The sequence below is a fragment of the Streptomyces sp. SL06 genome (assembly GCF_058244745.1).
Map to the genome: position 1 here is coordinate 7,128,387 of NZ_JBSYOT010000002.1, position 56,152 is coordinate 7,184,538.

Consider the following 56,152-nt stretch of genomic DNA (forward strand, 5'->3'; position numbering starts at 1 on the left):
CTGGGCCTGCGCCACCGCGGCCACCGTCTGCCGCACACCGGCCCGCACCTCTGCGAACGTGGTCATCCGTGCTCCTACTTGAGTGCGATGGGGGTGATGGGGGAGCCGACGGAGCCCGTCACCTTCAGACCAGGCGCGCAGAACAGGGTCTCCCACACCCCGTCCTCCTCGCTGTCCGCGGCCAGCTCCTCGAAGTTGAACATCTCCCCGATGGTGAGGCCCATGTCCCGGATGACCACCTGGTGGAAGGGGATCGCGGCGCCCTTCACCGGGCTCGGCCACACCTCGCCCGAGTGGTTGTCCATGGCCAGCGCGGCGACCTCGCGTTCGTACAGCCAGCGGCAGGTGTCGAGGCCGGGGCCGGGGGCGTTGCCCAGGAAGTGCTCGCGGTCCCCCTCCAGGAACCACTTGTAGGAGCCCGTGCGCAGCAGGACGATGTCACCGGACTCGACCCGTACGCCCTGTCGCTCCTCGGCGGCCAGCAGGTCCGCCTCGGTGATCTCGTAGGAGTCCTCCAGCCGGTCCACGCCCTTGAGCCGGGCGATGTCGAGCAGGACACCCCGGGAGATCAGCCGGTCCACGGCCTTGTGGAACGAGTTGCGGGTGGCGCCGAGGAAGTTGTTGACCGCCGCGGCGGGCACGTTGTTGTAGAAGCGTCCCCCGTAGCCCGCGTGGGCCAGGCCGTCCCACTGGGTCGCCGCCTGCAGCCCGGTGATGATCATGTCGTCGGCGGAGATCAGGCCGTCGGGCGACTGCGCGGTGTCCGAGGGCAGCAGCGTCATGACGTGGATCGGATTGTTGCGGAAGCCGCCGGCCTTGAACGGCCCGTTGCTGTCGAAGGGCATGCCCAGGTCGAAGGCCTTGCCGGTACGCACCAGCCCGGCCGCCTCGACACGCTTTTGCGGGGTGACGAAGTTGAGGGTGCCGATCTCGTCGTCGTCCCCCCAACGGCCCCAGTTGCTCAGCTTCTTGCCCAGTTCGTGCTGGGGCCAGACCTTGTCCTCACTCACACTTACTCCTCACCGGTGAGCCATGTAGTGGCTCACGCATTCCATGAGACTGGTGGGCACGTAGTAGCCGGAGCGGTCCCTGATGCGGTCCAGGTTCCCGGCGACGTCCGCGACGCCGGCGTGCAGCGGATCCTCGGGCAGATAGCCCTCGGTGACCCCGACGAAGAGATGCGCGAACCGGCCGGCGCCCGCGAGGAAGACCTCGCCGCTGACCTCGCACGCCTCGTGGGCCAGATAGGCGACCATGGGCGCCACCAGCGCGGGGTCCATCACATCGCCCCCGCCGTGCCCCTGGTCCCGCAGCTGGTCCATGCCCTCCGAGGGGCCGCCCGCCATCCGCGTCATCGCGTTCGGGGCGATGACGTTGACCTTGATGTCGTGGTCGCCGGCCGACGCCGTCATGCTGCGGGCCATGCCGATGACCGCCGCCTTGGCGGTGGCGTAGCTGAGGTTGTCGGGCAGTCCGAACATCCCGATGGAGCCGGTGAGCACGATCCGCCCGTGGTTCTGCTTCAGCATGTGCGGCCAGGCGGCCCGCGAGGTGTGGAAGGCGCCGCGCACATGCACCCCGAGATGGCTGTCGAAGATGTCCTCGTCGACCTCGGGAAGCCCGGCGAAGCGCACGTTTCCCGCGTTGTTGACGACGATGTCGACGCGCCCGAACCGCTCCACCGCCCGTTCGACCGGGCGCCGTCCGCCCTCGGCGGTCGAGATGTCGCTGGTGTCCGCTATCGCGGTGCCGCCCGCGTCGTTGATCTCCCCGGCCACCCGCCGGGCGGGTTCGGCGTCGGAGCCGGTCCCGGCCATCGAGCCGCCGAGGTCGTTCACGACGACCTTGGCACCCAGCTCACCCAGCAGCCGCGCGTAGGCCCGGCCGATGCCGCGCCCCGCGCCGGTGACGACGGCCACCCGGTCGTCGAATCGGAACTTCTCCATCACTCGGCCTCCTCGGACCCGTCCGACGAACCCAGGAAGCCCGAGTACCGGTTCTCCAGGACGCCGCTCATGACCTCGCGCAGCTTCGGCCGGCCGCCCGGGTTGAGCAGGAAACTGCGGGGCTTGCCGTCGACGTTGGTGCCGTAGAAGTAGCTGCGTTCGCCGAACGAGGAGTACGCGGACAGTTCCGCCACCATCCGGTTCCAGCCCTCCTCCACGTCGGCGGGCACCTCCATCACCTTCCGGCCGTGCTCGCGCAGGTACTCGATCGCGTCGGCGATGAAGTCGACCTGGTCCTCGGCGTACCTGGGGTTGTTCCCGGCGGCCCCGTGCGGGCCCCCGGGGAAGAAGAAGTTGGGGAAGCCATGGCTCATCAGACCCATGAACGTGCGGGGGCCCTTGGACCAGTAGTCCTCGAGAGCCAGGCCGTCGCGCCCGCGCACCCCCATCCGGGTGAGCGCCCCGGTGCCGAAGTCGAAGCCCGAGGCCCACACGATGACGTCGAACTCCCGCAGCCCGTCGGTCGTCTCGATGCCCTGCTCGGTCACCCGGACCATCGGCGTCTCCCGCAGGTCGACCAGGCCGACCTTCGGGTCGTTGAAGGACTCGAAGTAGCCGGTCACGAACGGGGGCCGCTTCTCCGCCCAGCCGTGGTCGACGGGGATGAGCCGCTCGGCGGTCGCCGGGTCCCGGACGATGCCGCGGATCTGCTCGGCCATGAACGCGCACCAGTCCGCGTTGGCCGCCTTCTCGGTCATCGTGTCCGCGTAGTGGCTGATCACCTTGGAGAAGCCGGGCCCCGACCACATCTGCCGGTAGAACGCCCGGCGGTCCTCCGGGGAGTCGTCGAACGCCTTGCGCTCGTTGCGTTCGTGCAGGAACCCGCTCACGGATTCGTGCAACCGGTCGCGCAGCGTCTCGAATCCGGCCTTCAGCTCGGCCTGCTGCTCGTCGGTGATCGGCTCGTTGGCGAGCGGGGTGCACCAGTTGGGCGTGCGCTGATACACCGTCAGGGACGCCACGTCGCCGACGATCGCCGGTACGACCTGGACGCCGCTTGACCCGGTGCCGACCACCGCGACCCGCTTGCCCCCGAAGTCGACCGGCTCGTCGGGCCACAGACCGGTGTGGTGCGCCACGCCCTTGAAGTCCGTACGGCCCGGCACCTTCGGAAAGACCGGTGCCGACAGCACTCCCGTGGCCGCGACCAGGAAGCGCGTCCGGACCCGTGTGCCGTCCGCCGCCTTCACCAGCCAGGTGGCGGAGGGCTCGTCGTACACCGCGGAGGTGACCCGCGCCCCGAAGCGGATGTGCTCGCGCAGCCCGAGCCGGTCCACCGCGTAGTTGAAGTAGCGCTCGTTCTCCGGCTGGCCGGCGAACCGTTCGCTCCACTGCCATCCCTCGAACAGCTCGCGTGAGAAGAGATATCCGTAGGTGTAGCTCTCCGAGTCGAGCCTCGCTCCCGGATACCTGTTCCAGTACCACACCCCGCCGACGCCTTCACCGGCCTCCAGCAGCAGGGTGGAGAACCCGGCCTGCCGGGCCCGGTACAGCTGGTGGATCCCGGTCACCCCCGCGCCGATCACCAGCACCTCGACCTCGGTGTCGGCGGCGGTGTCCCGCACGTCGTCTCCGGACGCTGCCAAGGGACTCACCCGTCCTCTCCCGGCCGGGGCGCGACGGTGAAGCCCCAGGGGATGCCGAGGCTGGTGTCCGGGTCCGTGACCAGTACCTCGTCGGTCCGGGTCCGCACCCCCACCCCCTGCGCCGCCAGGTGCCGGGCCACCCGTTCCAGGTCGGCGACCTGCCAGGTGATCGCGTGGTAGGTGTCGTTGGGCGCGTTGGCCGACCAGTCGGCGTGCGCCGCGGTGCCCTCGTCGGGGACCGCGTACTCGAAGACCGCGTCGGCCAGCCGGACGTAGGTGCTGTGGACGCCGAGCACCTCGTCGCGCCCCTCGTGGACCACCGTGCCGCCCAGGCCGTCGACCACCACGCGCAGGCCCCGCTCGGGGCGGTCGGTGAGGACGGTGTGGTGCGAGCACCGCACGATCCCCAGCGGGTCGTCGTCGGACACCGGCGGGATCTCCCAGCCGGGCGCGAGCCGGTGGTCGAGCGGGAAGGGGATCTGCGGCAGGAACTCGTAGCGCAGCCCGGCGTCCTCGGGGACCGTGAAGAAGATCGGCATCGGGGATCCCGGTGCGGTCGGCGGGTCCTCGCCCTCGGCGGCCTCGTCCATCTGGCCCACCATCCCGATGCCGAGCCGCCGCAGCCGGCGGTAGGCGTCGGCGATGCCGTCGACGTACCAGCCGAACCCCTTGAGGTGCGGCTTGTCGACCGAGGCGTAACGCTGCACCCCGTCGAGCACATAGCGCTTGGGGTCGATCATGTCGAAGAGCACGTCGCTGATCGGCGTGAACGTCGAGTAGTCCGTGGGGTATCCGTCGCTCGCCGGCGCGTTGCGCGTCATCTCCGCCATCGGGCGGCTCGGGCGGCCGAAGACCCGCTCGAACCACGCCTCGCTCTCCCGCAGGTCGGTCACATGATGACTCGGGTGGTACAGCCGTGTGACGCGGAAGTCACCATCAGCCATGGATCTGTCGCCTCTCTCGCAGGGGTGTGTTGTCGCGGTCCAGAAGGGGTCACCAGGCGACGGGCAGCTCGTAGATGCCGTATGCCTGGGAGTCCTCCTTGAACCGCAGGTCCGCCAGGTCGGCGGCGAGCCGCAGGGTGGGAATCCTGCGGAACAGGGTGCTGAACACGACCTGGAGTTCGATGCGGGCCAGTTGCTGCCCCACGCACTGGTGCGGCCCCCAGCCGAAGGCGAGATGGCGGGAGGCGTTGCGCTCCAGCTTCAGCTCCTCGGGGTCGGGGAACGCGTCCGGATCCCAGTTCGCCGCGGGCAGGCTGGAGATGACGCCCTCGCCGGCGCGGATGGTCACCCCCTCGAACTCGAAGTCCTCCAGGACGGCTCGCCTGGCCAGCAGGTGCGGCAGCGTCAGATAGCGCAGCAACTCCTCGACGGCCCCGGCGACATACGCGGGATCGTCGGAGCGCTCCCGCAAGGAGGTGAGCTGGTCCTCGTGCTGAAGCAGCAGCGCCGTACCCAGGGTGATCATGTTGGCGCTGGTGTCGTGGCCGGCGACCAGGAGGATGTGGCCGAGCGGCGCGGCCTCCTGCATCGTGAGCACGCCCTCCTTGACCCGGGCACCCAGGTCCGAGAGGACATCCTCGCCGGGGTCGTCCATCTTGCTCTCGATGAGCTGCGCGATGTACCGGCGCAGCACACCGCTCGTCTCCACGTTCTCCTCGGGGGTCCGGTACACCGCGTTGGTGATCCCGGCGTGCTTCTGGAAGAACTCGTGGTCCTCGTACGGCACTCCGAGCAGCTCGCAGATCATCAGCGAGGGCAGCGGCAGCGACAGCGCCTCGTTCAGCTCGGTGGGGTTGGGACCCGCGAGCATCTTGTCGATGAGTTCGTCGGTGATGCGCTGGATCGCCGGCCGCAGCTTCTCCATCCGGTGGCGGGTGAAGGAACTGGTCAGCATCCGCCGCCAACGGGTGTGCTCCGCACCGTCGGTGTTGTTGATCGACGGCTGCATCTCGGAGGCGTGGACCTTCATCGCCTCCGTGGTGTGGGGGTAGCCCGGTTTGTCGAGCCCCGCGCTCAGCCTCGGGTCGGCGAGCAGGGCGCGCTGGGCGGCATGGCCGAGGGCCAGCCAGGGGGTGGTGCCGTCCCAGATGCGGACCCGGACCACCGGCTCGTCCGTGTCACGCAGGGCGAGCAGGCCGGGCGGCGGGGCGAACGGGCACTTGCTCGACCTGGGCGCCGGGAACTTCGGTACGTCGGCGGTCGGTTCGGTGTGGGGCGCGGTCTCGGTCATGAGAGTCCCTTCTTCGGCACTCCGGTTGTCGGTCCGGCCAACGTGCGGCCGCCGCTCACACGAGGTAGCGGCCGCCGTTGACGCTGAGGGTCTGCCCGGTCACGTACGCGGCCTCCTCGGACGCCAGATAGGCGACGGCGTGCGCGATGTCCTCGGGGCGCCCGGCGCGCTTCATCGGCATCGTCCTGGCCACCACGTCCGGGTCGAAGCCCTCGCGCAGCAGGGGTGTGTCGACGAAGCCGGGCGGCACGTTGTTGACGGTGATCCCCTTGGCGGCGTACTCGATGGCGAGGGCCTTGGTGAAGCCGATCACCCCGCCCTTCGACGCGGCGTAGTGCGAGAGGGCCGGGGCTCCCGTCTGGGCCGAGGAGGAGGAGATGTTGACGATGCGGCCCCAGCCGGCTTCGAGCATGTCGGGCACGAACGAACGGGTCACGAGGTACTGGCTCTTGAGATTGACCCGGATCATGCGGTCCCAGTCGTCCTCGCCGAGTTCGGTGAACGGCACGTACTTCGTGATGCCCGCGTTGTTGACCAGGACCGTGACCGGGCCCAGTTGCTCGCGGGTGCTCGCGGCCGAGGCCGCCACGGCGGCGCCGTCGGACACGTCCGTGGTGGTGGCGACCGCCTTGCCGCCCGCCTTTTGGATGGCCGCCGCCGTCTCCTCGGCGCCCTCCGTGTTCAGATCCCATACGGCCACCGACGCGCCCTGTTCGGCCAGGACGACGGCGATCGCGCGTCCCAGCCCGCGTCCGGCCCCGGTGACCACCGCGGTCCTGCCTGCCAGCGTCATCAGGTCTCCTCCTGATCGCGAGGTTCGAGTGCCTGTCGGGCCGCCTTCCGCGCGGCCATCGCACGGGGGAATCCCGCGTAACCCGAGGCGTGGTAGAGCACTTCGGCGATCTCGGTCTCCGAGAGCCCGTTGTTCCTGGCGATCCGCACATGGCTGGCGATTTCGTCCTCGCAGCCCAGGGCGATGAGCACGCCCAGCGTCACCAGGCTCCGGTCACGGCGTGCCAGCCCTTCGCGGGCCCACAGCTGTGCCCATACATTGATGAGGCCGATCTCCACGAGGTCCTCACCGATGAGTCCGTCGCGCAGGTCGGTCCGCTCGGGCGGCGCGGAGGAGGCGGCGACGGAGAACATCGTCTCCAGGCCCAGCCGCCGCAGGTCCGCGTCGCCGGTCACGATGCGACGCCTTGTTCGTGCCCCATATGGCTTCACCTCTCCCTGGTTCAGACGAGGAGACGGCGCCACGGCCCGGCACGGGCGGAACTCCTCGGCCGGTGCGTCGTCACCCGTGCAACTGCCCGACGTGTGCCGGCGCGACGGTCGCGTTTCACACGGGCCCGGACGCGGCAGATCCAGCAATCCAACAACACATCTGACATATATGCCTGGGTTAATTCAGGTAGCTGTTTCGGACCGTACGCCACGTGAGTGGGACTGAGCAATGCCCTCGACATCGCCCGGCGGACAACGCCGCGGACAACCCGGCGAGCAAGGGGAAGGCCCGACTCCGGCGGTCGGCCGCCGCAGGAAAGGAGGGCGGCGCAGGAGATCCGATTCCCGTTCCACTCACCGGAATCGCGCACTGCGCGGGCACCGGACGGTACGCACACTGAGGCAAGCCGTGAGACAACCGCCGAGGGGAACAGCATGCATGAACCGGGCACGAGCAGAAGGCCCGACCGGCACCTCGCCGTGGTGATCGGTGCCGGTGGACTGGGCACCGCGGTGGCCAGACGGCTCGGCCAGCGCTACCGCGTACTCGTCGCCGACATCGACGCGGGACGGGCGAAGGACATCGCCCGCACACTCTGCGACGAAGGCGGCGACGTCACGCCCACGCAGTGCGACGTCACCCTGCCCGAGTCCGTCGCGGCACTGGCCCGCACGGTGGAGGAGCACGGCGGATTCCGGGTGCTCGCCCATGTGGCCGGGCTGTCGCCGGTGGCGGGAGACTTCGAGCGGATCATCTCCGTCAACCTCACCGGACCGGCACTGGTCGCCCGCGCGCTGCTGCCGCAGGCGACCACCGGTACGGCCGCGATCCTGGTCTCCTCGCTCGCGGCCCACACCTTCCGGCCGAGCGAGTCCGTCGAGGAACTGCTGCGCGAGCCGGAGCACCCCGGGATCCCCGGACGGATCGCGGCGCAGCTGGAACCGGACGACCGCACCGGCGCGAGGGCGTACCAGATCTCCAAGTACGGCCTGCTGGGGCTCTGCCGCCGCGAGGCGCGGGCCTGGGGACGGCACGGTGCGCGGATCGTCTCCCTGTCACCCGGTCTCATCGCCACGCCCATGGGAGCGGTGGAGTTCCTGCACAGCCCGGTCAAGCGCCAGATGTACGAGCAGACCCCGCTCGCCCGCGAGGGAACCATGCTGGAGATCGCCGACATGGTGGAGTTCCTGGCGTCCGACCGGGCGTCGTTCGTCTCGGGTACGGACCTCCTGGTCGACGGCGGACTGGCGGGCACCCTGAACACCCTCTGACCGGGTACCGCGGCAGGGCCGGCGCCGGGTACCGCGATCGCGGTACGGCGACTGCCACGCACGCGGGACGTGGCTCCCGCTGCCTGCCTTTACCCTTCAAGTGTGAAGGCACGTATTGCGAATGTACGCGTGAAACGGCCGCCGGCCGCCGCATCCTGGATGCCCGCGCTGATCGCCGCCGTGCTCGGACTGCTCACCCTTCAGGTGGTCGGCCGTGACGACGCCGGAGCACTCGACGCCGGGCACGCGCTCCTCATCGTGGCCGGCGGCTGCGCGCTGCTCGTGCGGCGCCGCGCACCCCTGCCGACCCTCGCCGCGGTGCTGGTGCTCTCGGTCGTGAACCAGGCCGCGGGCGCCCCCGTCGAACGTCCTGATCCCGGCCATCTGCGTCGCGGTCTACACGCTCGCCCTGCGCACCGGCCGACGCGGCGCGTGGGCGACCGCCGCCCTCACCGCGGCCTGGGTCGCGGTGACCGTGCTCGTCTTCCCGTCCGGGCCCTTCGACCCGCAAAGGCTCGGCGCGGTCGCCTGGGCCGTCGCCGCCGCGGCGGTCGGTGACGCCGTGCGCAGCAGGCGTGACGTCGTCGCGGCCCTGCGCGAGCGGGCGGAGCGGGCCGAGCGCACGCGGGCCGAGGAGGCCGCGCGCCAGGTCGCCGAGGAACGCGTCCGCATCGCTCGCGACCTGCACGACATCGTCGCCCACCAGCTCACACTGATCCACGCGCAGGCCGGCGTCGGCGTCCACCTGGAGAACGCCGGAGTGCGGCGCGCCGAAGGACTGCTCGAGCAGATCCGCGACGGCGCCAAGGTCGCCCTGGCGGAACTGCGCACCACGGTCGGCATGCTCAGCCAGAGCACCGAGCCGGCCCACGAGCACCGGCCCACACCGGGCCTGTCCATGCTGAACGACCTCGCGAGGTCGTTCAGGCTCGCCGGGCTCCAGGTGGACGTGGTGCGGCGCGGCGAGCCGGGCAGACCGTCCGCGACGGTGGACGTCACGGCCTTCCGCATCCTCCAGGAGGCCTTGACCAATGTGCAGAAGCACGCCCACGTGGACAGGGCCGAGATCGAGCTGCGCTGGACGCCGGGCACCCTGGTGCTCAACGTGCGCAACGGACCTTCCCCCGGTTCGGCGCCCGTCGCCGCCGAGGGGACACACCGGGGGCTGCTGTCCATGAGGGAGCGCGCGACGGCCGTCGGGGGAACCTGCGAGGCCCGCCCCGCCCCCGGGGGCGGATATCTCGTGACGGCCGTGCTTCCGCTCCACGAGAGCGACCACGCGCGGACCCCGGTCGCCGCAGCGACGGTGACCCGGTGACGATTCGCGTGGTCCTGGCCGACGACCAGACCCTGTTGCGTGGCACCCTGCGGCTGCTGCTGGACAACAGCCCCGGCTACGAGGTCGTCGGGGAGGCCTCGGACGGCGACGAGGCAGTGGCCCTGGCGTGCGCCCACACGCCCGACGTGGTGCTCATGGACATCCGGATGCCCCGCACGGACGGACTCCGGGCGACGCGCTCGATCCGCGCCGACCCCGCGCTCGCCGATGTGAAGATCCTCGTACTCACCACGTTCGAGACCGAACAGTACGTGGCCGACGCGATGCTGGCCGGAGCCAACGGCTTCATCGGCAAGGGCACCGACCCGCCCGAGCTGCTCGCGGCCATCGAGACGGTGGCCCGCGGGGACGTGGCCCTGTCCGCCACGGCGGCACTCGGCCTGGTGAAGCGGTTCCAGGCGCAGCAGCACACACCGCCGCCGACCACACCGGGACAACTCGCCGGACTGACCCCCCGCGAACGGGAAATGATCACCCTGGTGGCCAAGGGGCTGTCCAACGCCGACATCGCCCAGATCCTGCATCTGAGCCGGCACACGGTGAAGACGCACGTCAACCGCGCCATGGTCAAACTGGGAGTGAGCGAGCGCGCGCAGCTCGTGGTCATCGCGTACGAGTGCGGCCTGGTGAAGCCGGGCAGCCACCCGCATCCGCAGTAGGCCCCGAACCCGGGTACCGCCCGCGCGGTACCCGGGTTCCATGCGTCAGGGCGACGCGGGCGAGGGGCCACGACCAGCAGGGTAGGAGCCTGCCCCCAACGGTGGGGGCATCGTCACCTCCCGGTCCTACGGAATGAGAACCACGCCGATGTCCTGGCTGACCAGGATCAGCATCGCCAATCGAAAACTGGCGGCGCTGCTCACCCTTCTCGTTGTCGCTCTCGGCGTTTACGCCATCCCGTCGATCAAGCAACAGCTGATCCCCAACCTTTCGTTCCCGATGGTCACGGTGGCCGCGTCCTACCCGGGCGCCTCTCCCGAAGTGGTGGAGAGCCAGGTCGCCGTGCCGATCGAGGACGCCGTCAAGTCCCTGGACGGCGTGGAAAGCGTCTCCTCGACCTCGCGTCAGGGATCCGCCCTGGTGGTCCTCCGGCTCGACTTCAAGGCGGACATCGACGACAGCGCCCAGAAGGCGCAGCAGGCGGTGTCGAAGATCTCGGCCGGGCTGCCCCAGGGCGTGGACCCCGAGGTGACGACCGGCAGCACGGACGACCAGCCGACGGTTGTCCTCGCCGCCACCTCGGGCGCGTCCCAGCAGACCCTGGCGACCGCCCTGAACGACGAGGCCGTCCCCGAGCTGAAGCAGGTCGACGGCGTCAACGACGTCACCGTGTCGGGCGCACGTGACCAGGTCGTCACGGTGACCCCGGACACCGCGGCCATGAAAGCGGCCGGTCTGAGCACACAGGACCTCGCCGGCGCCCTGTCCGGCCTCGGGACGCACGCGGCCGGCTCCGTCACCGGCGACAAGGAGTCGCTGAGCGTCTCCGTACCCGAGAACGTGACCAGCCTGGACGCGATCAAGAAGCTGTGGGTGACCTCGGCCGCGAGCGCCACGTCCGGTACCGGGGCCCCCGTCCGGCTCGGGGACCTCGCCTCGGTCGAGCTGGCCGACGCGGAGGCGACCTCGCTCACCCGCACCGACGGCAGGCCCAGCCTGGGCGTCAGCGTGACCATGGACCACGACGGCAGCGCCGCGTCCATCTCCAAGGACGTGCGCGGACTCATTCCCGGCCTGGAGAAGAAGCTCGGCGACCAGGCTCGGCTGACGATCGTCTCGGACGCCGGTCCCCAGGTCAGCAACTCCGTGGACGGACTGCTCAAGGAGGGACTGCTCGGCCTGGTCATGGCCGTCCTCGTGATCGTCCTGTTCTTGCGCTCGGCACGCTCCACGATGGTCACGGCGATCTCGATCCCGCTGTCCCTCGTGATCGCGCTGATCGTGCTCTGGGCCCGCGACTACAGCCTCAACATGCTGACCCTCGGAGGCCTCAGCATCGCCGTCGGACGGGTCGTCGACGACTCGATCGTCGTGCTGGAGAACATCAAGCGCCACCTCGGCTACGGCGAGGAGCGCAACCGCGCCATCATCGGAGCGGTGCGCGAGGTGGCCTCCGCGGTCACCGCCTCCACACTCACCACGGTCGCCGTCTTCCTGCCGATCGCCTTCGTCTCCGGCCTGGTCGGCGAACTCTTCGGCCCCTTCGCCGTCACCGTGACGGTGGCCATGCTGGCCTCGCTCGTGGTGTCGCTGACCATCGTGCCGGTGCTCGCGTACTGGTTCCTCAAGGCCCCCGCCGGCGTCGACTCCGCCGATCCCGAGGAGTTCCGCAGGCGGGTCGAGGCCGAAGAGCGCAACGGCCGCCTGCAACGCTGGTACCTGCCGGTCATCACCTGGTCGCTGCGCCGCCGCCGTACGGTGCTGGCCGGTGCCCTCGCCCTGCTGGTACTCACCCTGGGCATGACGACCGTGCTGAAGACCAGCTTCCTCGGCGGATCCGACGCCACCAGCCTGCGGCTGACCCAGAAGCTGGCGCCCGGCAGCAGCCTGGCCGCCACGGACGCCGCGGCCAGGCAGGTGGAGAAGATCATCGCCGACACGGACGGCGTGTCCGTCTACCAGGTGACCGCCGGAAGCCTCAGCACCAAGGGTTCGAGCAGTGCCAACGGCACCGGGGCGTCGACCGCGACGTACACCGTCGTGCTCGACGACGGCGCCGACGCCGACAAGCTGCAGAAGAGCCTGGAGGAGCGCCTCGACAAGCTGAACGGCGCGGGTGACTTCACCTTCGCGGCCGGCGGCGGCGTGGGCGGCGGCGATGTCGCGGTCAGCGTGCAGGCCGACGACTCCACCGTGCTGCGCACCGCGACCGACCGGATCCAGCAGGCGCTGGGCAAGGTCGACCAGGTCACCCAGGTCACCAGCGACCTCGCCGAGAGCGCCGCGCAGATCAGCGTCGTCCCCAAGGGCGAGGCCGCCGCCGAGCACGGTCTGACCGGCGCCACCCTGGCCAGCGCGGTCAACGAGGCCCTCCAGGGAACGAACGCCGCGCAGGTGGTCCTCGACGGTCAGCAGCGCGATGTCGTCGTCAAGACCTCGGGGGACACCCCCGACTCGCCGGCGGCCCTGCAGAATCTGGACATCCTCACCCCCGCCGGTTCCGTACGGCTCGGTGATGTCGCCACCATCAGCCGCACCGAGGCCCCGGCGGAGCGGACCCGCACCGACGGGCAGCAGACCACCATCGTCTCCGCCGTCCCCGCCGGCGACGACACCGGAGCGGCCAGCTCCGCCGTCGAGAAGGCCCTGGACAAGGTGGACCTGCCGGCCGGCGCCACCTACTCCATGGGCGGTGTCACCAGCGACCAGAGCGAGGCGTTCTCCCAGCTCGGACTGGCCATGGTCGCCGCCGTCGCCCTGGTGTTCCTCCTGCTGATCGGCGTCTTCCGGAGCATCCGCCAGACACTGGTACTGCTCGTCTCCATCCCGTTCGCCGCGACCGGCGCGATCCTCCTGCTGCTCGTCACCGGCACCCCGCTCGGCATCGCCTCGCTGATCGGCATGCTGATGCTGATCGGCATCGTGGTCACCAACGCCGTCGTCCTCGTCGACCTGGTGAACCAGTACCGCGAGCAGGGCATGAGCGTCGCCGAGGCCGTGGTCGAGGGCGGACTGCGCCGGCTGAGGCCCATCGTCATGACGGCCCTCGCCACGATCTTCGCCCTGATCCCCATGGCGCTCGGCATCACCGAGGCGGGCGGATTCATCTCCGAGCCGCTCGCCGTCGTGGTCATCGGCGGCCTGATCAGCTCCACCCTGCTCACCCTGGTGCTGATCCCCACCCTGTACACCATGGTGGAGACGCGTCGCGAGCGGCGCCGGCACAAGGGAGGGGACGAGCGGGCACCCGAGGCGGAGCAGTCCGGCACGCGGACCGCGGTCCCGGTGCACTGACCCGACCGGGGGACGACCTGTGAGGCTCATGGTCTGCGCCGCACCCGCGGGGCAGACCATGAGCCGTCGGCGGCCGGAACCCCGGCACACCCCCGCCCGCGCGTGTTCCCACGCGGTCACCCCGCCGCAGAAGTGGTCCGCCCAGTGGGACACCGGCCTCGGCACCGGGGCCCGTCGCTGTAGCTTTTCGCGAGCCGTGACTCCCCGGTGCGGTCGGCACCTCGCAACGGCCAGGGGGAGACCTGGTGCCCACTCTCGGACCGGAAGGACCCCACGATGAAGTCCGCCATCTACAACGGGCCGCTCGACATCACCGTCACGGAGCTGGAGACACCTGCCTGCGGCCCGCGCGACGTGCTGCTGCGCAATCTGCACGCCGGCATCTGCGGCTCGGACGTGTCGGTCTTCCGCCACGGTCCCGGGGCGCATCAGATCCTGAAGGGCGAGCAGTTCGGCCACGAGGTCGTGTCGGAGATCGCCGAGGTGGGCAGCGAGGTGACCGGCCTGTCCGTCGGCGACCGCGTCTACCCCTACCCCCTGCTGGCCAAGGGCGACCCCGGCCGCGCCGGATGCCTCGGCGGGTTCTCCGAGTACATCCTCGTCCCGAACTGCCGGGAGGGCGAGCAGGTGTTCAAGATCAGCGACCTGATCCCGACGCCCGTGGCCGGACTGATCGAGCCGTTCACGGTGGGACACCACGCCGTGCGCCGCTGCCGTCCGAAGCAGGGGGAGAAGGCCATCGTCTTCGGCGCCGGCACCATCGGGATCGCCGCCGCGGTGGCGCTGAAGAGCTTCGGCGCCGCGGAGGTCATGGTGGTGGACCTGTCCGACTTCCGGCTGGAGAAGGCCGCCGGTCTCGGCTTCGTGACCTGCAACTCGGGCCGGGAGGACCTGCGGCGCCGGGCCGGTGAGGTGTTCGGCGAGGTGACCACGCTGCTCGGGACCTTCCCCAACGTCGACATCTACGTCGAGGCGGCCGGGCCCGACGAGCTGCTGGCCACGATCCAGTCCATGGCGAAGTCCGGTGCCCGCATCGGCGCCGTCGCCGTCCATCCCAAGCCGGTCGCCATCGACATGGTCCGGCTGGCCTACGGCGAGCAGGAGATCGTCGGACCGGGCGGCTACCGGCCCGAGGACGTCGTCAACGTCATGAAGATCATGGAGAGCGGACGGTTCGACCTGGCCTCCATCATCACCCACACCTTCGAACTCGACCGGATCGTCGAGGCGATCGAGACGGCCGGTGACCGCGAGTCCGCCCTGCACGTGGCCATCGCCTACTGACGCGTTCCCCGGATGCCCCGCCCGGCCCCGCGGGGCCGGGCGCATCACGTGCGACGCAGCACCCCCCCCGGCCGGAGCACGCACCGCTCGGCCCGCGCCGGAACGAAGGCAAGGAAGGATCAGGGAAGTGACGAAGACCCTAGGACTCATCGGAGCCGGACGGATCGGCGGGGCGCTGGCCCGGCTGGCGCTCGCCGCCGGGCTGCGCGTGGTCGTGAGCAACTCCCGCGGCCCGCAGACGCTCGCCGACACGGTGGCGCAGTGGGGAGAGGGCGCCAGGGCGGCGGGGGTGCTCGACGCGGCGCGGGAGGGCGACATCGTGGTGGCCACCATTCCGCTCGGCGCCCACCGGCAGCTTCCCGCCGACGCCCTCGCTGGCAAGACCGTGCTGGACACCATGAACTACTACCCCGAACGGGACGGCTCCATCGCGGAGTTGGACTCCGGCGAGCTGACCTCCAGTGAACTGGTGCAGCGTCACCTTCCCGAGTCGCGGGTGGTCAAGGCGTGCAACAACATCGACTTCCGTCGGCTGGAGATCCTGGCCAGGCCGGCCGGCGCCGCCGACCGCAGCGCGCTGCCCGTGGCCGGCGACGACCGGGCGGCCAAGGAGGAGGCCGTCCGGCTGCTCGACGTCCTCGGCTACGACACGGTCGACCTCGGCTCCCTGTCCGAGAGCTGGCGCAGCGAGCCGAACACGGCCGTCTACGTGCAGCCGTACCTGCCCAAGCGCCCGGCGGACCTGACCGGGGAGGAGGACATCATGAAGTGGTTCATGGACTGCCCCGGTGCCCCGCTCTCCGTCGAACGGCTGGCCGCCCTCCTGCGCGACGCGACGCGTCAGTCACCCGCCGACGCACGGGAACGACTCGGCTGACGACCGCCACCGCCACGCCCGCGCACCCCACGGACCGGGCCACCGGCCCCGTCATGACCCCCGATCCGTCACGCGACGTACTCACCGAAGGCATGACAACATGCGGACACTCAGTCTGGGCCACGCCCTGGTCGACCGGGTCGAGGAGCACACACTGCCGGTCTCCCTCACCTTCCTGACCGGCGACGAGGCTCTCATCGCACGGCGTGTGGACCCCCTGCCCGGCGGCTTCCTGGACCGCGAGACCATGAACTTCCAGTTCTCCAACCATAGTTGGGTGCTGCGGGTGGACGGCCGCACGGTACTGGTCGACCCGTGCACCGGCAACGGCCGTACCGGCCGGGGCCCTTACTTCGACGGACTGGACGTGCCCTATCTGGACCGGCTCGCGGCGGCGGGAGTGTCGCCAGAGTCGGTCGACGTCGTCTTCTGCACCCACTTCCACCACGACCACTGCGGCTGGAACACCCGGCTGAGCGACGGAGAATGGGTGCCCACCTTCGCCAACGCGGAGTACGTGTTCGCCGAGGAGGAGTACCGGCGGTGGGACACGGCGAGGCCGCCGCACTCCAACGACTTCAGTCCCAACGTCTTCGACGAGTGCGTACGCCCCGTCGCCGAGGCGGGCCTCGCCAGGGTCGTCCCGCTGCCGTACCGGATCTCGCCGAGCCTGACCGTGGAACCCGCACCCGGCCACACGCTCGGGCACGCGGTGCTGCGGCTCGAATCCGACGGCGTACGGGCGTACTTCACCGGAGACGCCTTCCACCACCCGGTCCAGCTGACCCGCCCCGAACTGCACCTGCCGGGCTGCGACGACCTGCCGACGGCCGTCGAGACCCGGCGCGCACTCGTGCGACGCGCACTGGACGAGGACGCGTTCCTCTTCCCCGCCCACTTCTCGGCACCCCATTACGGCCGCCTCGCCCTGGACCGCGACGAGGTCTGCTTCGTGCCGGGCGGCGCGGTCCACGCCACGGTCGGCTGACCGGCCGGACCGTGGCATCCGGTCCGCACCACCACCCTCCGACCTGTGGAAGGACGCGATGATGGCGTTGGAACGCCTCACCCCGAACGGGGCGAGACAGAGATTGCGGAGAATGAGGATCCTGGGGCCCGGCCTGGTGCTCGCCCTGCTCCTGCCGGTGTCCCTGAGCGCGCAGTCCCACGCGGCGGCGGACACCGCGAGCCGGCCCGGCGACCGGGGGATCACCCAGGTCAACGTCACGAACTCGGCGGATCGTGTCAACGGCCAGCCGGTGGTCGCCGTCAACCCCCGCGACCCCAGGAACCTGGTGTACACGTCGTCGGACCACGTGGGCGGCGCGACACTCGACGAACTGAACTGCTACGCCGCCTACTCCCGTGACGGGGGCGCGACATGGACGCGCGTGCCCTGGCCGCTCGGTGATCGTCCCCAGTGCGGAGACCCGTACCTGGCGGTCGATTCGCGCGGGATCTTCTATCTGGCCTTCAACCGGCTGGGCTGCCCCGACGATCCGAGCGGGCCGCCGAACGGCACCTGCGACGGCGTGCCCAACCGGGTGGCCGTGGCCCGCTCCCTGGACGGCGGCCGCACCTGGTCGGATCCGGTGGACACACCGGTCGCCCGCGGCACCACTCCGCGACTGCGGGTGGACACGGCCACCGACAACGTCTACGTGGTCGGAGGCGTGGGCGACCCCAGCCCCGCCGGGGTCTCGGTCAGCAAGGACCACGGCCGCACCTGGAGTGCCTTCGGCCAGTTGCCCGCGCAGCCCTTCAGCAACCAGGTCGGCGTCCACCGCGGGGTCCTCGCCACGGCGACCGCGATGAGGGTCGTCGACGGGACGCGGGTCGAGCCGACCGACGTGACCTTCCACGTCAGCGTGGACCGGGGGCGCACCTTCACCTCCCGCCCGGTGACCGACCGGCACGGCAGGCCGGTGGCACCGCCCTCGGGACCCCTGGTGCCCGACAACCAGAACCTCGTGGCGACCGATCCCGTCCCGTGGGTCACCGCCGACCCCACGCGCACCGGAAGGTTCGCGATCATGGTTCCGCGCGGGGAGCGGCTCGCGGTGTACGTCACCCCCGACGCGGGCCGCAGCTGGACCGGACCCGCCGTGATCGACACGCCGGGAGTCTCGGGCTCCTCCAAGCCCTGGATCGAGTACGGTCCGACCGGCAACCTGGGCGTCATGTGGCGCACGGTCACCGGCGGGATCGTCGATGTGTACGCCGCCGTCTCCTTCGACCGGGGCAGGTCGTTCGGCCCGGTCGTGAAGGCCGACCGCACCAGCCTCGCGTACACCTTCGACGGCAACGGGGGCGACGAGTGGTCGCGCATCCTGCTGCACGGCAAGTACGTCTACGTCACCTGGGCGGGTTCGGGGACGGGCGGTGACATCGACGGGATCGTGAGCAGAGTGCCGCTCTCACGGTTCCGGTGAGAAGCGACGCGCTCCAAGATCAGCCGCCATGACCGAGCACGACCAGGCGTGACCCACAACGAGACACGGCCGTCCGGAGAATCCGGGCGGCCGTGTTTTGGTGTGCTCGCACGACGTACCCGGACCGGCGCGGAAGCAATTGTCATACAACTCTGATCCCTCGCCGCCGCGGTCGTGTTCTTTGTACAGGCTTTCCACGTACGTGTCTTGCTGATGGATGTCACGAGGGTTACGTTCCCCTCAGTTCTTGTCGGACAATCTCGGTGGCTTCGGCGAACCGGGGCTGTCCAAAGGCGAGTTCCGTCGCATGTGGTTCCGCGTGCCGTCAAGGGGCCCGTGGTGATCAGCCGCATGCGCGCACCCATCCACCGCACAGCCGATGCGCCAGGCCGCTCCCTCGCACGGGGCGTGGCCGAGGAGACGAAGATGTCGACCAACAAGCGCGCTCCACAGGCGGAAGCCCTCCGCTTCGAGGACGTGACCCTGGAGTTCCCCGGCAGCCACCGGCCCGCCATCCAGGACGTGTCGTTCCAGATCGAACGCGGCACGTCCGTCGCCGTGATCGGACCCAGCGGCTGTGGGAAGAGCACCTTGCTCAACCTGGCCGCGGGCCTGCTCAGCCCGTCCGAGGGCAGGGTCTACTTCGGCGGCGAGGAGGTCACCGCCGTCAACTCCGACGCCGCGTACGTGACCCAGCAGACGGATCTGCTGCCCTGGCTGACCGTCAAGGCCAACATCGGCCTGGCCCTGAAGTTCCGCAAGGTGCCGAAGGCGGAGCGGGAGGAACGCATCGCCCACTGGATCGGCGTGGTCGGTCTGACCGGGTTCGAGGACCACTATCCACGTGAGCTGTCCGGCGGCATGCGCAAACGCTGTGCGATCGCCCGTGCGCTGATCTACGAGCCCTCCATCGTGCTGATGGACGAACCCTTCGGTCCGCTGGACGCCATCACCCGGCTGGGCCTCCAGCAGGAGCTGCTCAACCTCTGGGAGCAGCAGAAGGGCACGCTGGTCTTCGTCACGCACGACCTCAACGAGGCCATCTACCTGGCCGACCAGGTGGTCGTGATGTCCGAGGGCCCCGGCACCGTCCGGCGCGTCCTCCCCATCCCCTTCGGGCGTCCGCGCACCATCGGCTCCCTCATCGAGTCGCACGAGTTCTCGGAGCTGTACAACGACCTGTGGAGCCTGTTCAAGTCCGACGTGAGGGCGCCCGACGCCGCATAGCCGGGCGCGGTCGGACCGATGCCCGACCGCCGACGCGAGAAGACACGAGAAGCCACGAGCAGAAGAGAGAGGAGGCAGTGATGGGACTGCGCGAACGCGGTGCCGCGCCCACCCGCGAACCGGCGGAGTGGACGCCCGACCTGCTCGCCAAGGTGGAGTGGCGCCGCAAGGCGGCCGAGGAGCCGTTCCGCGGGCTGGCCACGTCCGACGGCGTGCGCCCGGGGCTGTTCCCGCTGACCGGCACCGGCGCCGACACCACCGCAATCCGCCGAGCGGCCGAGGCCTACCTGGGCCGGCTCGGCCCGAAGGAACTGTCCGGGGCACGCTTCCCCATGGACGACGTGACATGGCGGCACTGGGCCAACGGGGCACGCTACTTCCTGCGCCACGGCCTGTGTCTGGAGGACCTCGACGACACCAGGCGGCAGCTCGCCCTGGACCTCGTCGCCGCCAGCCTCAGCGAGGCCGGCCACCAGCAGGTCCTCGATCTGATGCGCCTGAACCTGACGATCGGCGAGCTGCGCGGCGAGACCGACATGCTCAACGAGTGGATGTACTGGTTCAGCGTCTACGGCGATCCCGGCGGCGACGCACCGTTCGGCTGGCAGCTCGACGGCCACCACGTGAACGTCAACTGCGCGATCGTAGGCGACCACATGGTGCTCACGCCCACCTTCCTCGGCGCCGAACCGGTCATCGACGTGTCCGGGAAGTACGCGGGGACCACCGCCTTCCGGCGCGAGGAAGCGGCGGCGGCGGAGCTGTTCGCCGGCCTCTCCGCACCGCAGCGGGCACAAGCGGTGATCGGCGACGCCATGCCCGAGGAACTGTTCGCCGGTGCCTTCCGCGACAACTTCGAGCTGAACTACGAGGGCGTACGGCTCGCCGAACTGACCACCGGGCAGCGCCGCGCGGCACGGGAACTGATCGGCCTCTACACCGGCCGGGCCAACCCCGGGCACGCCGCCGTGCGCATGGACGAGGTCCTCGCACACGAGGGCGACACGTACTTCGCCTGGGCCGGCGACCCGGACGGCGTCTTCTACTACCGCGTCCACAGCCCCGTGATCCTCGTCGAGTTCGAGCACATGGCCGGCGTGATGTTCGACAACGACGTGCCCAGCCGGCGCCACATCCACACCGTGGTGCGCACCCCCAACGGCAACGACTACGGCGTCGACCTGCTGCGCCAGCACCACGAACGCCACCACGCGAGGAGGAAGCAGTCATGAAGGTGGTTCTGGGCCGCGACGATCTCGCGGAGGCGGCCGAAGCCGCCGTCGAGGGCGCCGGGACGCCGTTCGAACGCCTCGCGATCCGGCCGGTCCACAAGGCCTCGCGCGGTTTCGTCGACGGCGACGGGCCCGACCTGTGCGAACTCGCCGTCGTCACCCTGCTCCAGGCCGTCGCCCAGGACCGGCCCGTCCTGCTGCTGCCGGTCACCGCTCTGGGCCGCGACCAGCACCAGACGCTCGTCACCCTGGGCGGGCTGACCGTGGCGGACGTTGAGGGCCGCAGCGTCGGGGTCCGCGCCTGGAGCCAGACCACCGGCGTATGGGTACGCGGCTTCCTCACCGAGCAGTACGGCGTCGACCTGCGCGAGGTCGACTGGCGGACCTATGAGGGCGCCCACGTCGACGGCTACGAGGACCCGTCCTGGGTCACCCGCGCGCCCGAGGGCGCCAAGCTGCCGGCGGACTTCCTCGCCGGCCGCGTCGACTTCGCAGTCATGGGAAACGAACTGCCCGCCGACGACCGCATCCGAACCGCCGTCGCGGACGCGCGCACGGTGGCCGCCCAGTGGGCGGCGCGCACCGGCTTCACGCCCGTCAACCATGTCGTCGGCATCACCGAGGAAGCCGCCCGAAAGAACCCGGCCGCGATCCTGGCCGCCTACGACGCGATGTCCAAGGCCGCGCTCGCGGCCCCGACCGCCGCCGTCGACCCCGCCGGGTTCGCCGGGCTGCGCGGCCCGGTGACCCGTGCCGCCGCCTACGCGCTGGAGCAGGAGGTCGTGGCCCGCCCCGTCGAGTTCGACGAACTGGTCGAGCGGACCTGCGCGGCCCTGGGCGTCCCCGCCTCCCGCCTCGGCGGCTGACACGGGCACCGGCAGGGCCCCTTCCCCGAACGGATCGCGTTCCGCGGAGCGCGGCAGAAAGGCAGGAGATGCGGAAGCTCTCGACCGTCCTCGGCCACCACCCGCAGGCGCGGGCACAGGAGGAGTACGGAGCCGGCATCGGCGACATCACCCGGGTCGTGGACGACGGCCATGCCGAGTACCGCGTCCGGCCGAGGCGAGGCGTGTCACCCGCGGCCGAGCCCCGGCCGGCCGACGGCGGCACCCCGTACCCGCTGTTCCCGCGCGGTGCTGACCCGCCATGCGCCCGGTCAGGGTCCCCGCCTCGATGCTCGTCCCCACGCAAGCCACGGAACGCGGAGGCGGTCACGGTGGACAACAGCGGCCAGGGTGTCGAGTCCGGAGCGAACACGTCGGGCACCCGCCACGGCCGGGCCTACGAGGGCCTTCGCGCCCTGCTCCTGTCGGGGAGCATGGCCCCGGGCACACGGCTGACCGAGGCGGATCTGACCCGGATGTTCGACGTGTCGCGGAGCACCATGCGGTCCGTGCTGGTGCGGCTGGCCCAGGAGGGCTACGTCACCAGCGAGGTCAACCGCGGGGTGCGCACCCGGAGCTTCTCCGTGCGGGAGGCGGCGGACATCCTGGAGGCCCGCGAGACGCTGGAGTCGGCCCTGGCCGGCAAGGCCGCCGAGCGGGCCACCTCCGAGGAGGTCCAGGAGATGCGCCGCACGCTGCGGGACATGGCGCAGGCCAAGTCGCGGGGCGACCAGGACACGTACTCCCGGTGCAACCGGCGCTTCCACCAGCAGATCAAGCAGGCCGCGCACCAGACGACCCTGGCCCGTGCCTACGACACGCTGCTCTACCCGCTGGTGATGCGCCAGTACCGCAACCTCTCCGCCCAGCACCCGAGGTCCGGGTCCCTGGAGGAGCACCGGGCCATCTTCCTCGCCGTCGTCACCCGCAACCCCGACGCGGCCGTCGCGGCGATGCGCCACCACGTCGGCTCCGCCCGCCGGGCGCTGCTGCTGGACAAGTCCCGTGGACCGTCGGTCACCTGACGGCCCACCGGGGCGGGAAGGACGACGTTGACCACCTCACCGGCAACAACCTCGACGAGAGCGGCGGGCTCACCGCCCGTCCATGTGACGCTCGAACAGCACCGGGCGGCACGCGGCAACTCACGCGTCCCCACCCACCTGCGCGGCGCGGACTGGAACCGCCACGCCGCAGGCAGCCCGCACACCTACTTCTGGACCCACCGCGCCCCGGCACCCGGATCCGGTTCTTCTCCACTCAACAAGCCTGGTGAACAAGGGAGTTCCCATGAGACAGCACACGACCTCCACCCTTGCCCTGACCTCGGCCGCGATACTCGGCGCCGCGCTGCTCACCGCCTGCGGCGACGACGGGGCGGCCTCGGTCGGCTCGGACGGCAAGACCACCGTCTCGGTGGGTGTGAGCGGCAACGTCTTCGATCTGTCCATCCGACTGGCGGACAAGAGCGGCTACTTCGACAAGCAGAACATCAAGGTCAAGTACGTGACCCTGACCGCCGCGACGGGCACCTCGGCCCTGCAGTCGGGCTCCGTGCAGTTCCTCAACTCCAGCCCCACCAGCTTCCTGGCCGGTCTCTCCAAGGGACTGCCCGAGGTCTCGGTCGCCACCAACGGCGGAGGCAACCCGCTCGGCGTGGTCGTCAGCGACGAGTTCGCCAAGAAGCACGGCCTGACCTCCGACACCCCCGCGGACCAGGTGGCCAAGGCCCTGGCCGGCTCGACGGCCGGCGCCAGCTCCGCCAACACCAAGGCCGAGGCGGGCATCTTTCTCAAGGCCCACGGGGTCGACCCGGACAAGCTGAAGTGGGTCTCCCTGCCGACCCCGGCCGCCGACAAGGCCGCCCTCACCAAGGGCGAGGTCGACTGGTTCATCACCTCGCAGCCGATCCCGCTCCAGGTGCAGCACGAGGGTGACGGCGTCGTGGTGGCCGACTCGTCCAAGGTTCCCGAGTGGGCCTCCGAACAGGCCGGCTACGGCCAGGTCGTCGTGGTGAAGCAGAGCTACGCGAAGAGCAACACCGCCCTGGTGAAGGGCTTCGCCACCGCCGTTCAGCAGGCGACCGCCTACCTCGACACGCACCCCGCCACCGACGAGAAGGTGCTGGTCGCGGCGCGCAGCACGTTGCAGAGTGTGCCCGACGACGTGCTCAGCGCCTCCGTCTCCCAGGTGGACTGGCCCCGCACGGCCAAGCAGGACGCACAGGGATGGAAGAAGACACTCGCGTTCGTGAAGGACGGCATCAAGGCGGTGCCGGACGCGTCCGTGTCCGCCGACGACTGGACCAACACCTACCTGCCGTAACCGCCGACACCAAGGAAGGGAGCAGACCATGGCAACCGTCACCGACAAGGCCGTGACCGAGCCCGACAGCGACATCGCACCCCGGCCCGCCAGGCGTGCCAAGGCCCGCCTGCAGAGCACCGGATCGGTCATCGTGCTGCGCATTGTGGTGATCGCGGTCACCCTGGTCCTGTGGCAGGTGATGAGCGGCCCCGTCATACCCGAGTACGCGGTCAGCAGGCCGACCGAGGTGTACCACTCGCTCGTCGACATGCTCGGGTCGGCCGCAGGGTGGACCGACATCAAGGTCACCGCCGTCGAAGTACTGGCCGGCTTCGGTCTCGGCGTCGCCGCCGGAACGGTGCTGGGCCTCGTGCTGGGGTCGTTCCCCCTCATGGGCCGGGTGCTCGAACCGCTCGTCGCGGCCATCAACGGAATTCCGAAGATCGCGCTCGCCCCGTTGTTCCTGCTGTTCTTCGGCATCGGCTCCTGGTCGAAGATCACCATCGCCATGACCGGTGTCGCCTTCGTCGTCTTCTACAACATCTATCTGGGCCTGCGGCTGAGGGAGCGCGAACTCGTCGAGGTCGTCCAGGTCATGGGCGGGCGCAAGCACCACGTCCTCGGCTATGTGACGATCCCGACGCTCGCCGCCCCGTTCTTCGCCGCGCTCAAGACGGGCGGGCCGCTGGCCATCCTCGGCGTCATCGGCGCCGAGTTCATCGCCTCCTCCGAGGGGGTCGGGCACGAACTGTTCACCTCGGCGCAGAACCTCGACGCGGCCCGCGAGTTCGCCGGCCTGATCGTCCTGGTCGCCATGACACTCACCCTCAACGGCTTCCTGACCGCCCTCGACGGGTACGCGCTCAAGCGCCTCGGACTCGCGGCCCGCCGCCGCCCGCAGCCCAAGAGCTGAGCCCGCGCAGGGCACGAGAGAGACACCAGAGAGACACCAGAGAGAAGGGACCTCTGCGATGAACGACTTCCCGCCCGCTCCGCCCGGCTCCTCGGGGCAGGGGCAACCACCCGGGCGCCCCTCCCGCAGAACGATGCTGGCGGCCGTCGCGGCGTCGGCCGCCGTGCCGTTGCTCTCGGCCGGGCCGGCCGCCGCCGCACCCGGGCGCACCGGTGACCTGCTCTACATCGGCACCTGGAAACAGAACCAGGTCCACGCGGTGCGGTTCGACCCCGAGAGAGGGACCATGACATCCCTCGGACCCGTGGCCCAGGTCAGCTCGAACTGGGTCGTGGCACACCCCACCCGCCCGGTCCTCTACGTGGCCGGCGACGAACAGGGCGGCTACATCCGGATCTTCCACATCGACGACGTGTCGGGAGCCCTGCGCCGGATCGGCGAGATCGCCACCGAGGACGCACCGGCCGACAGCGGCGGACTGTCGTACTTCGGGTTGACCGCGGACGCGAGAACCCTGCTGGCCGCGGACTTCGCGGCCGGCACCGCGGTGACCGTCCCCGTGCGCCCGGACGGCGGCCTCGGCTCCGTGTCCTCCCGGGTGCGGGACACCGGCTCCGGACCCGATCCGCGCCAGCAGGGCCCGCACCCCCACCACGTGGTCGTCGACCCCGGTGGCGCCTACGCGCTGGTCGCTGACTTCGGCGCCGACTGTGTCTTCGTCTACGACTACGACGCGGCGGCAGGGAGGATGTCCGCAGGACCGCACGGCGGCCCCGGCTCCTACGCGACGGCCCCGGGGTCCGGCCCCCGGCGGCTGGCCTTCCACCCCCGCGGACGGGCGGTCTACCTCCTGAACGAACTGACCGCCGACATCCAGGTGCTGCACTGGGACCCGCGACACGGCACGCTGACGCCCCGCCAGCTCCTGTCGACGAACGCGCCGGACCACACGGGAGCGACGAGCGCCGCCGAACTGGCCATCAGCCGCGACGGCCGCCATGTCTACACGTCCAACCGCGGCGACAACACCCTGGTCGTCTTCTCGGCGCACCCGAGGACCGGACTGCTCACCGAGGTCCAGCGGATCCCCTGCGGGGGCGTCACACCCTGGAGCTTCTCCCTGCACCCCGACGGAAGGTGGCTGTTCGTCGCGAACGAGGCGAGCGGCACGGTGAACCTCTTCCGCGTCGACCCGGCGTCCGGGCGTCTCACGGACACCGGCCGCTCCGTACCCGTACCCCAGCCCGACTGCGTCGCCTTCCGCGTCCGAGCCCGCCGGCAGGGCTCAGGACAGCACTGAGCCGGCCTCTTGATCGGCGTACGAATTCCAGGACTCGGTGACAGGAGAAACGCCATGAGGCTCCACCGCAGACGCTCCCCCGGCCCGACTGCGGCCGTGGTGACGACCGTGGTGCTCGGTTCGGCTCTGCTGGCGGCGTGCGGGGACACGCCCACAGCCGGCTCGGGCGGGACCGGTACGGTCACCGTCGGCGTCGCGGGCAACATCTTCGACGTTCCGCTGCGGGTGGCGGACGCCGAGGGCTACTTCGGCAAGAGGGGACTGAAGGTCAAGTTCGTGACGGTGACGGCCGCCACGGGCATGCCGTCCCTGGAGTCGGGTTCCCTGCAGTTCCTCAATTCCAGTCCGACCGGTTTCCTCGACGCCATGGCGAAGGGCACCGGGGTGATCGCGGTCGGGGTGGACGGGCTCGGCAACCCGCTCGGTCTCGTCGTCGGCAAGGAGTTCGCCCGGCGGCAAGGACTGACCGCCAAGACTCCGGCGGGCACCGTGGCCGAGGCGTTGGCGGGTTCGACCGGCGGTTCCAGCTCGGCGAACACGAAGGCGGAGTCGGAGATGTTCCTCAAGGACAACCGGGTCGACCCCGACAAGGTCGAGTGGGTGTCCTTGCCCAGCCCGAGTGCGGACAGGACCGCGCTCAACGAGGGCCGGATCGACTGGTTCGTCACCTCGGAACCGCTTCCGTTGCAGATCCAGGACTCCGGCGAGGGGATCGTGGTGGCCAACTCCCGTACCGTGCCCCAGTGGTCCAGCGACTACGCCGGTTACGGTCAGGTCGTCGTGGCCCGCAGGAGTTTCGCCGGTGAACACGCCGACACCGTAAGGAAGTTCGTCGGCGCGGTGCGCGAGGCGACGGCCTATCTGGCCGAGCACATGAACGATTCGTCGGTGGTCCCGGTGGCGAAGCGCGCGCTGCCCGGCGTCCCCGACGCGGCGGTGCAGGCCGGCATCGAGGAGGTCGAGTGGCCGCTGTTCGTGGACATGGACGCGCAGACCTGGAGGACGACCAGCGCCTTCGTCGGCGAACTGGGCGCCCTCCCCGACGGCGCGAGGATCACCGCGGACGACTGGACCAACGAATACGTGCGGTGAGACGGGGCGCGTCCCGGTCGACCGTGTGTCCTCGACCAAGAGGAGCTGGTGGAAGCCATGTCCCCCACGATGAAACGACGAGCGTTCCCGGCGGCCGGCGCGGGTGTACGCAGCGACGGCTCGGAGTGGGAGACGCTCACGGACGGCAGGTCCAAATCCGGTTTCCCGAGCTATTCGGCGGACGACAATGAAATCGTCTACGCGTGCTCACCGAAGATGACGAAAATCTCCCCGACTGGTCGCCGGACGGCAGCGATGTGCGCTGCCTGACCGACAAAGGCGCCAATGACGCCCGCGCCGTCCGGAACCACGAAGGGCGCATTCTGTACAACAGCGGCATGTACGGGTTCCGGGAAGAGGCGGCGCTGTACGACGACACCTTCCAGTCGTATCTTCCTCACCCAGGAAGTGCTCCGCGCAAGGGAATCACAGGTGATCACGTGGGCGCCAGTTCCGGCGGCAGGGAAGCCGACACCGGCAAAGCCGCCTCGAACCGGCACGCTCAGGCCTACGAGGGGCTGCGTTCCCTGCTGATGTCGGGGAGCTTCCCACCGGGCACAAGGCTCACCGAGGCGGAGCTGACCCGGCGGTTCGAGGTCTCGCGGACCACCATGAGAGCGGTCCTGGTCCGGCTGACCCAGGAGGGACATGTCACCAGCGAGGTCAACAGGGGTGTCCGCACACGGGACTTCTCGGTCGAGGAGGCGATCGACATCCTGGAGGCGCGCGAAACACTGGAATCCGCCCTGGCGGGCAAGGCCGCCGAGCGCGCGACCGAAGGGGAGATCGAGGAGCTGCGCCGCACACTGGATGCCATGGCGGACTGCCTCAAGCGTGGTGACCAGGCGGGATACTCCCAGGGCAATCGCGCCTTCCACCAGCAGATCAAGCTCGCGGCTCACCAGCGGACCCTGGCGCGGGCCTACGACACGCTGCTCTACCCCCTGGTGATGCGGCAGTACCGCAACCTCTCCGCGCCGCATCCGCGGTCCGGCTCACTCGAGGAACACCAGGCCGTCTTCCTCGCCGTCCTCACGCGCAACCCCGAGGCCGCCGTCGCCGCGATGCGCCACCACGTCGGCTCCGCACGCAGAGCCCTGCTGCTGCGGACCTCCGGCGACAGCGACGGATCCGGTGCCGCCGACGGCGACTCCGCGACCGGGGGACCGCGCCGGTGATCCGGCGGGACGTCTCACCCGGGTCACCCGTGGTGGTCATGGTCCCGACGGTCCTCGCTGCGCCAACGCGCCCTGTTCCGGCGGCTGTAGCGCCGGTCCCAGCGCTCCTGGCGGTCCCGGCGCTCCTGGTAGGCCCGGTAGTCCCCGGGTTCGGGACCTCCGCCGCGGTACCGGCCGCCGCGACGGCGGGTGATGCCGTAGATCAGCACCGCCGCGGCCACCCACCACAGGGGATGAAGGAAGCCGAGACCGAACAGAACCAGCACGAGAACGAGAAGCAGGGCGAACAGCACGCGGACCTCCCCGGGGAACGGGACACAACGTCGGCACCGGGGTCTGGGGGCTGACTTCACAGCATACTCCCGCGCCCGGCTCAACTCTCCGGCGCCCTCGCCCGAGGCGCGAGCCGGGACCCCGGACCGGCGAGGGATTCGGAGTCGTCGATGAAGGCGCGGGCCACGTCGGCCAGGCGCCGGTTGTGGGCGCGGGCGTAGCCGCGCAGGGCGCTGAACGCCTGCTCCATGTCGATGCCCTGGCGTTCGGCGAGCTTCCCCTTGGCCTGTTCGATCAGCACCCGGCTGTTCAGCGCCGTCTGCAACTGCTCGTTGAGGAGCGTGCTGCGGTGCGCGGTGCGCTGTTGCAGCAAGCTGATGGTGGCGACATCGGCCAGCGCCTGGGCGACGAGTGTGGCGGTCGGATCGAAGGGGCCGGGCGCGGCGCGGAACAGGTTCAGGGCGCCCACGGTCTCGTCCCGCAGGCGCATCGGAAGGGCCTGGACGGCCCCGAACCCGATGCGGTGGGCGACCGAGACGAAGCGCGGCCAGCGGTCGATCTCCCGGGTCAGGTCGTGGATGATCACCGGCGCGCCGGTGTGGAAGCACTCGAGGCACGGGCCTTCGTCGTTTTGGAGCTGGAAGAGTTCCAGGAGGCGAACCTGCTCGTCGGAGGCGGCCATGACGCGGAGTTTGCCGTCCCGGTCGGCGAGCAGCACACCGGCGGCGCCGGCGTCGAGCATGCCGACGCAACGGTCGGTCAGCAGGCGCAGGAAGTCGATGAGGTCGAAGTCGGCCACCAGGTTGTCGGCCAACTCGACGAAGGTCTTGGCCAGAATTCGTTGATCCATCGTGGGCACCCTTGGTTGGGACCGGTCCCTGCCCCAGGAGGGCGGGAAGGACGGCCGGCTTCCGGGCCGGCGTCATCTGCGTCAGGGTTCCTCCTCGGTCCGGCCCCCCTCCGCGTCGGACGAGAGACGAAGCCGACGGGCCACCACATCCGCTGCCACGTCGGCGAGTTGGCGTCCCTGCGCATAGGCATGGGCGCGGAGTCGGACGAAAGCCTCCTCGATGCCGACGCCGAGCTGGACCGTGAGCATCCCGGTGGCCTGGTCGATCTCCGCTCGGTACGCGCCCAGCTCCCCGGGGAGCTGGGCAGGTACCGATCCGTCGGCGGGGACGGTGGTCTCGTCGATTCCCGCGTCGAGAAGGAGGAGAGTGGCGAGATCGGCGAACGCCAGTGCGTCGGCCAGTTCTTCAGCGTCGAGTACGGTCGGAATCCCCGCGTACAGGTCCAGAACCCCCGGACTGATCGCCCCCATCTGCAGGGGGAGTGAGAAGACCGCGCGGGCGCCGGCTTCCAGGGCCGCGTCGGCGAATACGGCCCAGTGAGCCTGCAGTCCGGCGGTGAGCAGATCGGGCGTCAGGACGGCCGAGCCGCGGTCGAAGGCGTCCACGCACGGTCCTTCACCCAGGGTGAGCTGGAGTTCTTCCAGCTGCCCGCTGATCTCGTCGGTGCTGCACAGCGGGTGGCTCGTCGCGGTCCGGGACATGGCCGACAGACCGGCGCCGCCGACGGGCAGCGCGGCCACGGCCGCCGTGCACACGTCCAGCACACCGACCCGGGAGCCGCGTCGGGCCGCCTCCCTGGCCACCAGCGCCCGGACCCGCGCCGGTCGAGTGTCAGGGTCCATCGGGGTCACCGTCTCCGGGCCTGCTGCGTGGCCGGGCCGGGATGCCGGCGACGGAAGGCGCGGGCGGAAGCGACTCGTAGGGCGGGGGCGGGGAAGGCACGGCGGGGAGATCGCCTGACCAAGGCGGGAGGTGGCCGAACGGGAGGCCGAGGACGAGGAAACCGCAACCGGTCAGGTCGAGTATGCGGGCCAGCATCGCCGGAGGATGCCGCAGCCGCAGGGTCCGGCCGGCCGAGGCGGCCTGCTGCGAGGCACGAAGGAAGGCGTTCAGGCCGCTGCATTCGCAGAAGGCGACGGCGGTGAGGTCAACGTCGATGTTGCGGAGGTCGTCCCGCAGGCACTGGTCCAGGGCCGCGCGCACCAACGGCACGGAGTCGAGATCGATCTCACCGGCCAGGGTGATCACTGTCCGGTCCCCTCGGTCATGGTGGTGGACGGCGAGCTGTGGAAGGGGCATGACGCCTCGGTTCGGAAGGCTGTCCGGCAGGGGGGCGCGATGTCGTCGGAGTCCTTGGCCCGCTGTCGGCAGGATGTGCGTTCGGGGAAGGTGGAACGTGGCCGGCCCGGCAGTCTGCACAGCAGGTCCGCCCAGCTCCCTCCAGGGATGCGCCGAGTGGCGGACGAAGGGTCCGCTCCCGCAGCCATCCGTGTTCAGCAACAGAGTGCCGCCGGGGTCTGGGACGTTCTCCACAGCAGCATAGTCCTTGCGTCGCCCGACGCACGGCCGGAAGCCGCCCGATCCTGGGGCGCCCGAGCACGGCGGCCCCCCTCCCGTGCGCGACCGGCACCCGGGTGAACCCCCGTGCCGGACCGTCGGTGAAGCACCGTACGCGGTCGCCCTGTTGGGGCGTCCGACGGCCGGTCCCGGACGGGTCGGCGGCAGCGCGTACCGCGTACCGGTGGAGCGGGACGACGGCCGTCGCCCCGTCGTGGCGGTCGATGCCGTGGCCATGGACCTCTCCGACTCGAAGCGCACGGGAATTCCGTAATGTGCGGCAGAGGAAATACGCCGATGAAGCCGCCGAGCCGCGAGACGGCGACGAATGTGAACATCCGGTTTACTGGTGGGCGAGCCAGTACGCGAAGCCCCGTCGATGGCGACACGAGCGCGGGTGAAAAGGGTGGACGTGCACTTCTTCAGTCGGCTGCGAGGCCCGGCCGAAGCCCGGCGTGCGAACCGGCGTGGAAAGCGGAAAGAGTCCGGGCGGCGGAGCGGCTTCTGGTCGCTCCTCAGCACGCGCAGCGTTGTCGGGCAGATGTTCGTGCTCCAGTTGGTTGTCGTACTGTTGTTCGCAATTGTGGCCGTCGTACTGATGGTGATGACCGTGGAACGCGAGGCCACCCGGTCCGCGGCCGACCGGTCGTTCGTCGCCGCGGAGGTCTTCGCCCACGCGCCCGGAATTGTCGCGGCCCTGAAGTCGCCCGATCCGACAGCGGAACTCCAGCCCCGGACCGAAGAGATCCGCAAGGCCGCCCCGCTCGATTTCGCCGTCATCGTCGACAGGGAGGGAATCCGCTATACGCAGGCCGATCCCGGCCTGATCGGCGAACGCATCCCCTTCCCCCAGGAACTCGCGGCACTGCGGGACGGCCGCACCGTCAGGGGGCGCAACGAGACGGGGAGCCACACCTCGATGCGTACCTTCATGCCGATCAAGGACGCCGACGGCACGGTGGTCGGTGGCGTCGCCGTGGGTGTCCGGGTGACGAGCATCAGCGCGGAGGCCATGAAGCACCTGCCGATGCTGCTCGGCGTCACGGCCGCCGTCGTGATCGTGGGCACGGCCGGGACGGTGACGGTCGGCAGACGCCTGCTGCGCCAGACCCACGGCCTGGGCCCCGCCGAGATCACCCGTCTGTACAGACACCACGACGCGGTCCTGCACGCCGCCCGTGAAGGCATCGCCATCGTGGACGCCGACCGCCGGCTGCTGCTGGTGAACGAGGAGGCGCGACGGCTCCTCGACCTGACCGCCGAGGCCCAGGGCCACCGTGTGGGCGAGCTGGACCTCGCACCGCCCATGGCCGAACTGCTGGAATCCGGGCGGGAGGCCACCGACGAGGTGCACCTGGCCGAGGGCAGGGTACTGGCGGTGAACCAACGGCCCGTGGACGGGGACGACGGCGGATCCGGGAGCGTCGCGACCCTGCGGGACTCCACGGAGCTGAGCGCGCTCTCCGGCCGGGCGGAGGCGGCGAGAGAGCGCTTGAACGTGCTGTACCGCGGAAGCACGGGCATCGGCACCACCCTGGACGTCACACGGACGGCGGAGGAACTGGCCGAGGCCGCCGTCCCGCACTTCACCGACTACGTGACCATCGACCTCGCGGAGCCGGTACTGCGGGGTGACGAACCGACCGGCGCGGAACGGACTCTTCGCCGCGTCGCCACCGCGGGCGTCCGCGAGGACGCCCCGTTCACTCCCGTGGGCGAAGACGTCGTGTTCATCCCGTCGGAGTCCGGGAGGGCCGACCTGATGGCCGGCCGGGGACTGATCGACACCGATCTGCGTGCCGTGGTGGGACGCGTCCCCGGCTACGTGCCCGGCTACGGCTTCCGGGACCTCGACCGCGGGCGGCGCATCGTCGAGTACGGCATCCACTCGCTCGTCACGGTCCCGTTGCGCGCTCGCGGCGTACTGCTGGGCGTGGCGGGGTTCTGGCGGGCGCGGAAGCCCGAACCCTTCGTCCAGGACGACCTCGAAGTCGCCGAGGAACTGGCCACCCGGGCCGCGGTGGCCATCGACAACGCCCGCCGTTACACCCGTGAACACGCCATGGCCGTGACCCTGCAACGCAGTCTGCTCCCGGGCTCCCTCCCCGGCTCAAGCTCCCTCGAAGTGGCCCACCGCTATCTGCCCGCCGAGTCCGGAGGCGTGGGCGGCGACTGGTTCGAACGTCATCCCCCTGCCGGGTGCGCGGGTGGCCCTGGTGGTCGGTGACGTCGTCGGCCACGGTCTGCACGCGGCGGCCACCATGGGCCGGCTGCGCACCGCGGTGCACAATCTGTCGGCCCTGGACCTGGCCCCCGACGAACTCATGGCCCACCTGGACGAACTCGTCACCCGCATGGACGACAGCGAAGCGGGCGAGGGCAGCGGCCAGAGCGTCAGTGGAGCGAGCTGCCTGTACGCGATCTACGATCCGGCCTCCGGCCGCGTCGGCATGGTACGGGCGGGGCATCCGGGGCCGGTGGTGGTCCGCCCCGACGGTTCGGTGCACCTTCCCCACGTGCCGGTCTCCCCGCCCCTGGGACTGGGGGGCGTCGAGCCCTTCGAGACCGCCGAGCTGCGGTTGGCCGAGGGGAGCCGACTGGTGCTGTACACCGACGGGTTGATCGAGAAGCCCGGCCACGACCTCGACCACGGCCTCGGTCTGCTGCTCGACGCGCTGGCCGGCCACCCGGACCGTGACCCCGAGGAAACCTGCCGGACCGTTCTGGAGGCCACGCTTGCCGTCAAGCCCCGGGACGACGTTGCGCTGCTGGTGGCCCGTACCCGGCTGCTTCCCCCGGACCGGATCGCCCAGTGGCAGATTTCCGCCGACGCCGCGGCCGTGCCCCGGGTACGTGCCGCGTGCGGGCGGCAACTGCACGCCTGGGGGCTCGACGACATCAGCTACGTCACCGAGCTGATCGTCTCGGAGCTGGTCACCAACGCCAACCGCTACGGGAGCCCGCCGGTCACCGTGCGCCTTCTGTACGACCGGACCCTCATCTGCGAGGTCGCCGACGCCAGCAGCACCTCACCGCATCTGCGCCGGGCGGCCACCACCGACGAGGGCGGTCGAGGCCTGTACCTCGTCGCCCGCCTCGCCCAGCGCTGGGGGACCCGCTACCTGCCCCGCGGAAAGGTCATCTGGACCGAGCAGACCCTGACCGGCGGCACGGCCGAGCCCGTCGAGGACACCACAGACGCCCTGCTGGACCAGTGGAGCGACGACACCCCCTAGGCGTCCTTCGCCTCGGCCGCCTCGTGGAAGGCGACGACCGCCTCGCCGTTGGCTCTCGCCCACTCGGTGAGCTTCCTGACGGGCTCCTCCAGGGTGCGCCCGAGCGGGGTCAGGCTGTACTCCACCCGTGGCGGCGCCTCGGCGTACACGCGTCGCTCGACGAGCCCGTTGGCCTGGAGGCGGCGCAGGGTCTGCGTCAGTACCTTGCGCGAGACGCCTCCGACCAGCTCGACCAGCTCGCCGTGCCGCAGGGGGCCGTCGCTCAGGGCGAAGAGCGTGACCACCGCCCACTTGCCGGAGACGATCTCGATGGCCAGCCGGGCGGGACAGTCGGCGAGGAAGACGGTTCCGGGACGAAGGCTCATGGTGCCGAAGGTTACCTCCAGGTACCTTTCGGCCGCCTAACGTCGAAGTACGCACCGCACCGAACGGCACCGGAGCCGGCCCCGGCTCGGCCGCCTCGTCCGCGACAGCACCTCCACGCCCACTCGAAGGGGACAGCCATGTCCGGTCCCACCACCTACGTCCTCGTGCACGGCGCCTGGCACGACGGACAGTCCTGGCACCGCGTCACCCCCCTGCTCACCGACGAGGGCCACCGCGTCTTCGCGCCGTCCCTCACAGGCCACGGCGACAAGGCGCACCTGCTGAGCCCCGAGGTCGGACTCGGCACACACGTCGACGACATCGTCGGCCTCGTCCTCGACCACGACCTGAACGGCATCGTCCTCGTCGGCCACAGCTACGCGGGAATGGTCGTCTCCGGCGTGGCGAACCGGGTGCCCGAGCGCGTCTCACGCCTCGTGTACGTCGACGCGATGGTGCCGACGCACGGCGAGAACGCCATCGACGTCATGCCGCTCACGCGAGCCCTGATCGACGGTGCCGCCGGCAGCGCCCAGCCCTGGCGCATTCCACCGCTCCCGGAGTTCCCCGCGCCCCGCGGCCTCTTCGGCGTCACCGACCCCGACGACATCGCCTGGCTCAGGACCACGCTCAACGACGAGTCGGTCCGCTGCTTCCAGGAGCCGGCCGAGACGGACAACCCCGCACAGGCCATGATCCCCCGCACCCACATCCTCTGCGCCGGCGCCGAGCCCGACGCCGTCACCCGCCGGCCCGTCCCGCCGACGCAGCCCAACGGCGAGCCGTCTCGCGTCCACGAGCTGAGGTCCGGCCACGACTCCATGATCACCAACCCCGCGGAGCTGAGCGCCCTGCTGCTGGAGAACGCCTGACGCGGCGGTTTCCCACCCGTGTCGAGGACCACCCGGTGGTCCGGCGCGGCCCGGTAGGAGTGAGCCGTTCCGGGTCCTCGCCGCAGGGATCACGTACCGTGCGGGCCGGGTGACGGACTTGTCAAGAGGAGGGGTGATGACCGATCCCAGTCGCATCGAGATCAGCGGCGCCGGGCTCCGCTGCACCGACGTGGTCCGCGTGGCCCGGCGCAGCGCGTGGACGGAACTGACCCCCGACGCCCTGACCCGGGCGGCGCGCAGCTACGAGCTGGCCGTCGAACTCGGCGCCAAGGGCGCCGTCTACGGACGGACCACCGGAGTGGGCGCCAACAGACACATCGTCATCGACCCGGGCGCCGCCGACCTGCACGGACTGCGCCTGCTGCGCAGCCACGCCGGAGGCACCGGCGCCCCGCTGCCGGACGACGCGGTGCGCGCCGTGATGGTGATCCGCCTGAACCAGCTCGCCGCCGCCGGCAGCGGCGTACACCCCCGGCTGCTGCGGGCCCTGCAACAGGCCCTGCGGGTGGGTGCCCTGCCACTCGTGCACACCCGGGGCGCCATCGGCACCGGTGACCTGACGGCCCTCGCCGAGATCGCGCTGACGCTCGCGGGAGAACTGCCCTGGGCCGCGGGCGGCATCGAGCCGGTCCCGATCAGCCCGGGTGACGCGCTCGCGTTCATCTCCAGCAACGCCGCGACCCTCGCGGAAGCCGTACTGGCCTGGCACGACCTGACCCGGTTGCTGGCCGCGAGCCACGTCGTGACCGCGCTGACGTTCTGCGCCCTGGGCGGCTCCGCCGAGGCCTACGACGAGCGCGTCCACGCCTCCCGCCCCCACCCCGGTTCGGTGCAGTGCGCCGCGGATCTGCGCCGGCTGCTCACCGCCGCCGGCGATCTGCCCCAAGGGCGCCGGTTGCAGGACCCGTTCGGACTGCGGGCCTTCCCACAGGTGCAGGGCGCGGCCCTGGACGCGGCGGCCCGGGTGGGGCAGGTGCTGGAGGTCGACGTGAACGCCGCCGCCGAGAATCCGCTGATCGACGTGGAGACCCTCCAGGCCTACCACCACGGCCAGTTCTCCACGGCACAGGTGGCGCTCGCCTTCGACTACCTGCGGGCCGCGCTGCACCACACCGCGGAGCTGTCCGCCGCACGGCTGAGCGACCTGGTCGAGCCGGACCTGAGCGGGCTGGCCCCGTTCCTGGCGGAGGGCCCGGCGGGCAGCTCCGGCATCATGATCCTCGAGTACGTCGCACACGACGCGCTGGGCACCCTGCGGCACGCCGCCGCCCCGGTCACCCTCGGCACCGCGGTGATCTCACGCGGCCTGGAGGACCACGCCAGCTTCTCCACGCACGCGGTACGCAGCACGGTCACCGCGACCGCCGCCTATCGCACGGTGTTGGCCTGCGAACTGCTCGGCGCGGTACGGGCGTTGCGGATGTCCGGAACCGAACTGCCGGACACCCCTTTGCGCACGGCCCACCGGACGGTCACGGCCGGGCTTCCGCACATCGCCGAGGACCACCCCCTCAGCACGGAGATCCGCCAGGCGGAACGGCTGCTGGACGGCCTCTCGACGCTGTGAGGAGAGGGCGCTTCATGCGCGGACGGGGAGAATTCCGCCCGTTCGTGTACACAAAGCCGCCTTCGCCACCGGAACCGTGGAAAAGGCCCGACAGTGGACGAGCCGCCGGAGCGTGGATCCGGTGTGCTCCGTCGACAGCACTCCACCCGGAAAGTCAGAGGTGCATCATGACGCCCACCAACGAGGCGACCGACCGAGTCCAGTTGGTCTTCTCCCTCTTCGACGCCGACGGCAACGGCTACCTGGAGCCCGCCGACTTCGACCTGATGAGCAGCCGCGTCGTGGCGGCCGTCCCGGCGGCCGGTGACGCCCTGAAGGAGAGGATCGCCGGGTCCTTCCGCCGCTACTGGGAAACGCTGTTGACCGAGCTGGACGCCAACGGCGACGGGCGGATCAGCCCGGAGGAGTTCGCCTCCGTCGTCCTCAATCCGCAGCGCTTCGACGCCGCGGTGAACGAGTTCGCCGAGGCACTCGCCGCCATGGGGGATCCGGAAGGCGACGGCCTGGTCGCCCGCCCCGAGTTCGTGGCGCTGATGATCGCCATCGGCTTCGAACGGAGCAACATCGAGGCGCTGTTCGACGCCTTCGGGCCGGACGGAAGCGACCGCATCCGGGTGAGCACCTGGGCGGACGGCATCCGGGACTACTACCGGCCCGAGAAGTCCGGTATCCCCGGCGACCGTCTGACCGCGGGCGTGTCCGGGTGACCGGAGGCGGCGAACGCCGTGGTGCCGGTGGGAGCGGCTGAGGGCGCGAAGCACTCAGGCGTACGGGGCCGGGGCCGGCGGCGGGCGCGGCGCTCGGTGCGGGCGAGCAGGACGGTGGGGACAGCCGCGGCGACCCTGATCGCGAGCACCCAGCGGAACGTGGTCCCGAATCCGCCGGCCTGCCCGCCGGGCGTGGGGTGGTGGCGGAGCCGGTCGTCGAGGACGACGCGTTGGAGGACGTTGAGCTGCGGGGCGGCGTCCGGGATCCTTTTCGGCGGCAGGGCACGGCAGGCGGCGGTCATCACCGGGATGATCGACAGGCCGAACCCGACGCCTCTGACGCCCATGACGACGCACAGCACCAGGTAGGGGGTGGTGGCCGTCAGGAACACGAACGGGACGGTCGAGAGCGCCGGCACGGCGGCGCCCGTGACGACGGTGATCCCGGCGCCGCGAGCAGTGCGCCGAGCCCGGTGACAATCACGCCCCTCGCCGCGGACGGTCTGGAAGTACGGCGGCAGGAGGATCGTCCCGCCGTAATGCGCGGCGCCGAGTGCGAAGGCGGCGACCGACGCGGCCGTGAACGCCCGGCTGCCGTACGGCTTGAGGACGAGCAGTGACCGCTTCGCCCGTAGAGCGTGCACGACGAAGCCGACCAGGGCGGCCAGTCCGGCCGGCAACGCGGGGACGGCAGCCGTGTCCGGCCCGGCCGTGGCGCCGAGCGCCGTCAGACCGTAGGTGATGCCCACGATCCCGGCGGAGGCCGGCACCGGGCCGGTCACGTCCGGCGGCCCCGCGTCACCTCATCGTGCCGACCGGCATGAGCGCCCTGCCGCCGACGCCTTGCGGCGCCCGGGAGGCGATCAGCGTCCCCACGCCCTGCGTGCAGGGCCTGCCGGAATCCCACCAGACGCTGCCGGCTGGTCGCCGAACCCCGGCGGTCCACCCCGATCGCGGCGATCCGGGTGCGTCCCAGGCCGATGAGGTGGGCGGTGATGTCGCGCGCCGCGGCGACATTGTCGATCAACACGTGGTCGGCGACGACGCGTTCCCGGCCGTAGGTGCGCTCGCCCAGCAGGACCAGGGGCAACTCGTCGGTGACGCCGACGAGTTCGTCCGGCGTGACGCTCAGCGGGGAGAGGATCACGCCGTCGAGCAGCGCGGCGCCGACCCCGTTGGCCAGCCGCAACTCCTCGGCGGCGTCTCCCAGCGACTCCTCGATCAGGACGGTCAGACCGAGCGGGGTGACCTCTTTTCGCACCTGGTGGGCGAGTTCGGCGAAGTACGGGGTGGCCGGCTCGGGTACCACCAGGGCGATGAGGCCACTGCGCCCCGTGCGGAGCCCGCGTGCCGAGGGATTCGGCCGGTAGCCGAGTTCGTCAACGGCTCGCATCACCCGCGACCGGGTGGCGTCGGAGACCCGCGGGGCGCCGCGTACCACGTTGGACACGGTCTTGATCGACACCCCCGCGCGCTCCGCCACGTCCTTCAGCGTCACCGCGGCCACCGACCCTCCCCTTGCCGAAGCTCCCGAAGCTGCCGGGGTTCGCGCAGATCATGCCCTGGCGTCTCCCGCCCGCCGACGCGCGTGCCGGTCGCGGACTCTTTTGCGGACAGAGGGTTGACCCTGCGGACACCTGCCGGTTACAACGTTGGAACAGCACGATAGCAAGCGGTTGCTGCGAGGCGCCGCCGACATCCTCCGACCGGTCCGCGCGCAGCACCACCAAGTGCCCCGCGGCAGACGGCCCGTACGGCTCACGAGAGGGTCCGCATGTCATTGCACGCTACCGAAGGGCCGCTTCGCGCAGCAGTGGTCGGCACGGGGTCCATCGCCCGGTCCAGCCACCTTCCCGCCCTGCGGGAACTGGCCGCCGACGGCGAGGTGGAGCTGGTTGCCGCGGTCGATGTGGACGAGGCGGCGGTGCGGGCGTTCGCCGACGAGTTCGGGATCCCGTACGCGTCCACGGACCTCGACGCGATGCTGAGCCGAGCGCGTCCGGATCTCGTGGTGCTGTGCACGCCGCCCTCGGTGCACCGCGAGCAGTCCGTGGCCGCGCTCCGGGCCGGGGCCTGGGTATGGTGCGAGAAGCCGCCCTGCCCCTCACTGGCCGACTTCGACGCCGTCGAGGCGGCCGAAGAGGGCGGCGACGGCGGGCCGTACGCCTCCATCGTCTTCCAGCACCGCTTCGGGTCCGGCGCGCGCCACGTCCGCGCGCTGCTGCGCGGCGGTGCGCTGGGCCGGCCGCTGGTGGCCCACTGCCAGACCACGTGGTACCGGGACAAGGCCTACTACGCGGTCCCCTGGCGGGGCCGCTGGGCGACCGAGGGCGGCGGCCCCGCCATGGGGCACGGCATCCACCAGACGGACCTGTTGCTGGATCTGATGGGCCCGTGGACCGAGGTGCGCGGCATGGCGGCCCGGCTGGTGCACGACGTGGAGACCGAGGACGTTTCCACGGCGCTGGTCCGCTTCGCCGACGGAGCGCTCGCCACCGTGGTCAACAGCGTGCTGAGTCCGGACGAGGTGAGCCGGATACGCGTCGACTGCGAGCTGGCCACGGTCGAGCTGACCCACCTGTACGGCCACCGCAACGCCGACTGGCGCATCACCCCGGCGCCCGGCGTCCCCGAGGAGACCGTGGCGGCCTGGCGGGACTTCGGCGCCGACGAACCCAGCTCTCACCTGGCCCAACTGCGTGTCCTGGTCGACGACATCAGAAACGGCCGGCGCCACACCAGCAGCGGCGCGGGCGGCCGGCGAACCCTGGAGTTCATCACCGCCCTGTACAAGTCCGCGTTCACCGGCACGGCCGTACGCGCGGGCGACATCGGCCCCGGCGACCCGTACTACACCGAACTGCACGGCGGCGCCCCGGGCTGGGCACCGGCCGCCGCCCTCAAGGAGGAGGAGCCCGCATGACGCTCTCGCTGACCCACGTCCACGGTGACCGCGTCACCGTGGCCCACGGGTCGCCCGGCACCGGGCTGTTCTCCTACGTGTACCGCCCCGAAGCCGACTGGGAGGCGCCGAAGCCGTATCTGCACCCGGTGCGGACCCTGTCCGGCGCACTCGTCACCGACTACCGGCCCAACGACCACCGCTGGCACAAAGGGCTCCAGTTGACCGCCTCCCACCTCTCGGGCCAGAACCTGTGGGGCGGCAACACCTATGTGCACGGCGAGGGTTACCTCGCGCTGCCGGAGAAGGTGGGTTCGATGGCCCACGTGGCCTTCGAGGAGGTCAGCGCCTGCGGCGACCGTGCCGTCATCGCCGAGCGACTGACCTGGCACCCGCACGACGGCGAACTGTGGGCCGAGGAGGAACGCCGCATCGAGGTCCGCGACATCGACCCGGCGACCGGGAGCTGGACGCTCACCTGGACATCGGCGGTGACCAACCGGCGTGCTGCGGCACTGCGGTTCGGCAGCCCCACCACCCACGGCCGGCCGGCCGCCGGATACACCGGGCTCTTCTGGCGCGGCCCCCGCGCCTTCCGCGACGGCCGGGTCTTCACCGCCGAGTCGGCCGGCGGCGACCCGATGGGCAGCCAGGCACCCTGGCTCGCGTACGTCGGCGAGCACGACGGACGCGACGGCCACGCCACGCTCGTCTTCGAACACGCCCCGGCCAACGACCACTTGGGGGAGAAGGGAACGCATCCGGCGCACTGGTTCGTGCGCAGCGACCCCTTCGCGGCGGTCGCGCCGTCCTGGGCGTTCCACGAGGAACTGGTCCTGCCGCCCGGCGACACCCTCACCCGCGGCTACCGCGTGGTCGTCGCCGACGGCGCGTGGGACCGTGCCCGGGTCGCCGCGCACCTGGAGTCACTCACATGGTGAGCGCGGCCTACGACGGCTTCCCGGGCGCGGTCGGCGTCTCCCGCCTGAGCGTCTACGACTGGCCGACCGTCGAGGGACTGCCCGGAGGCGGCACCCCGCACCTGCACCTCACCTGCACCGAGGGATACGTCGTCACGTCGGGCCACGGCGCGGTGCAGACCCTCACCACCTCCGGCTTCCGTCAGACACCCCTGGAGCCGGGCACGGTCGCCTGGTTCACCCCCGGCACCATCCACCGCCTGATCAACGACGGCGGCCTGGAGATCACCGTCGTGATGCAGAACAGCGGCCTGCCCGAGGCGGGCGACGCCGTCCTCACCCTGCCCCAGGACCTTCTCGCCGACCCCGCCACGTACGCCGACGCGATCCGCCTCCCCGCCGACGCGCCCGAGGCCGAGCAGGTGCAGACCGCCCGTGCCCGCCGCGACCTGGCGACCCGGCATTTCCTCGAACTGCGCGCGGCCACCGAGAACGGCGATCCACAACCGCTGGCGGCGTTCCACCGGTCGGCCGCCGGGCTGGTGCGGCCCCGCCTCGACGAGTGGGAGCGGCGCTGGCACGACGGTGCGCACGCCGCCGCGCAGGCGACCCGGGCCCAACTCGACGCGCTGCGCAACGGGAACGACGCGCACCTCACCGACGCCCGGGTGTCCGCCACCGGGCCCACGGCACGCGGGCGCTTCGGAATGTGCGGCCGGCTGGCCGTCTACCCGGGCATCTGACCTCCGGCACACGCCGGCCCATCGGCTCCGCCGCCGTGTTCCCCCCTCGGCCTCCCCCTCTCCCTCTCTTCTCTTCTCCTCTCCGGAACGGGAGGCGCCCGCCCCGAGCCTCAGCCCCCATCCACGCACCCCTGGGAGGCCCCCATGCCCGAGCCACGAAGCGGCCGGCGCCCACTCCCGAGCCGCCGGGCCGTCCTGGCCGCCGCCGTCGGTCTCAGCACCGCGCTGACGGCATCGCTCGGCGCGTGTTCCGCTACCGGCGACGTGTCGTCCGGCGGAGTCACCCTCACCTTCTCCTGGTGGGGCAACGACGACCGTGCCGAGCGCACCGAAAGGGCCGTACGGCTCTTCGAGAAGGAGCACCCCGGCATCACCGTCCGCACGTCGAACGCCGACTTCGGCTCGTACATGCAGAAGCTCGCCACCCAGGCGGCCGGCGGCGGCATCCCGGACGTGGCCCAGCTCGACTACCGACAGATCTCCCAGTACGCCGGCGGCGGAGCCCTCCTGCCACTGGACGACGCGGTCGCGGACGGCACGGCCCGCACCTTTGAGATGGACGAGGACTTCCTGCGCACGGGCACCTACGAGGGCAGGCAGTACGCCCTGCCGATGGGCCGGGGCATCACCGGCTACGCCTACGACTCCACGATCTACGCACAGGCCGGCATCCCCACCCCCCGGCCCGACTGGACCTGGGAGGAATGGGCCGAGGCCAACCGGAAGATCGCCGCCCTGGGCCTGAAATCGCCCGACGGACGGGCCGTGGCGGGCGCCAACGACAATGGTGTCAACGAGGACATCTTCGAGGACTGGCTGCGAGGCCGCGGCGGACAGCTCTACGCGAGCCAGACGAAACTGGGCTTCACCGAGGACGACCTCACCGAGTTCTGGACGTTCTGCGACAGGCTGCGCAGGGAAGGCGCCGTCGCCGCCGCCCAGGACACCGTGCAGGCCAACACCACCGAGATGACCCCCATGGGCCGCGGGCTCGCCGCCGCCGACTTCACCTGGGACGCGCCGTTCCCCGGGTACACCGCACTCCTCGGCGACCACGTCCACTTCGCGCCGGTACCCACCACCGACGGGCGCCAGGGCGCCTACTTCAAACCCTCGATGCTCCTGGGCGTCGGTGCGAACAGCGGCCATCCCAAGGAGGCGACCGCGCTGGTCGACTTCCTCCTCAACGACGAACGGGCCGGCGACATCCTCGGCTTCACCCGTTCCACACCCCCCAACCGCACGATCGCCGCCCGCGTCGCCAAGACGCTCGAAGGGCCGGAGCGGGAGATCTACGAGTACGCGCGGAAGATGGAGAAGTACGGTCTGGACGGCCCGCCCACCGCCCCGCCACGCGGCGACGTCGCCATCCAGACCGCCTTCAACCGCGCCTACCAGCGCGTGATGTACGAACTGGCCTCCCCGCGCCGGGCAGCGCGCGAACTCGTCGAAGAGGCCGACCGGGAGCTGAGGCCATGAGCACGGTGTCGACCGGGGCGCCCACACGCGCCCACCGCACGACACAACCGCGACCGCCGGCCAAGCGCCGCCGCGGCCGCCGTGAACGGCAGTTGCCCGCCTACGTGTTCCTCACCCCGTGGATGCTCGGCGCGGCCGTGCTGACCCTGGTGCCGATGGCCGTGTCGCTGTACCTGTCGTTCACCGACTACAACCTGTTCGACCCGCCGCACTGGGTGGGCCTGCGCAACTACACCGACATGCTCACCGACGACCCCCGGTTCTGGCGCTCGGTCGGCACCACGCTGCTGTACGTCGTGGTCGCCGTGCCGCTCAAGCTGATCCTCGCGCTCGGCGCGGCGATGCTCCTGAAGAACCTCGGCCGCGGTCGCGCCTTCTACCGCTCCGCCTTCTACGCGCCCTCGCTGCTCGGGGCGAGCATGTCGATTGCGCTGGTGTGGCGCGCGCTGTTCAACGACGGCGGCTCGGTCCCCAACCTCCTGAGCGCCGTCGGCATCGACATCGGCGGCTGGGTCGGCAACCCGGACCTCGCCGTGTACGTCATCGTCCTGCTGACCGTGTGGCAGTTCGGCGCACCGATGGTGATCTTCCTCGCCGGGCTCCAGCAGATCTCGCCCGAGCTGTACGAGGCGGCGGCGCTGGACGGCGCGGGACGCCGGCGGCAGTTCGTCTCCGTCACGGTGCCGATGCTGTCCCCGGTCGTCTTCTTCAACCTGGTGCTGGAGATGATCCAGTCCTTCCAGGTGTTCACCCCGGCCTTCGCGGTCAGCGGCGGCAACGGCGGTCCCGCCGACTCGACCATGTTCTACACGCTCTACCTCTACGAACGCGGCTTCACCGCCTCCCACATGGGCTACGCGGCGGCCATGGCCTGGCTGCTGCTCATCGCCATCGGCGTCATCACCCTGATCCTGTTCCGGACGTCCCGGTCCTGGGTCTTCTACGCGGACGAGGAGGGACGATGAACCTCACCGCCAGGCGCTGGCTGCCGCACACGCTCGCCGTCGTGGGACTGCTCGTCCTGCTGTACCCCCTGGCCTGGCTGCTCGCCACCTCGCTCAAGCCGGCCGACGAGGTGGTGACCAGCCTCGACCTGTGGCCCAGCCACCTGGAGTGGTCGAACTACACGACGGCCCTCGACGGTGTGTCCGGGGTCCCCGTGAGCCGGCTGCTCGGGAACTCGCTGCTGATCGCGGGCGGCGCCGTCGTCGGCAACGTGGTGTCCTGCTCGCTGGCCGCCTACGCGTTCGCCCGGCTGCGCTTCAGGATGCGCAAGGCGATGTTCGCGTTCATGGTCGCGACGCTGATGCTGCCGCACCACGTCGTGCTGATCCCGCAGTACATCATCTTCAACCGGCTCGGCATGGTCGACACCTACTGGCCGCTGATCCTGCCCAAGTTCCTGGCCACCGAGGCGTTCTTCGTCTTCCTCATCGTCCAGTTCATGCGCGGTCTGCCGCGTGAGCTGGAGGAGTCCGCCCGCATCGACGGCTGCGGGGCGTTTCGCACCTACTGGTCGCTCACGCTGCCGCTCAGCCGTCCGTCGCTGATCACCACGGCGATCTTCACGTTCATCTGGACCTGGAACGACTTCTTCACGCAGATGATCTACCTGTTCGCCCCGGAGAAGTCCACCATCACTCTGGCCCTGCGCAGCTTCGTCGACCAGTCCAGCACCTCCGCCTACGGTCCCATGTTCGCGATGTCCGTGATCTCCGTGCTGCCGATCGTGCTGTTCTTCTTCGTCTTCCAGCGCTACCTGGTGCAGGGCATGGCGACCTCCGGACTGAAGGGCTGACACCATGACGCGGACAACCGCTCTTCCGCCTGCCGACCGCCGGGAACCCGGAGAGGTCTTCTCGGCCGGCTTCACCCTCTTCGCCGACATGCTGCTTGTGGGCCTGCTCACCGGCGTCGCCTGCCTGCCCGTCGTCACGGCACCGGCCGCCTTCGCCGCCGCCTCGGCGACCCTGCGCGGGGCGGCGCAGGACGGAGCGCCGGTCACGGCCGGCGGGTTCGCGGGCCGGTTTCGGGCCTGTCTGACCCCGGGCTCCCTCGCCGGCGGGCTGGCCGCGCCGCTCCTCGTCGCCGTCCTGCTGGTCGACTCGGCGCCGGCGCGCGGCGCGCTGCCCGGCGCGGGCGTCATCGCCCCCGCGCTGGTGCTGCTCACCCTCGGTCTCGCGGTGGTGGCACTGCGCACGACCGCGCTGCCGGCACCGCACCGGCTGTCCCCGCGCGAGGGCCTGCTGCGCTCGGTCGCCGGCCCACGCGGCACCCTGCTGCTGGCCGGAGCGGTGGTGACGGCCGCGCTCCTCGCGTGGTCGACACCCCTGCTGATCCCGCTGCTCCCCGGCCCGCTGGCCTTCGCGGCGACCGTCGTGGACCTGCGCTTCACCCGCGAGCGGGCGGCACCCTGCGAGGTTCACCTGCCGACCGAGTAGGAGTGCGCGCCCGTGCCTGCCGCGTAGCGGGCCCGACCGGTCGGCCGAGGGTGAGCAGCTCCTCGTAGAAGCCCCCGAACTCCCGCTCCCGGTCGATGAGATGGATCTCCAGGATCCAGTGGCAGGTGCGGCCGGCCTTGTCGGTGCGGCGCAGCGGGCCGTCGTTGGCCGGGACGATGTAGGAGTCCGTGTCCGCGCCGTCGATCTTCTCGTGCGGGAACTCACCGACCAGATGGCCGGCGTGCCAGCCGCCCAGCTCCCAGCCGGCGTCGACGGCCAGCCGCTCCACCTCGGCGTACAACTGCTTCCCCGTGATGTCCGGGTCGGCGTCGAAGAAGCGGCGCCCCGCGGCGAAGATCTTCGGAAGGTCGTCCCGGAGCCGGTGCTTGACCGGGTCGTCGCCGAGGACGAAGGTGCGGCCGAAGTCGGCCTCGTACTCCTCGAAGATCGGTCCGAAGTCCGCGAACACGATGTCGTCCGTGCCGATGACCCGGTCAGGGGGGTTCTCCCGGTACGGCTTGAGCGTGTTCGGGCCGGAGCGCACGATCCGCTTGTGCCAGTGCCGGGTGGTGCCGAACAGGTCGTTGGCCAGGTCCCGGACCCGGTCGCTGACCGCTCGTTCTCCCTGGCCCGGCGCGATGAGCCCGCGCTCCTCGATCTGAGCGAAGAGACGCTCGGCCTTCGCCTGGGCATCCAGCAGTCGCGCCGCGCGCGTGGGTTCGTCGTCCGCCATGGCGCAAAGCTAACCACCCGGATCGTCTGCGGCAACGGGATTGCGCACGTCTGCCGTCCGGCGCGCGGGGAGCCGCCCGCCTGGGCCTTCGGTGCGGCGCAGCAGGGTCAGCAGCGGGCCGGTCATCGCGGTCGTGACGAGTGCCATGACGACCAGCAGCGCGTACCAGCGGTCGTCGAGCAGGCCCGCCTGTTTGCCGACGTTGAGGGCGATGAGTTCGGTGAGGCCGCGGGTGTTCATCAACGACCCGATGAGCATGCTCTCGTGCCACGTCCGGCCGCCGAGCCGCGCGGCGAGCGTGCAACCGCCGAGTTTGGCGGCGATCGCGACCACGAGCAGCGCGCCCAGGAGCAGGAGATCCCCGGCGCCCAGGCCGTCGATGTGCACGGACCAGCCGGTGCTGATGAAGAAGACGGGCAGGAGCAGGCCGCCCACGCGTTCCGACCACGCCACCAACGCGGGGTCGGGCGTTCCGTCGGAGCGGCGCGGCATCAGCAGCCCGGCCAGGAAGGCGCCGAACACGGCGTGCAGCCCGAGCATGCTGGTGGCCCACCCGGACAGCAGGGCCACCGCGATCAGCGGTCCGTCCCGCAGCCCGTCCGGGATGACGGACGTGCGGCGCAGCACGGGGCGGGCCACCGCCAGCATGGCCAGCAGATAGCAGGCGAGCAGACCGAGCACCACGGCCGGCGAATGGCCTCCGTGCCCGGCGAGTGCGACGACGCCCGCCAGCAGCAGCCACCCGACGACATCGGTCAGCGCCGCGGAGGCGGTGGCCACGGTGCCGGGCACGGTCCCGGAGAGCCCGTGGTCCCGGATGATGCTCGCGAGGACGGGCATGGCCGTGATGGAGAGGGCGACCGCGAGGTAGAGGGGGAACGCCCAGCCGTCCGAGGTTCCCTCCGGCGCTGTTCCCGCCCGTACGGCGAGCCAGCCGACGGCCGCGCCCGAAGCCAGGGGCACGGCCAGGGCGGCGACGGAGACCGTGGTGACCGTACGACCCTGGCGGCGCAGCAGGGACGTGTCCAGTTCGCAGCCGACGGAGAACATGAACAGGACGAGCGCCACCTGCCCCAGCACTCCGAGATACGGGAGTGTCTCGTCCGGCACGAGCAGCGAACTCGGGTCGGACGGAAGCTGACCCAGCACACTCGGGCCCAGCAGGATCCCGGCCAGCACCTGGCCGATGACCGGCGGCTGTCCCAACCGCCGGGCGAGCAGGGAGAGAAGGGCGGCGAGCGCCACGATCACTCCGGTGGCGGCGAGGACGCTCGCGGCGATCCGCTCGGTGTTCACTGCCGCTCCCGCCCGTCGGACGGGCCGAGCGCCTCCCGGGTGAGTAACGGGGTTGCCAACGTCATACGACCGGTTCCGCGAGCGGTGACCGGACGGCGTCGTGCGCCGCCGGCAGGGGCCGGCCGAGGCCCCCGTACACGCGGGCTCGGATCTCGTTCATGCCCTGCGTCACCTCCGTGACCACACCGGTACCGAACAACTCGCCGAACTCGGGCTCCCCGGAGGATACACGGCCGACGTGTTCGAGTGAGGGCCAGGACCAGTGGCCTCGGCCGACTCCGGGCTGCCGTGGTCGGGCGGTCGACTCGCGCTGTGATCCGCGGTGTTGAACGGCCGGCGCGGGTGCGCGAGGGCGTGCACGACCGCCCCCGTGACACCCGCCGCGTCGGCCGCGCGGCGATCGGCGCCGGGTTCGGTCGCATCGTCCTCGGGCTCGACGCGCCCTGCTCGGCAGGGGCCGCCCGCCGGGGTGGTTCGTGTCACGCACTACTGGCTACAGTGGTCGCATGACCAGCACACAACCGGCGCGGGAGACCGGCGTCGTCCCGGCGAACGCCGTAGTCGACGCCCTCGTTCAGCTGTCCTTCCGTGTGCACCGGATCCTCGGCAGGATCGGCGCCGACCACGACCTGTCCGTGGTGCAGATCCGGATGCTGGGAGTGCTGCGCGACCGCGAGCCGAGCATGCTCGCCCTGGCCGGTCACCTCGGGCTGGACAAGTCGTCCATGACCGGGCTCGTCACCCGGGCGGAGAAGCGCGGCCTCGTCCGGCGGGCCCGGGACCCGCGCGACGGGCGGTCCGTCACCGTAGGCCTCACCGCCCATGGCCGGGACCTGGTCAACGCCTGTGCGCGTGATGTCGAGCGGGAGATCGACGGGCTCGTCGCCCCGTTGCCGGAGCGCGCGCGCCGGCAGCTCGTGAGCCGGGTCTCCGAGATCCTCGCCACCGGTGACGCCGGCTGACCCGGTCCCGTGGCCTGCGGCGCCGGGCAACCGCCCTGTTTGACTTGGTACGCGGCACGAACTATCTTCGAATGTAGTACGTGGCACGTACTAAATGAGTCGTGCCGGTCCAGACGGGAGACGCGCATGTACGCGGCCGTTGTCCGATCCTTCGACGCTCCGCCCCGCTTCGAGACCTTCGAGACCCCCCGCCCGCGGGGCGAACACGAGATCCTCGTCGATGTCGTGGCTGCCGGGCTGCACCCACGGGTGCGGTCCGCGGCCGACGGTTCCCACTACACCTCCGACGGCACGCTGCCGATGGTCCCCGGCACGGACGCGGTGGGCCGTACGAGCGACGGGGAACTGCTGTACTTCGTCGCCACCGACGGGGCCGTGGGCACCATGGCCGAGAAGGCGGTCGTCGACCGCAGGCGCGCCATCGCCCTGCCCGTGGACACCGACCCCTTCGCGGTCGCGGCGTTGATGAACCCCGGGATGTCGTCCTGGGTGGCCCTGCGCAGCCGGCTGGACTTCCAGCCGGGCGGCAGCGTGCTGGTGATGGGCGCGACCGGAAACGCCGGACGCCTCGCCGTGCAGATCGCCAAACGCCTGGGCGCCGCCCGCGTAGTTGGGGCGGGCCGCTCGCGTGAGCGCCTGGACCTCCTTGAGGGCCTCGGCGCCGACGCCGTGGTTTCCCTCGACGGCGGCGACGAGGAGATCGCGACCACGCTCGGCCGTGAGGCCGGCGATGTCAACGTCGTCGTCGACTACCTTTGGGGACGGCCCACCGAACAGGCCGTCCCGGCCATCCTCAAGGCCCGCACCGACCGTTCGAAGGCGCTGCACTGGGTCCAGATCGGTTCCGTGGCAGGCCAGGAGATCACGCTTCCCTCGGCCTATCTGCGGGCGGGCAATCTCAACCTCCTCGGCAGCGGCCAGGGTTCCGTCGGCACCCGCGCCATCCTGGCCGAACTGCCCGCCCTCGCCCACGAGATCAGCACCGGCGCACTGACCGGCGAGCCGGTGCCCATGCCGCTGCGGCAGGTGGAGGAGGCCTGGGGCATGCACGTCTCGCCCAGCCGGCGCATCGTCCTGACCAACGACTGAGGCGGTGACCGGGCCGGCGGCGCGACCTGTGAGGATGGGGCGGTGTCCGCCACCGGCGGCGGGTACGAGTTCCGAGGGAGCAGCCAGAGTGTCGAAGCAAGGACCGCAGGGCCCGGTCGAGTGGATGGAACACCACCAGGTCGCGATCTACCTCGTGGCGATGGCCGCCGGAGGACTGCTCGGCCGGCTGGCCCCGGCCGTCGGCCCCGGCCTGGAACACGCCATCACCCCCGTCCTCGGCGCGTTGCTGTTCGTCACCTTCCTCCAGGTCCCGGCCGCCGAACTGCTGCGCTCACTGCGCGACGGCCGGTTCCTGTCCGCCGCCCTGGTGGTGAACTTCGTGGTGGTGCCGCTCGTCGTCGCGGCGATGTTCACGTTCCTGCCCGCCGACCAGGCCCTGCGCGTCGGGGTCCTGCTGGTGCTGTTGTGCCCGTGCGTCGACTACGTGATCGTCTTCTCCGGACTCGCCGGAGGCTCCAGCCGCCGCCTGCTCGCGGCCACCCCGCTCCTGCTGGTCGCGCAGATGCTCCTGCTGCCCGGCTTCCTGTACCTGTTCATGGGCTCCGACCTGGCCGACATCGTCGAGATCCGCCCGTTCGTCGAAGCCTTCCTGGTCCTGATCGTCATTCCCCTGATGCTGGCCTGGGCCCTCCAGGCGTGGGCCGCGCGCCGCCCGGCCGGACGGAAGGTCTCCGAGGCGGCGACCACCACGATGGTCCCGCTGATGGCCGCGACCCTGATCACCGTGGTCGCCTCGCAGGTCCCCAACCTCGGCGACAGCCTGACCAACGTCGCCGCCGTCATCCCCTTCTACGCCGTGTTCCTGGTCGTCATGGCGTTCGCCGGGAAGGCCGTCGCCGGGCTGTTCCGCCTCGACGCCCCCGGCAGCCGGGCGATCGTCTTCACCGGCGCGACCCGCAACTCCCTCGTCGTCCTGCCTCTCGCGCTCGCCCTGCCCGCGGGCCTGGAGGTCGCGGCGGTCGTCGTGGTCACCCAGACTCTCGTCGAAGTCCTCGGCATGGTCACCTACGTCCGCCTCGTACCCCGTCTTGTTCCCGCCCCGGAGCCGGTCGCGCCCGAGCCCGCCGCGCACTGACGAATCCGGCGCGGGCCGGGTGCGGTCGGGGTGGCGAGGACGCGGTGTCAGGGCCGGTCGGCCTGGGCGGCGGCCTCCTCCAGTTCGGTGACGGTCCCCGACATGATCGTCCGTACCTGCCCGGTGATGTGCTGCACGGGCCAGTCCCACCACGCCACGGCGAGGAGCCGGGCGATGTCCGCGGCGTCGTAGCGGGTGCGGACGAGCCGGGCGGGGTTGCCGCCGACGACGCCGTAGTCGGGGACATCGCGGGTGACCACGGCGCCGGCGGCGACGATCGCGCCGTGGCCGATGCGCACACCGGGCATGACCGTGGCACCGTGGCCGAACCACACGTCGTTGCCGACGACCGTGTCACCCCGGCCGGGCAGGCCGGTGATCAGGTCGAAGTGCTCCGCCCAGGAGCCTCCCATGGTGGGGAACGGGAAGGTGGAGGGACCGTCCATGCGGTGGTTGGCGCCGTTCATGATGAACCGGGTGCCCGTCCCCAGCGCGCAGTACTTGCCGATGACAAGCCGCTCGGGACCGTAGTGGTACAGGACGTTGCGTGTCTCGAACGCGGTCGGGTCGTCCGGATCGTCGTAGTAGGAGAAGTCACCGACCTCGATCAGCGGCGACTTCACCAGCGGCCTGAGCAGAACCACACGCGGGTGCTCGGGCATCGGGTGCAGCACGGTGGGGTCGGGTGGAACGGGCGGCATCGTGGCGGCGGTTCCTCTCCAGCGGGTTCCGGTGAGTTCCGGTGAGCTTATGGCGACGGCTGTCGCGTCAGGATGCCGGCACGGCCCTGGCGCCCTCATCAACCGGATACTGATTGCCGATGACCGACCCACTGGACACGACAGCGGACCGCCGTCCGGGCGGTCGCACCGCCCGCGTCCGCGCCCAGGTCCTCGCCGCGGTGCGCGCCGAACTCACCTAGCGCGGCCACGAAGGACTCACGATGGAGGACGTCGCGACGCGGGCCGGAGTGCACCGCGCCACGGTCTACCGGCGTTGGCGCGATGTCGGCGGCCTGCTCGTCAACGTCATCGCCGCCGCGGGCGAGACCGACTGGCAGCCGCCGGACACCGGCTCGCTGCGCGGGGATCTGACGGCCCTCAACCAGGAGATCCAGGAGTCCCTGGTCGTACGGCCGTCGTTCGCCGCCACCCTGATGGCCGCCTCGTTCCACTCCGAACAGGCCGCGCGGGCCCAGACGCGGTTGTGGACGGACCGGTACGCCCAGTGCGAGATCTTCGTCGAGCGCGCCGCCGGGCGCGGTGAACTCCCCGCACCGCACACGGACGCGCGGAGCCTGCCGATCGCCTCCACGGCGCCGCTCTACCACCAACTGGTGCTCCTGCGTGCCGATCCCGACCCGCGGCTTGCGGAACGGGCCGCGGAGGCGGCGGTCCTGGCGGCTGCCGCGGGTGCCTTCTGTGTCCGCCGGGAAGAGAGCGCGTGAGCGAGAAGACGGGGGAGCGAACGCGAGCCGCGAGGTGACAGGGTCGGAGCCATGCCTTTTGATCACAACGACCACTATCACCGCCTGCTGCTGCGCCAGGTGCCGCAAAACCGCGGTACGGCACTGGACGTGGGGTGCGGGACCGGCCGGTTCGCGCGTCGGCGGACGTGACCGAAGTCGAACTTTCCCAGGCGCACTACGACTTCATCTTGTGCCTCGCCGGCATCCACCACATGCCGTTCCACACCGTCGGCGCCCTGCGTGACGCGCTCGCGCCCGGCGGGGTCCTCGTGATCCTGGGGTGCTGTCCGGAGAAGACCCTGCTCGACCGGGCCTGGAGCCTGGCCGCGGCGCCTCGGGAAGAGGTGAGGGCGCCGGTGAGAGAGCCGGCCGTGCCCCTGGCCGAGATCCGCCGGGAAGCCGCGGTGCTGCTGCCCGGATGCCGCGTCCGCAGGCTCCTCCTCTGGCGCTATCTGCTTGTCTTTCGCAACCACGGTTGACGGGACCATGTGGCGTTTCCCCCGCTCCGCCCCGCATCAGCCGAACGGACCCCTGGGCGGCGCGGGATCGCCTGTGCCGCGCGTGAAGGCGTCCAGGATGCGTTCCGCTGCCAGCGTCGCCGTCAACCCGCCCTCCCTCACCCGCTGTTCGAGCCCCGGGGCGAGAGACCGGACGGCCGGGTCGGCATGCAGGCGGCCCAGCAGTTCGTCGCGGACCATGGCCCAGACCCAGTCGACCTGCTGGGTGCGGCGCTTGGCGGCGAGCCGGCCGGTGGAGTCCAGCAGCGTGCGGTGCTGCTCCAGGCGCTCCCAGACGGTGTCCAGCGCGGTCGACTCGCGTGCGCTGCAACTGAGCACCGGCGGAGTCCAGAAGGCGTCCTTGCCGTGCATGAGCCGCAGTGCGCCCGCCAGTTCACGGGCGGCCGTACGGGCGTCGCGTTCGTGCGGGCCGTCTGCCTTGTTGACGGCGATCACGTCCGCCAGCTCAAGGACGCCCTTCTTGATGCCCTGCAACTGGTCGCCGGTGCGGGCCAGGGTGAGCAACAGGAAGGAGTCCACCATGTCGGCGACGGTCGTCTCGGACTGGCCGACACCGACCGTCTCGACCAGCACCACGTCGTAGCCGGCGGCCTCCATCACCACCATCGACTCACGGGTCGCCTTCGCGACCCCGCCGAGCGTCCCCGCGGTGGGGGAGGGGCGCACGAACGCCGCCGGGTCGACGGCCAGGCGTTCCATGCGCGTCTTGTCGCCGAGGATCGAACCGCCCGTCCGGCTCGAGGACGGGTCGACGGCGAGGACCGCGACCCGGTGGCCGAGCCCGGTCAGCATCGTGCCGAAGGCGTCGATGAACGTCGACTTGCCCACACCCGGCACACCGCTGATCCCGATCCGCCGCGCCCTGCCGCTGTGCGGCAGCAGCTCGGTCAGCAACTGCTGGGCCAGAGACCGGTGCTGGGGCCGGGTGGACTCCACGAGAGTGATCGCGCGGGCGATCACCGCACGCCTGCCGTCCAGGACGCCCTTGACGTACGCGTCGAGTTCGAGGGCCATCACGTCACCGGCTCACAGCTCGTCGTGGCCGAGCCCGGCCGCGAGCCGTTCCACCAGGTCGCGCGCCGCGTCCGGGATCACCGTGCCGGGCGGGAACACCGCCGCCGCGCCCATCTCCAGCAGCGTCGGCACGTCCTGCGGCGGGATCACCCCGCCGACGACGACCATGATGTCCTCCCGCCCCTCCTCGGCGAGCGCCTCGCGCAGCGCCGGGACGAGCGTGAGATGCCCGGCGGCCAGGGACGACACCCCGACGATGTGCACGTCCGCCTCGACCGCCTGACGGGCCACCTCGCCCGGGGTCTGGAACAGCGGGCCGACATCCACGTCGAAACCGAGGTCGGCGAAGGCGGTGGCGATCACCTTCTGACCTCGGTCGTGGCCGTCCTGGCCCATCTTGGCGACCAGGATCCGCGGCCGGCGGCCCTCGGCATCGGCGAAGGCGTCCACCACCGCCCGGGTGCGCTCCACGGCCGGCGACTCGCCCGTCTCGTTGCGGTACACACCGGAGATCGTACGGATCTGCCCCGCGTGCCGCCCGTACACCTTCTCCAGCGCGTCGCTGATCTCCCCGACGGTCGCCTTCGCGCGAGCCGCCCGCACCGCCAGCTCCAGCAGGTTGCCCGCACCGCCGGCGGCCCGGGTCAGCGCGTCGAGCGCGTCGCGGCACGCGGTCTCGTCCCGCTCCTCGCGCAGCCGCCGCAGCTTGGCGATCTGCCGCTCGCGCACCGAGGAGTTGTCGACCTTGAGCACGTCGATCTGCTCGTCGGTCTCCACCCGGTACTTGTTCACGCCGATCACCGGCTGCCGCCCGGAGTCGATGCGCGCCTGGGTGCGGGCGGCGGCCTCCTCCACCCGCAGCTTGGGGATGCCCGCGTCGATGGCCTGCGCCATGCCGCCCGCCTGCTCCACCTCCTGGATGTGCTGCCAGGCGCGGCGCGCGAGGTCGTACGTCAGCCGCTCCACGTAGGCGCTGCCGCCCCACGGGTCGATGACGCGGGTCGTGCCGGACTCCTGCTGGAGCAGCAGTTGGGTGTTGCGGGCGATGCGGGCGGAGAAGTCGGTGGGCAGCGCGAGCGCCTCGTCGAGCGCGTTGGTGTGCAGCGACTGGGTGTGGCCCTGGGTGGCCGCCATCGCCTCCACACAGGTGCGGGTGACGTTGTTGAACACGTCCTGCGCCGTCAGCGACCAGCCGGAGGTCTGCGAATGGGTGCGCAGGGAAAGCGACTTGGCGTTCTTCGGGTCGAACTGCCCGACCAGCCTGGCCCACAGCAGCCGGGCCGCCCGCAACTTGGCGATCTCCATGAAGAAGTTCATGCCGATCGCCCAGAAGAACGACAGCCGCGGCGCGAACGCGTCCACGTCCAGCCCCGCCTCCCGCCCGGCCCGGATGTACTCGACCCCGTCGGCCAGCGTGTACGCCAGCTCCAGGTCCGCCGTCGCGCCGGCCTCCTGGATGTGGTAGCCGGAGATGGAGATGGAGTTGTAGCGGGGCATCCGCCGGGAGGTGTAGGCGAAGATGTCGGAGATGATCCGCATCGACGGCTTCGGCGGGTAGATGTAGGTGTTGCGGACCATGAACTCCTTGAGAATGTCGTTCTGGATGGTCCCGGCCAGCTTCTCGGGCGGCACGCCCTGTTCCTCCGCGGCCACGATGTACAGCGCGAGCACCGGCAGCACGGCGCCGTTCATCGTCATC

51 protein-coding genes and 2 pseudogenes (2 of these 53 only partly in view) are annotated in these 56,152 nt (G+C 71.0%); 33 read left to right on the forward strand and 20 right to left on the reverse strand.

Going from position 1 to position 56,152, the window contains the following annotated elements:
- The 8 genes in view from AC4IHM_RS32555 to AC4IHM_RS32590 are tightly spaced (at most 55 nt apart) and all read right to left on the reverse strand, a layout consistent with a single transcriptional unit that may run on beyond the window.
- Positions 1 to 66: the start of a nuclear transport factor 2 family protein gene (locus tag AC4IHM_RS32555; RefSeq protein ID WP_490870557.1), read on the reverse strand. It extends 348 nt beyond the left edge of the window; 66 of the gene's 414 nt are visible here — the first part of the coding sequence; the start codon lies at positions 64 to 66; its stop codon lies off the left edge, out of view.
- Positions 67 to 74: 8 nt separating this feature from the next.
- The gene (locus tag AC4IHM_RS32560; protein ID WP_490870558.1) at positions 75 to 1,010 is read right to left on the reverse strand and encodes a cyclase family protein; all 936 of its coding nucleotides are present in this window, start codon (positions 1,008 to 1,010) and stop codon (positions 75 to 77) included.
- Positions 1,011 to 1,019: 9 nt separating this feature from the next.
- Positions 1,020 to 1,946 carry an SDR family NAD(P)-dependent oxidoreductase gene (locus AC4IHM_RS32565; RefSeq protein WP_490870559.1) on the reverse strand — a complete coding sequence of 309 codons (927 nt, stop codon included), beginning with the start codon at positions 1,944 to 1,946 and terminating at the stop codon, positions 1,020 to 1,022.
- A complete protein-coding gene (locus tag AC4IHM_RS32570) occupies positions 1,946 to 3,592 on the reverse strand; it encodes a flavin-containing monooxygenase (RefSeq protein WP_490870560.1) in 1,647 nt (548 codons plus the stop codon). Before AC4IHM_RS32570 ends, AC4IHM_RS32565 begins: the two co-directional genes overlap by 1 nt.
- A gap of 5 nt (positions 3,593 to 3,597) precedes the next feature.
- Positions 3,598 to 4,536 (reverse strand): hypothetical protein, encoded by a 939-nt coding sequence (locus AC4IHM_RS32575; protein ID WP_490870561.1) that lies wholly within the window; start codon positions 4,534 to 4,536, stop codon positions 3,598 to 3,600.
- A gap of 49 nt (positions 4,537 to 4,585) precedes the next feature.
- Positions 4,586 to 5,827, reverse strand: a complete 1,242-nt coding sequence (locus AC4IHM_RS32580; protein WP_490870562.1) for a cytochrome P450 — start codon at positions 5,825 to 5,827, stop codon at positions 4,586 to 4,588.
- Between the two features lie 55 nt (positions 5,828 to 5,882).
- On the reverse strand, positions 5,883 to 6,620 hold the full coding sequence (locus tag AC4IHM_RS32585; protein WP_490870563.1) for an SDR family NAD(P)-dependent oxidoreductase: 738 nt from the start codon (positions 6,618 to 6,620) through the stop codon (positions 5,883 to 5,885).
- Positions 6,620 to 7,015 (reverse strand): carboxymuconolactone decarboxylase family protein, encoded by a 396-nt coding sequence (locus AC4IHM_RS32590; RefSeq protein WP_490870564.1) that lies wholly within the window; start codon positions 7,013 to 7,015, stop codon positions 6,620 to 6,622. Before AC4IHM_RS32590 ends, AC4IHM_RS32585 begins: the two co-directional genes overlap by 1 nt.
- A gap of 471 nt (positions 7,016 to 7,486) precedes the next feature.
- Between AC4IHM_RS32590 and AC4IHM_RS32595 the strand changes: the two genes are divergently transcribed.
- From AC4IHM_RS32595 to AC4IHM_RS32675, 17 genes are all read left to right on the forward strand, one after another.
- Positions 7,487 to 8,323, forward strand: coding sequence for an SDR family oxidoreductase (locus AC4IHM_RS32595; protein ID WP_490870565.1), 837 nt, complete (start codon positions 7,487 to 7,489; stop codon positions 8,321 to 8,323).
- 469 nt (positions 8,324 to 8,792) lie between these two features.
- Positions 8,793 to 9,641: a sensor histidine kinase gene (locus AC4IHM_RS32600; protein WP_490870566.1), complete on the forward strand. Its 849-nt coding sequence runs from the start codon at positions 8,793 to 8,795 to the stop codon at positions 9,639 to 9,641.
- Positions 9,638 to 10,321: a response regulator gene (locus AC4IHM_RS32605; protein ID WP_490870567.1), complete on the forward strand. Its 684-nt coding sequence runs from the start codon at positions 9,638 to 9,640 to the stop codon at positions 10,319 to 10,321. The genes AC4IHM_RS32600 and AC4IHM_RS32605 overlap by 4 nt, the downstream gene beginning before the upstream one ends.
- Before the next feature lie 148 nt (positions 10,322 to 10,469).
- Positions 10,470 to 13,616, forward strand: a complete 3,147-nt coding sequence (locus AC4IHM_RS32610; protein ID WP_490870568.1) for an efflux RND transporter permease subunit — start codon at positions 10,470 to 10,472, stop codon at positions 13,614 to 13,616.
- 276 nt (positions 13,617 to 13,892) lie between these two features.
- Entirely contained in the window at positions 13,893 to 14,900 is a 1,008-nt protein-coding gene (locus AC4IHM_RS32615) for a zinc-dependent alcohol dehydrogenase (protein WP_490870569.1), read from the forward strand.
- 127 nt (positions 14,901 to 15,027) lie between these two features.
- Positions 15,028 to 15,777: an NADPH-dependent F420 reductase gene (locus tag AC4IHM_RS32620; RefSeq protein ID WP_490870570.1), complete on the forward strand. Its 750-nt coding sequence runs from the start codon at positions 15,028 to 15,030 to the stop codon at positions 15,775 to 15,777.
- Positions 15,778 to 15,877: 100 nt separating this feature from the next.
- Positions 15,878 to 16,765 carry an MBL fold metallo-hydrolase gene (locus tag AC4IHM_RS32625; RefSeq protein ID WP_490870571.1) on the forward strand — a complete coding sequence of 296 codons (888 nt, stop codon included), beginning with the start codon at positions 15,878 to 15,880 and terminating at the stop codon, positions 16,763 to 16,765.
- A 112-nt stretch (positions 16,766 to 16,877) separates the two neighbouring features.
- Entirely contained in the window at positions 16,878 to 18,209 is a 1,332-nt protein-coding gene (locus tag AC4IHM_RS32630) for a sialidase family protein (protein ID WP_490870572.1), read from the forward strand.
- A 426-nt stretch (positions 18,210 to 18,635) separates the two neighbouring features.
- Complete coding sequence (locus AC4IHM_RS32635; protein ID WP_490870573.1) at positions 18,636 to 19,436, forward strand: ABC transporter ATP-binding protein; 801 nt, start codon at positions 18,636 to 18,638, stop codon at positions 19,434 to 19,436.
- Between the two features lie 80 nt (positions 19,437 to 19,516).
- Positions 19,517 to 20,668: a DUF3500 domain-containing protein gene (locus AC4IHM_RS32640; protein ID WP_490870574.1), complete on the forward strand. Its 1,152-nt coding sequence runs from the start codon at positions 19,517 to 19,519 to the stop codon at positions 20,666 to 20,668.
- Entirely contained in the window at positions 20,665 to 21,534 is an 870-nt protein-coding gene (locus AC4IHM_RS32645) for a hypothetical protein (protein ID WP_490870575.1), read from the forward strand. The genes AC4IHM_RS32640 and AC4IHM_RS32645 overlap by 4 nt, the downstream gene beginning before the upstream one ends.
- A gap of 68 nt (positions 21,535 to 21,602) precedes the next feature.
- Positions 21,603 to 22,577 (forward strand): GntR family transcriptional regulator, encoded by a 975-nt coding sequence (locus AC4IHM_RS32650; RefSeq protein WP_490870576.1) that lies wholly within the window; start codon positions 21,603 to 21,605, stop codon positions 22,575 to 22,577.
- Between the two features lie 265 nt (positions 22,578 to 22,842).
- Positions 22,843 to 23,877, forward strand: a complete 1,035-nt coding sequence (locus AC4IHM_RS32655; RefSeq protein WP_490870577.1) for an ABC transporter substrate-binding protein — start codon at positions 22,843 to 22,845, stop codon at positions 23,875 to 23,877.
- A 28-nt stretch (positions 23,878 to 23,905) separates the two neighbouring features.
- Positions 23,906 to 24,772: an ABC transporter permease gene (locus tag AC4IHM_RS32660; protein ID WP_490870578.1), complete on the forward strand. Its 867-nt coding sequence runs from the start codon at positions 23,906 to 23,908 to the stop codon at positions 24,770 to 24,772.
- 58 nt (positions 24,773 to 24,830) lie between these two features.
- Positions 24,831 to 26,072: a lactonase family protein gene (locus AC4IHM_RS32665; RefSeq protein ID WP_490870579.1), complete on the forward strand. Its 1,242-nt coding sequence runs from the start codon at positions 24,831 to 24,833 to the stop codon at positions 26,070 to 26,072.
- 54 nt (positions 26,073 to 26,126) lie between these two features.
- Positions 26,127 to 27,164 carry an ABC transporter substrate-binding protein gene (locus tag AC4IHM_RS32670; RefSeq protein ID WP_490870580.1) on the forward strand — a complete coding sequence of 346 codons (1,038 nt, stop codon included), beginning with the start codon at positions 26,127 to 26,129 and terminating at the stop codon, positions 27,162 to 27,164.
- Positions 27,165 to 27,367: 203 nt separating this feature from the next.
- A complete protein-coding gene (locus AC4IHM_RS32675; protein WP_490870581.1) occupies positions 27,368 to 28,342 on the forward strand; it encodes a GntR family transcriptional regulator in 975 nt (324 codons plus the stop codon).
- Between the two features lie 23 nt (positions 28,343 to 28,365).
- Here the strand turns inward: AC4IHM_RS32675 and AC4IHM_RS32680 are convergent, their stop codons facing one another.
- From AC4IHM_RS32680 to AC4IHM_RS32695, 4 genes are all read right to left on the reverse strand, one after another.
- Positions 28,366 to 28,635 carry a hypothetical protein gene (locus AC4IHM_RS32680; RefSeq protein WP_490870582.1) on the reverse strand — a complete coding sequence of 90 codons (270 nt, stop codon included), beginning with the start codon at positions 28,633 to 28,635 and terminating at the stop codon, positions 28,366 to 28,368.
- Positions 28,636 to 28,715: 80 nt separating this feature from the next.
- Positions 28,716 to 29,465 carry an ANTAR domain-containing protein gene (locus AC4IHM_RS32685; protein WP_490870583.1) on the reverse strand — a complete coding sequence of 250 codons (750 nt, stop codon included), beginning with the start codon at positions 29,463 to 29,465 and terminating at the stop codon, positions 28,716 to 28,718.
- An 81-nt stretch (positions 29,466 to 29,546) separates the two neighbouring features.
- Positions 29,547 to 30,308, reverse strand: coding sequence for an ANTAR domain-containing protein (locus AC4IHM_RS32690; protein WP_490870584.1), 762 nt, complete (start codon positions 30,306 to 30,308; stop codon positions 29,547 to 29,549).
- On the reverse strand, positions 30,298 to 30,765 hold the full coding sequence (locus tag AC4IHM_RS32695; protein ID WP_490870585.1) for an STAS domain-containing protein: 468 nt from the start codon (positions 30,763 to 30,765) through the stop codon (positions 30,298 to 30,300). Before AC4IHM_RS32695 ends, AC4IHM_RS32690 begins: the two co-directional genes overlap by 11 nt.
- A gap of 799 nt (positions 30,766 to 31,564) precedes the next feature.
- Between AC4IHM_RS32695 and AC4IHM_RS32700 the strand changes: the two are divergent.
- Positions 31,565 to 34,259: pseudogene (locus tag AC4IHM_RS32700) on the forward strand (SpoIIE family protein phosphatase).
- Here the strand turns inward: AC4IHM_RS32700 and AC4IHM_RS32705 are convergent.
- Positions 34,256 to 34,624, reverse strand: a complete 369-nt coding sequence (locus AC4IHM_RS32705; RefSeq protein WP_490870586.1) for a winged helix-turn-helix transcriptional regulator — start codon at positions 34,622 to 34,624, stop codon at positions 34,256 to 34,258. The pseudogene AC4IHM_RS32700 and the gene AC4IHM_RS32705 sit on opposite strands and share 4 nt — an antisense overlap.
- A gap of 138 nt (positions 34,625 to 34,762) precedes the next feature.
- Here AC4IHM_RS32705 and AC4IHM_RS32710 point away from each other — a divergent pair, with 138 nt between their 5' ends.
- The 3 genes from AC4IHM_RS32710 (at position 34,763) to AC4IHM_RS32720 (ending at position 37,792) form a co-directional block, all read left to right on the forward strand.
- Positions 34,763 to 35,497 (forward strand): alpha/beta fold hydrolase, encoded by a 735-nt coding sequence (locus AC4IHM_RS32710; RefSeq protein WP_490870587.1) that lies wholly within the window; start codon positions 34,763 to 34,765, stop codon positions 35,495 to 35,497.
- 136 nt (positions 35,498 to 35,633) lie between these two features.
- Positions 35,634 to 37,085: an aromatic amino acid ammonia-lyase gene (locus AC4IHM_RS32715; protein WP_490870588.1), complete on the forward strand. Its 1,452-nt coding sequence runs from the start codon at positions 35,634 to 35,636 to the stop codon at positions 37,083 to 37,085.
- A 167-nt stretch (positions 37,086 to 37,252) separates the two neighbouring features.
- Positions 37,253 to 37,792, forward strand: coding sequence for an EF-hand domain-containing protein (locus AC4IHM_RS32720; protein ID WP_490870589.1), 540 nt, complete (start codon positions 37,253 to 37,255; stop codon positions 37,790 to 37,792).
- Here AC4IHM_RS32720 and AC4IHM_RS32725 read toward each other — a convergent pair.
- Entirely contained in the window at positions 37,732 to 38,574 is an 843-nt protein-coding gene (locus tag AC4IHM_RS32725; RefSeq protein ID WP_490870590.1) for a hypothetical protein, read from the reverse strand. The genes AC4IHM_RS32720 and AC4IHM_RS32725 overlap by 61 nt on opposite strands.
- Positions 38,571 to 39,299, reverse strand: coding sequence for a LacI family DNA-binding transcriptional regulator (locus AC4IHM_RS32730; protein WP_490870591.1), 729 nt, complete (start codon positions 39,297 to 39,299; stop codon positions 38,571 to 38,573). The genes AC4IHM_RS32725 and AC4IHM_RS32730 overlap by 4 nt, the downstream gene beginning before the upstream one ends.
- A gap of 267 nt (positions 39,300 to 39,566) precedes the next feature.
- Here AC4IHM_RS32730 and AC4IHM_RS32735 point away from each other — a divergent pair, with 267 nt between their 5' ends.
- From AC4IHM_RS32735 to AC4IHM_RS32765, 7 genes are all read left to right on the forward strand, one after another.
- Complete coding sequence (locus AC4IHM_RS32735; protein ID WP_490870592.1) at positions 39,567 to 40,715, forward strand: Gfo/Idh/MocA family protein; 1,149 nt, start codon at positions 39,567 to 39,569, stop codon at positions 40,713 to 40,715.
- Positions 40,712 to 41,635, forward strand: coding sequence for a DUF6807 domain-containing protein (locus AC4IHM_RS32740; RefSeq protein WP_490870593.1), 924 nt, complete (start codon positions 40,712 to 40,714; stop codon positions 41,633 to 41,635). Before AC4IHM_RS32735 ends, AC4IHM_RS32740 begins: the two co-directional genes overlap by 4 nt.
- On the forward strand, positions 41,629 to 42,357 hold the full coding sequence (locus AC4IHM_RS32745; RefSeq protein WP_490870594.1) for a cupin domain-containing protein: 729 nt from the start codon (positions 41,629 to 41,631) through the stop codon (positions 42,355 to 42,357). Before AC4IHM_RS32740 ends, AC4IHM_RS32745 begins: the two co-directional genes overlap by 7 nt.
- A 144-nt stretch (positions 42,358 to 42,501) precedes the next feature.
- Positions 42,502 to 43,836 carry an ABC transporter substrate-binding protein gene (locus tag AC4IHM_RS32750; protein WP_490870595.1) on the forward strand — a complete coding sequence of 445 codons (1,335 nt, stop codon included), beginning with the start codon at positions 42,502 to 42,504 and terminating at the stop codon, positions 43,834 to 43,836.
- Positions 43,833 to 44,801, forward strand: coding sequence for a carbohydrate ABC transporter permease (locus AC4IHM_RS32755; RefSeq protein WP_490870596.1), 969 nt, complete (start codon positions 43,833 to 43,835; stop codon positions 44,799 to 44,801). The genes AC4IHM_RS32750 and AC4IHM_RS32755 overlap by 4 nt, the downstream gene beginning before the upstream one ends.
- Positions 44,798 to 45,634: a carbohydrate ABC transporter permease gene (locus AC4IHM_RS32760; RefSeq protein WP_490870597.1), complete on the forward strand. Its 837-nt coding sequence runs from the start codon at positions 44,798 to 44,800 to the stop codon at positions 45,632 to 45,634. The genes AC4IHM_RS32755 and AC4IHM_RS32760 overlap by 4 nt, the downstream gene beginning before the upstream one ends.
- A gap of 4 nt (positions 45,635 to 45,638) precedes the next feature.
- Positions 45,639 to 46,277, forward strand: a complete 639-nt coding sequence (locus AC4IHM_RS32765) for a hypothetical protein (RefSeq protein WP_490870598.1) — start codon at positions 45,639 to 45,641, stop codon at positions 46,275 to 46,277.
- Here AC4IHM_RS32765 and AC4IHM_RS32770 read toward each other — a convergent pair.
- A complete protein-coding gene (locus tag AC4IHM_RS32770; protein ID WP_490870599.1) occupies positions 46,228 to 47,010 on the reverse strand; it encodes a M24 family metallopeptidase in 783 nt (260 codons plus the stop codon). The two genes, AC4IHM_RS32765 and AC4IHM_RS32770, sit on opposite strands and share 50 nt — an antisense overlap.
- Before the next feature lie 9 nt (positions 47,011 to 47,019).
- Positions 47,020 to 48,306 carry a cation:proton antiporter gene (locus AC4IHM_RS32775; RefSeq protein WP_490870600.1) on the reverse strand — a complete coding sequence of 429 codons (1,287 nt, stop codon included), beginning with the start codon at positions 48,304 to 48,306 and terminating at the stop codon, positions 47,020 to 47,022.
- A gap of 506 nt (positions 48,307 to 48,812) precedes the next feature.
- Between AC4IHM_RS32775 and AC4IHM_RS32780 the strand changes: the two genes are divergently transcribed.
- From AC4IHM_RS32780 to AC4IHM_RS32790, 3 genes are all read left to right on the forward strand, one after another.
- The gene (locus AC4IHM_RS32780; protein WP_490870601.1) at positions 48,813 to 49,268 is read left to right on the forward strand and encodes a MarR family winged helix-turn-helix transcriptional regulator; all 456 of its coding nucleotides are present in this window, start codon (positions 48,813 to 48,815) and stop codon (positions 49,266 to 49,268) included.
- A gap of 126 nt (positions 49,269 to 49,394) precedes the next feature.
- Entirely contained in the window at positions 49,395 to 50,357 is a 963-nt protein-coding gene (locus tag AC4IHM_RS32785; protein ID WP_490870602.1) for a quinone oxidoreductase family protein, read from the forward strand.
- A 124-nt stretch (positions 50,358 to 50,481) separates the two neighbouring features.
- The gene (locus AC4IHM_RS32790; protein WP_490871002.1) at positions 50,482 to 51,453 is read left to right on the forward strand and encodes a bile acid:sodium symporter; all 972 of its coding nucleotides are present in this window, start codon (positions 50,482 to 50,484) and stop codon (positions 51,451 to 51,453) included.
- A 47-nt stretch (positions 51,454 to 51,500) separates the two neighbouring features.
- On the opposite strand, the gene AC4IHM_RS32795 is transcribed toward AC4IHM_RS32790, so the two are convergent.
- A complete protein-coding gene (locus AC4IHM_RS32795; RefSeq protein WP_490870603.1) occupies positions 51,501 to 52,154 on the reverse strand; it encodes a CatB-related O-acetyltransferase in 654 nt (217 codons plus the stop codon).
- 119 nt (positions 52,155 to 52,273) lie between these two features.
- Between AC4IHM_RS32795 and AC4IHM_RS32800 the strand changes: the two are divergent.
- Positions 52,274 to 52,900: pseudogene (locus AC4IHM_RS32800) on the forward strand (TetR/AcrR family transcriptional regulator).
- A gap of 167 nt (positions 52,901 to 53,067) precedes the next feature.
- Positions 53,068 to 53,400 carry a hypothetical protein gene (locus AC4IHM_RS32805; RefSeq protein WP_490870604.1) on the forward strand — a complete coding sequence of 111 codons (333 nt, stop codon included), beginning with the start codon at positions 53,068 to 53,070 and terminating at the stop codon, positions 53,398 to 53,400.
- Between the two features lie 36 nt (positions 53,401 to 53,436).
- Here the strand turns inward: AC4IHM_RS32805 and meaB are convergent, their stop codons facing one another.
- Complete coding sequence (gene meaB, locus AC4IHM_RS32810) at positions 53,437 to 54,453, reverse strand: methylmalonyl Co-A mutase-associated GTPase MeaB (RefSeq protein WP_490870605.1); 1,017 nt, start codon at positions 54,451 to 54,453, stop codon at positions 53,437 to 53,439.
- Between the two features lie 12 nt (positions 54,454 to 54,465).
- On the reverse strand, positions 54,466 to 56,152 hold the 3' portion of the coding sequence (gene scpA / locus AC4IHM_RS32815; RefSeq protein ID WP_490870606.1) for a methylmalonyl-CoA mutase. The gene runs 491 nt beyond the window's last position; 1,687 of the gene's 2,178 nt are visible here — the last part of the coding sequence; the start codon falls outside the window, past its right edge; its stop codon occupies positions 54,466 to 54,468.

What these genes read in the sequence shown, in the direction of transcription:
- AC4IHM_RS32615 (WP_490870569.1), top strand. Translation starts at nt 13,893, where the DNA reads ATGAAGTCCGCCATCTACAACGGGCCGCTCGACATCACCGTCACGGAG.
- AC4IHM_RS32585 (WP_490870563.1), bottom strand. Translation starts at nt 6,620, where the DNA reads ATGACGCTGGCAGGCAGGACCGCGGTGGTCACCGGGGCCGGACGCGGG.
- AC4IHM_RS32635 (WP_490870573.1), top strand. Translation starts at nt 18,636, where the DNA reads ATGTCGACCAACAAGCGCGCTCCACAGGCGGAAGCCCTCCGCTTCGAG.
- AC4IHM_RS32780 (WP_490870601.1), top strand. Translation starts at nt 48,813, where the DNA reads ATGACCAGCACACAACCGGCGCGGGAGACCGGCGTCGTCCCGGCGAAC.
- AC4IHM_RS32765 (WP_490870598.1), top strand. Translation starts at nt 45,639, where the DNA reads ATGACGCGGACAACCGCTCTTCCGCCTGCCGACCGCCGGGAACCCGGA.
- AC4IHM_RS32760 (WP_490870597.1), top strand. Translation starts at nt 44,798, where the DNA reads ATGAACCTCACCGCCAGGCGCTGGCTGCCGCACACGCTCGCCGTCGTG.
- AC4IHM_RS32750 (WP_490870595.1), top strand. Translation starts at nt 42,502, where the DNA reads ATGCCCGAGCCACGAAGCGGCCGGCGCCCACTCCCGAGCCGCCGGGCC.
- AC4IHM_RS32640 (WP_490870574.1), top strand. Translation starts at nt 19,517, where the DNA reads ATGGGACTGCGCGAACGCGGTGCCGCGCCCACCCGCGAACCGGCGGAG.
- AC4IHM_RS32580 (WP_490870562.1), bottom strand. Translation starts at nt 5,827, where the DNA reads ATGACCGAGACCGCGCCCCACACCGAACCGACCGCCGACGTACCGAAG.
- AC4IHM_RS32755 (WP_490870596.1), top strand. Translation starts at nt 43,833, where the DNA reads ATGAGCACGGTGTCGACCGGGGCGCCCACACGCGCCCACCGCACGACA.
- AC4IHM_RS32650 (WP_490870576.1), top strand. Translation starts at nt 21,603, where the DNA reads ATGCGGAAGCTCTCGACCGTCCTCGGCCACCACCCGCAGGCGCGGGCA.
- AC4IHM_RS32705 (WP_490870586.1), bottom strand. Translation starts at nt 34,624, where the DNA reads ATGAGCCTTCGTCCCGGAACCGTCTTCCTCGCCGACTGTCCCGCCCGG.
- AC4IHM_RS32785 (WP_490870602.1), top strand. Translation starts at nt 49,395, where the DNA reads ATGTACGCGGCCGTTGTCCGATCCTTCGACGCTCCGCCCCGCTTCGAG.
- AC4IHM_RS32795 (WP_490870603.1), bottom strand. Translation starts at nt 52,154, where the DNA reads ATGCCGCCCGTTCCACCCGACCCCACCGTGCTGCACCCGATGCCCGAG.
- AC4IHM_RS32645 (WP_490870575.1), top strand. Translation starts at nt 20,665, where the DNA reads ATGAAGGTGGTTCTGGGCCGCGACGATCTCGCGGAGGCGGCCGAAGCC.
- AC4IHM_RS32685 (WP_490870583.1), bottom strand. Translation starts at nt 29,465, where the DNA reads ATGGATCAACGAATTCTGGCCAAGACCTTCGTCGAGTTGGCCGACAAC.
- AC4IHM_RS32665 (WP_490870579.1), top strand. Translation starts at nt 24,831, where the DNA reads ATGAACGACTTCCCGCCCGCTCCGCCCGGCTCCTCGGGGCAGGGGCAA.
- AC4IHM_RS32695 (WP_490870585.1), bottom strand. Translation starts at nt 30,765, where the DNA reads ATGCCCCTTCCACAGCTCGCCGTCCACCACCATGACCGAGGGGACCGG.
- AC4IHM_RS32720 (WP_490870589.1), top strand. Translation starts at nt 37,253, where the DNA reads ATGACGCCCACCAACGAGGCGACCGACCGAGTCCAGTTGGTCTTCTCC.
- AC4IHM_RS32595 (WP_490870565.1), top strand. Translation starts at nt 7,487, where the DNA reads ATGCATGAACCGGGCACGAGCAGAAGGCCCGACCGGCACCTCGCCGTG.
- AC4IHM_RS32740 (WP_490870593.1), top strand. Translation starts at nt 40,712, where the DNA reads ATGACGCTCTCGCTGACCCACGTCCACGGTGACCGCGTCACCGTGGCC.
- AC4IHM_RS32790 (WP_490871002.1), top strand. Translation starts at nt 50,482, where the DNA reads ATGGAACACCACCAGGTCGCGATCTACCTCGTGGCGATGGCCGCCGGA.
- AC4IHM_RS32660 (WP_490870578.1), top strand. Translation starts at nt 23,906, where the DNA reads ATGGCAACCGTCACCGACAAGGCCGTGACCGAGCCCGACAGCGACATC.
- AC4IHM_RS32735 (WP_490870592.1), top strand. Translation starts at nt 39,567, where the DNA reads ATGTCATTGCACGCTACCGAAGGGCCGCTTCGCGCAGCAGTGGTCGGC.
- AC4IHM_RS32710 (WP_490870587.1), top strand. Translation starts at nt 34,763, where the DNA reads ATGTCCGGTCCCACCACCTACGTCCTCGTGCACGGCGCCTGGCACGAC.
- AC4IHM_RS32655 (WP_490870577.1), top strand. Translation starts at nt 22,843, where the DNA reads ATGAGACAGCACACGACCTCCACCCTTGCCCTGACCTCGGCCGCGATA.
- meaB (WP_490870605.1), bottom strand. Translation starts at nt 54,453, where the DNA reads ATGGCCCTCGAACTCGACGCGTACGTCAAGGGCGTCCTGGACGGCAGG.
- AC4IHM_RS32575 (WP_490870561.1), bottom strand. Translation starts at nt 4,536, where the DNA reads ATGGCTGATGGTGACTTCCGCGTCACACGGCTGTACCACCCGAGTCAT.
- AC4IHM_RS32670 (WP_490870580.1), top strand. Translation starts at nt 26,127, where the DNA reads ATGAGGCTCCACCGCAGACGCTCCCCCGGCCCGACTGCGGCCGTGGTG.
- AC4IHM_RS32610 (WP_490870568.1), top strand. Translation starts at nt 10,470, where the DNA reads ATGTCCTGGCTGACCAGGATCAGCATCGCCAATCGAAAACTGGCGGCG.
- AC4IHM_RS32770 (WP_490870599.1), bottom strand. Translation starts at nt 47,010, where the DNA reads ATGGCGGACGACGAACCCACGCGCGCGGCGCGACTGCTGGATGCCCAG.
- AC4IHM_RS32565 (WP_490870559.1), bottom strand. Translation starts at nt 1,946, where the DNA reads ATGGAGAAGTTCCGATTCGACGACCGGGTGGCCGTCGTCACCGGCGCG.
- AC4IHM_RS32690 (WP_490870584.1), bottom strand. Translation starts at nt 30,308, where the DNA reads ATGGACCCTGACACTCGACCGGCGCGGGTCCGGGCGCTGGTGGCCAGG.
- AC4IHM_RS32745 (WP_490870594.1), top strand. Translation starts at nt 41,629, where the DNA reads ATGGTGAGCGCGGCCTACGACGGCTTCCCGGGCGCGGTCGGCGTCTCC.
- AC4IHM_RS32630 (WP_490870572.1), top strand. Translation starts at nt 16,878, where the DNA reads ATGAGGATCCTGGGGCCCGGCCTGGTGCTCGCCCTGCTCCTGCCGGTG.
- AC4IHM_RS32715 (WP_490870588.1), top strand. Translation starts at nt 35,634, where the DNA reads ATGACCGATCCCAGTCGCATCGAGATCAGCGGCGCCGGGCTCCGCTGC.
- AC4IHM_RS32625 (WP_490870571.1), top strand. Translation starts at nt 15,878, where the DNA reads ATGCGGACACTCAGTCTGGGCCACGCCCTGGTCGACCGGGTCGAGGAG.